50 protein-coding genes, 5 tRNA genes and 12 pseudogenes (1 of these 67 only partly in view) are annotated in these 55,728 nt (G+C 56.6%); 25 read left to right on the plus strand and 42 right to left on the minus strand.

What is annotated here, in order from left to right; genetic code table 11:
- The 7 genes and pseudogenes from JCM25146_RS06700 to uvrA all read right to left on the minus strand — a co-directional run.
- Nucleotides 1–327: pseudogene (locus JCM25146_RS06700) on the minus strand (tRNA (adenosine(37)-N6)-threonylcarbamoyltransferase complex dimerization subunit type 1 TsaB); the annotation flags it as partial.
- The gene (locus tag JCM25146_RS06705; protein WP_025826790.1) at nt 327–911 is read right to left on the minus strand and encodes a malonic semialdehyde reductase; all 585 of its coding nucleotides are present in this window, start codon (nt 909–911) and stop codon (nt 327–329) included. The pseudogene JCM25146_RS06700 and the gene JCM25146_RS06705, both read right to left, overlap by 1 nt.
- 103 nt (nt 912–1,014) lie before the next feature.
- Nucleotides 1,015–1,575, minus strand: a complete 561-nt coding sequence (locus tag JCM25146_RS06710) for a NifU family protein (protein WP_025826793.1) — start codon at nt 1,573–1,575, stop codon at nt 1,015–1,017.
- 194 nt (nt 1,576–1,769) lie between these two features.
- Nucleotides 1,770–2,993 carry a DUF2075 domain-containing protein gene (locus JCM25146_RS06715; protein WP_025826795.1) on the minus strand — a complete coding sequence of 408 codons (1,224 nt, stop codon included), beginning with the start codon at nt 2,991–2,993 and terminating at the stop codon, nt 1,770–1,772.
- A gap of 83 nt (nt 2,994–3,076) precedes the next feature.
- Nucleotides 3,077–4,291 (minus strand): YncE family protein, encoded by a 1,215-nt coding sequence (locus JCM25146_RS06720; RefSeq protein ID WP_025826796.1) that lies wholly within the window; start codon nt 4,289–4,291, stop codon nt 3,077–3,079.
- Nucleotides 4,292–4,427: 136 nt separating this feature from the next.
- A complete protein-coding gene (locus JCM25146_RS06725; RefSeq protein ID WP_025826798.1) occupies nt 4,428–5,246 on the minus strand; it encodes a creatininase family protein in 819 nt (272 codons plus the stop codon).
- A pseudogene (uvrA, locus tag JCM25146_RS17835) lies at nt 5,243–8,107 on the minus strand (excinuclease ABC subunit UvrA). Before uvrA ends, JCM25146_RS06725 begins: the two are co-directional and overlap by 4 nt.
- Before the next feature lie 236 nt (nt 8,108–8,343).
- Here uvrA and JCM25146_RS17840 point away from each other — a divergent pair.
- The 4 genes and pseudogenes from JCM25146_RS17840 (at nt 8,344) to JCM25146_RS17850 (ending at nt 10,643) form a co-directional block, all read left to right on the plus strand.
- A pseudogene (locus tag JCM25146_RS17840) lies at nt 8,344–9,298 on the plus strand (tetratricopeptide repeat protein).
- 69 nt (nt 9,299–9,367) lie between these two features.
- Nucleotides 9,368–10,008: pseudogene (locus tag JCM25146_RS17845) on the plus strand (LON peptidase substrate-binding domain-containing protein).
- 23 nt (nt 10,009–10,031) lie between these two features.
- A complete protein-coding gene (locus JCM25146_RS06750; RefSeq protein ID WP_025826802.1) occupies nt 10,032–10,217 on the plus strand; it encodes a Trm112 family protein in 186 nt (61 codons plus the stop codon).
- Between the two features lie 159 nt (nt 10,218–10,376).
- Nucleotides 10,377–10,643: a hypothetical protein gene (locus JCM25146_RS17850; protein WP_242400977.1), complete on the plus strand. Its 267-nt coding sequence runs from the start codon at nt 10,377–10,379 to the stop codon at nt 10,641–10,643.
- Between the two features lie 9 nt (nt 10,644–10,652).
- Here the strand turns inward: JCM25146_RS17850 and JCM25146_RS17855 are convergent.
- From JCM25146_RS17855 to JCM25146_RS06780, 4 genes and pseudogenes are all read right to left on the minus strand, one after another.
- Nucleotides 10,653–11,884: pseudogene (locus JCM25146_RS17855) on the minus strand (multidrug effflux MFS transporter).
- 145 nt (nt 11,885–12,029) lie between these two features.
- Nucleotides 12,030–12,572, minus strand: coding sequence for a Spy/CpxP family protein refolding chaperone (locus JCM25146_RS06765; protein ID WP_242400979.1), 543 nt, complete (start codon nt 12,570–12,572; stop codon nt 12,030–12,032).
- A 370-nt stretch (nt 12,573–12,942) separates the two neighbouring features.
- Nucleotides 12,943–13,018: transfer RNA gene (locus JCM25146_RS06775), tRNA-Ala, on the minus strand.
- Nucleotides 13,019–13,117: 99 nt separating this feature from the next.
- The gene (locus JCM25146_RS06780; protein ID WP_025826806.1) at nt 13,118–13,750 is read right to left on the minus strand and encodes a Maf family protein; all 633 of its coding nucleotides are present in this window, start codon (nt 13,748–13,750) and stop codon (nt 13,118–13,120) included.
- Between the two features lie 368 nt (nt 13,751–14,118).
- Between JCM25146_RS06780 and hemE the strand changes: the two genes are divergently transcribed.
- The 5 genes from hemE to JCM25146_RS06805 all read left to right on the plus strand — a co-directional run bounded on the left by hemE (nt 14,119) and on the right by JCM25146_RS06805 (nt 17,283).
- The gene (gene hemE / locus JCM25146_RS06785; protein WP_025826807.1) at nt 14,119–15,198 is read left to right on the plus strand and encodes a uroporphyrinogen decarboxylase; all 1,080 of its coding nucleotides are present in this window, start codon (nt 14,119–14,121) and stop codon (nt 15,196–15,198) included.
- Nucleotides 15,198–15,890 carry an HAD family hydrolase gene (locus tag JCM25146_RS06790; RefSeq protein WP_025826808.1) on the plus strand — a complete coding sequence of 231 codons (693 nt, stop codon included), beginning with the start codon at nt 15,198–15,200 and terminating at the stop codon, nt 15,888–15,890. Before hemE ends, JCM25146_RS06790 begins: the two co-directional genes overlap by 1 nt.
- Nucleotides 15,890–16,342: a protoporphyrinogen oxidase HemJ gene (gene hemJ, locus JCM25146_RS06795; protein WP_025826810.1), complete on the plus strand. Its 453-nt coding sequence runs from the start codon at nt 15,890–15,892 to the stop codon at nt 16,340–16,342. The genes JCM25146_RS06790 and hemJ overlap by 1 nt, the downstream gene beginning before the upstream one ends.
- 209 nt (nt 16,343–16,551) lie before the next feature.
- A complete protein-coding gene (locus JCM25146_RS06800) occupies nt 16,552–17,136 on the plus strand; it encodes an LOG family protein (RefSeq protein WP_025826812.1) in 585 nt (194 codons plus the stop codon).
- A 70-nt stretch (nt 17,137–17,206) separates the two neighbouring features.
- Nucleotides 17,207–17,283, plus strand: a tRNA-Pro gene (locus JCM25146_RS06805).
- Nucleotides 17,284–17,510: 227 nt separating this feature from the next.
- Here JCM25146_RS06805 and JCM25146_RS06810 read toward each other — a convergent pair.
- The gene (locus tag JCM25146_RS06810) at nt 17,511–17,957 is read right to left on the minus strand and encodes a hypothetical protein (RefSeq protein ID WP_025826814.1); all 447 of its coding nucleotides are present in this window, start codon (nt 17,955–17,957) and stop codon (nt 17,511–17,513) included.
- Between the two features lie 257 nt (nt 17,958–18,214).
- On the opposite strand from JCM25146_RS06810, the gene JCM25146_RS23610 reads away from it, so the two are divergent.
- A complete protein-coding gene (locus tag JCM25146_RS23610; RefSeq protein WP_242400980.1) occupies nt 18,215–18,571 on the plus strand; it encodes a hypothetical protein in 357 nt (118 codons plus the stop codon).
- A 314-nt stretch (nt 18,572–18,885) separates the two neighbouring features.
- On the opposite strand, the gene JCM25146_RS06825 is transcribed toward JCM25146_RS23610, so the two are convergent.
- Nucleotides 18,886–19,362: a methylated-DNA--[protein]-cysteine S-methyltransferase gene (locus JCM25146_RS06825; protein WP_025826820.1), complete on the minus strand. Its 477-nt coding sequence runs from the start codon at nt 19,360–19,362 to the stop codon at nt 18,886–18,888.
- A 179-nt stretch (nt 19,363–19,541) separates the two neighbouring features.
- On the opposite strand from JCM25146_RS06825, the gene mnmE reads away from it, so the two are divergent.
- The 6 genes and pseudogenes from mnmE (at nt 19,542) to JCM25146_RS06855 (ending at nt 25,180) form a co-directional block, all read left to right on the plus strand.
- Complete coding sequence (gene mnmE, locus JCM25146_RS06830; protein WP_025826821.1) at nt 19,542–20,861, plus strand: tRNA uridine-5-carboxymethylaminomethyl(34) synthesis GTPase MnmE; 1,320 nt, start codon at nt 19,542–19,544, stop codon at nt 20,859–20,861.
- A 25-nt stretch (nt 20,862–20,886) separates the two neighbouring features.
- Complete coding sequence (mnmG, locus tag JCM25146_RS06835; protein WP_025826823.1) at nt 20,887–22,767, plus strand: tRNA uridine-5-carboxymethylaminomethyl(34) synthesis enzyme MnmG; 1,881 nt, start codon at nt 20,887–20,889, stop codon at nt 22,765–22,767.
- Nucleotides 22,757–23,352, plus strand: a pseudogene (gene rsmG, locus JCM25146_RS17860) (16S rRNA (guanine(527)-N(7))-methyltransferase RsmG). Before mnmG ends, rsmG begins: the two are co-directional and overlap by 11 nt.
- Nucleotides 23,339–24,129 (plus strand): annotated as a pseudogene (locus JCM25146_RS17865) (ParA family protein). Before rsmG ends, JCM25146_RS17865 begins: the two co-directional pseudogenes overlap by 14 nt.
- The gene (locus JCM25146_RS06850) at nt 24,126–25,037 is read left to right on the plus strand and encodes a ParB/RepB/Spo0J family partition protein (protein ID WP_025826825.1); all 912 of its coding nucleotides are present in this window, start codon (nt 24,126–24,128) and stop codon (nt 25,035–25,037) included. Before JCM25146_RS17865 ends, JCM25146_RS06850 begins: the two are co-directional and overlap by 4 nt.
- A 67-nt stretch (nt 25,038–25,104) precedes the next feature.
- Nucleotides 25,105–25,180, plus strand: a tRNA-Lys gene (locus tag JCM25146_RS06855).
- Nucleotides 25,181–25,976: 796 nt separating this feature from the next.
- Here the strand turns inward: JCM25146_RS06855 and JCM25146_RS06865 are convergent.
- The 10 genes from JCM25146_RS06865 to JCM25146_RS17875 all read right to left on the minus strand — a co-directional run bounded on the left by JCM25146_RS06865 (nt 25,977) and on the right by JCM25146_RS17875 (nt 33,167).
- A complete protein-coding gene (locus JCM25146_RS06865) occupies nt 25,977–26,537 on the minus strand; it encodes a recombinase family protein (RefSeq protein WP_025826829.1) in 561 nt (186 codons plus the stop codon).
- A gap of 219 nt (nt 26,538–26,756) precedes the next feature.
- Entirely contained in the window at nt 26,757–28,697 is a 1,941-nt protein-coding gene (locus JCM25146_RS06870) for a DUF927 domain-containing protein (RefSeq protein WP_035372139.1), read from the minus strand.
- Nucleotides 28,654–29,715: a DUF7146 domain-containing protein gene (locus JCM25146_RS06875; protein WP_025826833.1), complete on the minus strand. Its 1,062-nt coding sequence runs from the start codon at nt 29,713–29,715 to the stop codon at nt 28,654–28,656. Before JCM25146_RS06875 ends, JCM25146_RS06870 begins: the two co-directional genes overlap by 44 nt.
- Nucleotides 29,702–29,851, minus strand: coding sequence for a hypothetical protein (locus JCM25146_RS23615; protein WP_242400981.1), 150 nt, complete (start codon nt 29,849–29,851; stop codon nt 29,702–29,704). Before JCM25146_RS23615 ends, JCM25146_RS06875 begins: the two co-directional genes overlap by 14 nt.
- A 25-nt stretch (nt 29,852–29,876) precedes the next feature.
- A complete protein-coding gene (locus tag JCM25146_RS17870; protein WP_242400982.1) occupies nt 29,877–30,308 on the minus strand; it encodes a hypothetical protein in 432 nt (143 codons plus the stop codon).
- A complete protein-coding gene (locus JCM25146_RS06885) occupies nt 30,305–31,054 on the minus strand; it encodes a BRO family protein (RefSeq protein ID WP_025826834.1) in 750 nt (249 codons plus the stop codon). Before JCM25146_RS06885 ends, JCM25146_RS17870 begins: the two co-directional genes overlap by 4 nt.
- 291 nt (nt 31,055–31,345) lie before the next feature.
- Nucleotides 31,346–31,981 (minus strand): hypothetical protein, encoded by a 636-nt coding sequence (locus JCM25146_RS06895; protein WP_148298999.1) that lies wholly within the window; start codon nt 31,979–31,981, stop codon nt 31,346–31,348.
- 54 nt (nt 31,982–32,035) lie between these two features.
- A complete protein-coding gene (locus tag JCM25146_RS06900; RefSeq protein WP_025826840.1) occupies nt 32,036–32,494 on the minus strand; it encodes a hypothetical protein in 459 nt (152 codons plus the stop codon).
- Nucleotides 32,491–32,925: a hypothetical protein gene (locus JCM25146_RS06905; protein ID WP_025826842.1), complete on the minus strand. Its 435-nt coding sequence runs from the start codon at nt 32,923–32,925 to the stop codon at nt 32,491–32,493. The genes JCM25146_RS06900 and JCM25146_RS06905 overlap by 4 nt, the downstream gene beginning before the upstream one ends.
- Nucleotides 32,922–33,167 (minus strand): hypothetical protein, encoded by a 246-nt coding sequence (locus tag JCM25146_RS17875; RefSeq protein WP_025826844.1) that lies wholly within the window; start codon nt 33,165–33,167, stop codon nt 32,922–32,924. Before JCM25146_RS17875 ends, JCM25146_RS06905 begins: the two co-directional genes overlap by 4 nt.
- A 96-nt stretch (nt 33,168–33,263) precedes the next feature.
- Here JCM25146_RS17875 and JCM25146_RS06915 point away from each other — a divergent pair, with 96 nt between their 5' ends.
- The 3 genes from JCM25146_RS06915 (at nt 33,264) to JCM25146_RS21970 (ending at nt 34,821) form a co-directional block, all read left to right on the plus strand.
- Nucleotides 33,264–33,557 carry a helix-turn-helix domain-containing protein gene (locus JCM25146_RS06915; RefSeq protein WP_242400983.1) on the plus strand — a complete coding sequence of 98 codons (294 nt, stop codon included), beginning with the start codon at nt 33,264–33,266 and terminating at the stop codon, nt 33,555–33,557.
- Nucleotides 33,558–33,620: 63 nt separating this feature from the next.
- A complete protein-coding gene (locus JCM25146_RS21965) occupies nt 33,621–34,505 on the plus strand; it encodes a DUF6731 family protein (RefSeq protein ID WP_148299000.1) in 885 nt (294 codons plus the stop codon).
- A 4-nt stretch (nt 34,506–34,509) separates the two neighbouring features.
- Nucleotides 34,510–34,821 carry a hypothetical protein gene (locus JCM25146_RS21970; protein WP_148299001.1) on the plus strand — a complete coding sequence of 104 codons (312 nt, stop codon included), beginning with the start codon at nt 34,510–34,512 and terminating at the stop codon, nt 34,819–34,821.
- A gap of 150 nt (nt 34,822–34,971) precedes the next feature.
- Here JCM25146_RS21970 and JCM25146_RS17880 read toward each other — a convergent pair.
- Nucleotides 34,972–36,296 (minus strand): annotated as a pseudogene (locus JCM25146_RS17880) (tyrosine-type recombinase/integrase).
- Nucleotides 36,297–36,951: 655 nt separating this feature from the next.
- Here JCM25146_RS17880 and JCM25146_RS06925 point away from each other — a divergent pair.
- Together JCM25146_RS06925 and JCM25146_RS06930 are read left to right on the plus strand one after the other, a co-directional pair.
- On the plus strand, nt 36,952–37,404 hold the full coding sequence (locus JCM25146_RS06925; protein ID WP_051544107.1) for an Ivy family c-type lysozyme inhibitor: 453 nt from the start codon (nt 36,952–36,954) through the stop codon (nt 37,402–37,404).
- Nucleotides 37,405–37,412: 8 nt separating this feature from the next.
- Nucleotides 37,413–37,829, plus strand: coding sequence for a DUF4186 domain-containing protein (locus JCM25146_RS06930; RefSeq protein WP_025826850.1), 417 nt, complete (start codon nt 37,413–37,415; stop codon nt 37,827–37,829).
- Between the two features lie 3 nt (nt 37,830–37,832).
- On the opposite strand, the gene ubiM is transcribed toward JCM25146_RS06930, so the two are convergent.
- From ubiM to JCM25146_RS17895, 9 genes and pseudogenes are all read right to left on the minus strand, one after another.
- The gene (gene ubiM, locus JCM25146_RS06935) at nt 37,833–39,026 is read right to left on the minus strand and encodes a 5-demethoxyubiquinol-8 5-hydroxylase UbiM (RefSeq protein ID WP_025826852.1); all 1,194 of its coding nucleotides are present in this window, start codon (nt 39,024–39,026) and stop codon (nt 37,833–37,835) included.
- A 5-nt stretch (nt 39,027–39,031) separates the two neighbouring features.
- Complete coding sequence (locus JCM25146_RS06940) at nt 39,032–39,613, minus strand: nitroreductase family protein (protein WP_025826854.1); 582 nt, start codon at nt 39,611–39,613, stop codon at nt 39,032–39,034.
- Nucleotides 39,614–39,651: 38 nt separating this feature from the next.
- A pseudogene (locus tag JCM25146_RS17885) lies at nt 39,652–40,025 on the minus strand (histidine triad nucleotide-binding protein).
- A 6-nt stretch (nt 40,026–40,031) separates the two neighbouring features.
- The gene (locus tag JCM25146_RS06950; protein ID WP_025826856.1) at nt 40,032–40,514 is read right to left on the minus strand and encodes a phosphoribosyl-ATP diphosphatase; all 483 of its coding nucleotides are present in this window, start codon (nt 40,512–40,514) and stop codon (nt 40,032–40,034) included.
- Nucleotides 40,507–41,298, minus strand: a complete 792-nt coding sequence (gene hisF / locus JCM25146_RS06955; protein WP_025826857.1) for an imidazole glycerol phosphate synthase subunit HisF — start codon at nt 41,296–41,298, stop codon at nt 40,507–40,509. Before hisF ends, JCM25146_RS06950 begins: the two co-directional genes overlap by 8 nt.
- Nucleotides 41,292–42,630, minus strand: a pseudogene (gene hisA / locus JCM25146_RS24875) (1-(5-phosphoribosyl)-5-[(5-phosphoribosylamino)methylideneamino]imidazole-4-carboxamide isomerase). The gene hisF and the pseudogene hisA overlap by 7 nt, the downstream one beginning before the upstream one ends.
- Entirely contained in the window at nt 42,630–43,286 is a 657-nt protein-coding gene (gene hisH / locus JCM25146_RS06965) for an imidazole glycerol phosphate synthase subunit HisH (RefSeq protein WP_025826859.1), read from the minus strand. The pseudogene hisA and the gene hisH overlap by 1 nt, the downstream one beginning before the upstream one ends.
- 138 nt (nt 43,287–43,424) lie before the next feature.
- The gene (gene hisB, locus JCM25146_RS06970) at nt 43,425–44,021 is read right to left on the minus strand and encodes an imidazoleglycerol-phosphate dehydratase HisB (RefSeq protein WP_025826860.1); all 597 of its coding nucleotides are present in this window, start codon (nt 44,019–44,021) and stop codon (nt 43,425–43,427) included.
- 59 nt (nt 44,022–44,080) lie between these two features.
- Nucleotides 44,081–46,143: pseudogene (locus JCM25146_RS17895) on the minus strand (NAD(+) synthase).
- Nucleotides 46,144–46,321: 178 nt separating this feature from the next.
- Here JCM25146_RS17895 and JCM25146_RS06980 point away from each other — a divergent pair.
- Nucleotides 46,322–46,396: transfer RNA gene (locus JCM25146_RS06980), tRNA-Gly, on the plus strand.
- Nucleotides 46,397–47,160: 764 nt separating this feature from the next.
- Nucleotides 47,161–47,430 (plus strand): HU family DNA-binding protein, encoded by a 270-nt coding sequence (locus JCM25146_RS06995; protein ID WP_025826862.1) that lies wholly within the window; start codon nt 47,161–47,163, stop codon nt 47,428–47,430.
- An 88-nt stretch (nt 47,431–47,518) separates the two neighbouring features.
- Here the strand turns inward: JCM25146_RS06995 and JCM25146_RS17900 are convergent.
- The 6 genes and pseudogenes from JCM25146_RS17900 to JCM25146_RS07030 form a co-directional block, all read right to left on the minus strand.
- Nucleotides 47,519–48,759 (minus strand): annotated as a pseudogene (locus JCM25146_RS17900) (MFS transporter).
- A gap of 239 nt (nt 48,760–48,998) precedes the next feature.
- Nucleotides 48,999–49,073: transfer RNA gene (locus JCM25146_RS07010), tRNA-Gln, on the minus strand.
- Between the two features lie 69 nt (nt 49,074–49,142).
- On the minus strand, nt 49,143–49,802 hold the full coding sequence (locus JCM25146_RS07015) for a TetR family transcriptional regulator (RefSeq protein ID WP_025826866.1): 660 nt from the start codon (nt 49,800–49,802) through the stop codon (nt 49,143–49,145).
- A 74-nt stretch (nt 49,803–49,876) separates the two neighbouring features.
- Nucleotides 49,877–50,698 (minus strand): pyrroline-5-carboxylate reductase, encoded by an 822-nt coding sequence (proC, locus tag JCM25146_RS07020; RefSeq protein ID WP_025826867.1) that lies wholly within the window; start codon nt 50,696–50,698, stop codon nt 49,877–49,879.
- Between the two features lies 1 nt (nt 50,699).
- Nucleotides 50,700–51,200, minus strand: coding sequence for a type III secretion system chaperone family protein (locus tag JCM25146_RS07025; protein WP_025826869.1), 501 nt, complete (start codon nt 51,198–51,200; stop codon nt 50,700–50,702).
- A gap of 63 nt (nt 51,201–51,263) precedes the next feature.
- Entirely contained in the window at nt 51,264–51,554 is a 291-nt protein-coding gene (locus JCM25146_RS07030; protein WP_025826871.1) for an accessory factor UbiK family protein, read from the minus strand.
- A 424-nt stretch (nt 51,555–51,978) separates the two neighbouring features.
- On the opposite strand from JCM25146_RS07030, the gene JCM25146_RS07040 reads away from it, so the two are divergent.
- Entirely contained in the window at nt 51,979–52,905 is a 927-nt protein-coding gene (locus JCM25146_RS07040; RefSeq protein WP_025826873.1) for a DnaJ C-terminal domain-containing protein, read from the plus strand.
- A gap of 79 nt (nt 52,906–52,984) precedes the next feature.
- Here the strand turns inward: JCM25146_RS07040 and JCM25146_RS07045 are convergent, their stop codons facing one another.
- Complete coding sequence (locus JCM25146_RS07045) at nt 52,985–53,392, minus strand: hypothetical protein (RefSeq protein ID WP_148299003.1); 408 nt, start codon at nt 53,390–53,392, stop codon at nt 52,985–52,987.
- 109 nt (nt 53,393–53,501) lie between these two features.
- Between JCM25146_RS07045 and JCM25146_RS07050 the strand changes: the two genes are divergently transcribed.
- Complete coding sequence (locus tag JCM25146_RS07050) at nt 53,502–53,912, plus strand: hypothetical protein (RefSeq protein WP_148299004.1); 411 nt, start codon at nt 53,502–53,504, stop codon at nt 53,910–53,912.
- A 63-nt stretch (nt 53,913–53,975) separates the two neighbouring features.
- On the opposite strand, the gene JCM25146_RS07055 is transcribed toward JCM25146_RS07050, so the two are convergent.
- Together JCM25146_RS07055 and JCM25146_RS17910 are read right to left on the minus strand one after the other, a co-directional pair.
- Nucleotides 53,976–54,728 carry a 2OG-Fe dioxygenase family protein gene (locus tag JCM25146_RS07055; RefSeq protein ID WP_025826880.1) on the minus strand — a complete coding sequence of 251 codons (753 nt, stop codon included), beginning with the start codon at nt 54,726–54,728 and terminating at the stop codon, nt 53,976–53,978.
- An 11-nt stretch (nt 54,729–54,739) separates the two neighbouring features.
- Nucleotides 54,740–55,728, minus strand: partial view of a mechanosensitive ion channel domain-containing protein gene (locus tag JCM25146_RS17910; protein WP_081774784.1) — the 3' end only. The gene runs 1,504 nt beyond the window's last position; the window shows 989 of its 2,493 coding nt (coding positions 1,505–2,493); its start codon lies off the right edge, out of view; the stop codon is at nt 54,740–54,742.

Consider the following 55,728-nt stretch of genomic DNA (forward strand, 5'->3'; position numbering starts at 1 on the left):
CTCGGCCCGTGTAACCCCGACAACCGGGCACCCCACACCCACGGCATAGCCCGCAGCCGCAGCGCAGGACGCCCGCAGGCCAGTAAACGACCCCGGCCCCACAACAACAGCCACCAGATCGGGCGCAGTCCCCTGCGCGCGCGACCAGCCTGCCTGCTGCAAAGCCTCTGCCGCCAGCAGGCTAACCCCTTCTGCTGCCTGTTTACCTGCCTCCCGCTGGAGGGTGAGAACACGCAGCCCGTCCCAGGCATGGACAACACAGGCTGCCGTGCCGCACGCGCTATCGCCCGCCGGGCTGCCGTCAATAACCAGAATACGCTGTGCCACTAATCGATAATCCGGCAGGCCTGTTCAAACTCAAGCCGTGGAGCGCGCTCGGGCAAATCCGCAAAGTCTCCATACCCGAGGCAGAGCAAAAAGTTGGCGCGCCAGCCCTGCTCGACCAAAAAGGCGTCCTCCACCATAGACTGGTCAAACCCTGAAACCGGCAGCACGTCCAGCCCAAGTGCGCGGGCGGCCATAATCATGTACGCACCTTGCAAGGTGCCGTTGCGAAACGCGGTTTCTTCCGACAGGCCAACATCTGCGGCAAACCATGCCCGCAGTTCTTCCCCCGGACTAAGCTTTGGAAGCTGCTCGAAAAAGAGCGGGTCATGGGCCACAATGGCAATAACCGGAGCGCCCATAACCCGGTTGACATTCCCTGCGGACAGGGCAGGGCGCAGCTTTTCACGCGCGGCGGAACCAACAAGAAAAACCACACGCACAGGGCAGCAGTTGCCAGAGGTCGGGCCCATACGCACCAGATCATATATCTGGCGCAGCAGTTCCTCCTCTACAGGGCGGGTAGTCCAGCGCAGGGGGGTACGCGCCTTTGTAAACAGCAGATCTAACCCACTTGCGTCCAACATGTTCCGTCCTGCCTCCAACTGCGCCGGATTACTGTGGCGCGCTCCCTTCTTTAAGCCAAGACTTCCCCCCCGAAAAGAGCATGCTCTGGTTGCGTGGTTATGCTCAGTCCACCTGCTCGACCGAGACAACCTCCGGCACATAGTGCTTGAGCATGTTTTCCACCCCATGCTTGAGCGTTGCGCGCGAGGACGGGCAACCAGAGCAGGCACCCTGCATGGTCAGGCGCACAATGCCGTTACGGTAGCCGCGAAAAACAATATCGCCGCCATCCCCCGCCACCGCCGGACGTACGCGCGTGTCCAGCAGTTCCTTGATCTGGACGACAATCTCCGCATCCTCTGGCGCAATCTCGTCCTCATGAACGGCAACGCCTTCCGCTACAACCGGCAGGCCCGCCACAAAATGATCCATCAGCGTGGACAGCACCAACGGACGCAGTTCTTCCCAGTCCGCGCTGTCGGCCTTGGTAACAGAGACAAAGTCATTCCCAAGAAAAACGCGCGCAACGCCGGGCAAGGCAAACAGCGCATCGGCCAGCACCGAACGCCCCGCTACGGCATCGGCATCAATAAAATCTATGGTTCCTGCATCGCCCACCACGGCCTGACCGGGCAGGAACTTGAGTGTTGCGGGGTTGGGAGTACCTTCGGTTTCTATGAACATGGCGGAAGTGTCCGATCTGTAGGGTAGCGTATGTCTCTGCATTCAGTTGGCACCAGAATGAGGACAGAACAAGTTCTGTATGAAAATTTTCGTGCAGAAAATGCCTGCTCCCGTGCAAAATCTGGCGGTTTTATGCGGCGGGCACCTGCTCCACGCACAAAGCTGCCATGTTGGGAGCAGCTTTGGCCTCATCCTCAACCCGCCATGCTCCCGCCTTGCAACTGGCCAAAACGGGCCCGTAGCGCGGGATCATGCGCGTAGATATACAGCCCCCTGACAGCGCGCGTCATAAGCACATTGATCGCATTGAGCATAATCCGCTCCATGGTCTGCTCCGGCTGGGCAAGGCCTTTGCGGCCAGCAAAGGCCGCGCTGTCCTCGTACCGGGTCGGGTCCAGCACAAGGGTGTCGGCCTGTGCATCATACCGCACTGACGGGCCTAGCAGCAGCCCCACATAGTTCAGGTCAAACCCCTGCACGGTATAGACGGACCCAACCTCGTCTATTGTATCGGCCCGCTCGGCCCAGGGCAGGCGGGATTCCGGTTTTGCGATGTCCCACTTCAGGTGGAAGCGCCCCTCGGTTACAAAATGCTCGCGGCCATCCAGACGGTAAGGGTAATCATATGTTGCCACCATGCGGGAGAGACCAAATTCCGCATTTTTCTGGCGCACCAGATCATAGAGGTCCTGTGCATCCTCAAAAAACCTGAGATCAAAACATGGATCGTAAGGAACGGGCAGAACTGTTTTTTTGAAAAACTGCTCTATCCACTCCAAGGTCTGGACACTGGCCTGCATACGGAACTGGTTTTGAAGATGAAAGACCTGGACATGCTTTTGCGCAAGAACGGATTCCAGATCATCTTCCGTCCAGTGGCTTTTAAACTTGAGCACCTGTTTGTCATCAAAAACAATCACGACAACCCGAGCACATTTAAGAATTTCTTCAAGATGATTGTCCTGCACAAACCTGTTGTATTTATCAGCTTTTGTTAAAAGCAGATGCGCCTCATCCACCAGAACAATATCCGCGACCTGCCCAGTTTTGTGCATGGTATTGATAAAACTTGTTGGCCTTTCATAATCCTTCTTTTTTACGTAACGGGATTTTTCCGCGATATTGCGGTAAAGCTTCATCATTTCCGGGTGATTGACCAGAAGGTAGTTTTTTGTCCCCGATAACGCATTGGGCTGAGATTTTTCTCGGGACAGTTTTTGTAATTCATTAAATATCTTATTGATAACAATACTCTTTCCGGTCCCTGCATCTCCTTTTATCACAAAAACTGCATGACCAGATGCAACATTGTCCTGACAGAACTGCAAAACACGTTCACACAATGCCATCTGTTCATCAGAAAGTGTGCGGTTGGGCGAGAGCTTCTGCAACGCCTGATTATTGTTCCCGTCCGCCATGCCACGCTCCCATAACGCAATAAAAAAGCCTTTCCCCTATTATGGGGAAAGGCTTTTCAGCAGTCCATAAACCCTGTGTTTTTCTAGCGCAGGATACCTGTATGCCCAATGGAGTAACGGCCAGGCTGAGGCCATACGGTCAGCCCATGCGGCTCCTGCCCGACCGGAATGCTGATCATGCTCCCGTCATCCGTGTTGATACGATAGACAACATCATCAAAACGGCCAGACAGCCACAGGGCCTTACCATCCGCACTGACATTGCCCATGTCGGGGCTACCACCACCGGGAATAGGCCATGTCGCCACAACCTTATTGGTTGCAAAATCAATAACCGAAACCCCACCACCCTTGCTGTGGGGGCGACCATGAATCAGGTGGGAACCCCGGTTGGCAACATACATTTTGGTACCATCGCGGCTGGGATACAGCCCATGAGCCCCAAGACCTGTAGGAATAAAGCCAATCTCACGGAACGTGTCCCCATCGACCAGAAACACGCCGTCGGCCATCATGTCGGCCACATAAAAGGTCTTGCCATTGGGGGAGACCAGAATGTCCTGCGGCATACCGCCACTGGACAGTTTGAGGTACCCCAGTACCTTTTTGTTCACCATATCCACCTTGACCAGATGGCCGCCAAATTCACATGTGAAAATGGCGTAACGCCCATCTATGGAAAAATCGGCATGATTGACGCCCTTGCACTCCGGCACATCAATAGACTGCTGCAACTGCATACTGTGCGGGTCACGGAAGTCCAGACGTTTACGGGCTTCGGCCACCACAATGGCGGATTTGCCATCGGGCGTGAAATACATGTTGTACGGGTCATCCACCGCAATGGACGGGCCGGGACGTGCCGTACGCGGGTCAATCGGGGTCAGGCTGCCATGAATGGTACCTTCGGCATTATTGGTCACCCACAGGGTGCGCAAATCCCATGAAGGCACAACATGCTGGGGGCTTTTACCAACCGAAAAACGGTCCACCACTTTGTTGGTTGCCGGGTCAATTACATCCACATCATTGGAGCGCAGGTTGGGAACATATACCCGCGCAGGATCCTGCGCGACGTCGGGCGCAATGTGCGTGGCCCCTGTTTCGCTGTACAAATTATCAGGGTTGGCCACCGCGGGCATACCGGGAATGGTCTGCACGCCAGATGCCGCAGAAGCCACAGGCGGGACTACACCCGTAGCCGACGGTGCACCAACATCCTGCGCCCAACCGGCCACACTGCCAGCGCTCATGCCTGCAATGGCAACCGCTGCAACCAGATACTGCTTAAAACCCATAACCCAGACCCCTCTGTGCCTGTTATCATTCGAGACCTTGATGAGGCTTCGCATTTACCACGCGGGGTAAATAACGTCTATTCGGCTGTGGTTAAAATCTTCCATTTATTATTATGGCAAAAATTATTTTAAGTATTTATTTGTTCCGTGCATCATCAATGGCCTTAACCGCTGCATTCACCTGCATAGCCAAGCCCGGTTGCCCCAGTGTGGATGTGGCACGCCGCGGGTCTCCCCCATAAATACCCTGCGCACTGGTCGGGTTAGGGGCATGGCGCAGAGCCTCCTCCCGCACCATGGAAGGGTCAACCGCGAGCATAAGTGATGTATCTCCTATATCGGCATGCTGGCCGACATCCAGCCTGTACCCGTTCTGCCGCAACCACTCACTATACTGGTGGGGCAGTACATCATAATAATCGCGCACATACAGCACGCGCGCCCCGGTCGCCTGCCATTTTACCGTAAGCTGGGCCGCCAGTTTTTCCAGCTCCTTCTGGTAACCGCCATGATCACCAATCAGCACAACCAGCCTGAACCCCTGCACCCGAAAACTCTCTGCAATGGAGGAGAGCATTTTTGCAAATACGTCAGGTGGTAACGTAATGGTACCGGGAAAACGCATATGCGATGTACGGGGAGCTGTTCCGCCCTCCGGCACGTAAGCCACGACAGGAGCCACCAGTGTTTTGCCTGACTGATGAGCTATTTTTTCTGCCTGATACAGAACCCGGCTGTTATGCTTGCCAACAGCTATGTATGGACCACTCTGCTCCGTACCCCCCACAGGCACAATAATGGTTGTAAAACCACATGATATATCCTGTGCAATTTCTGTCCATGTCAGTTTTTCAAACAGAACGCTTTTGGGTAATTGCAGGCACTGTGCCTGCGCAGGCAGGGGGGATAGTACAGCTACCCCCAAAAATAGACTAAAAATAAAGCATTTTTTCATGATTTTTGTACCAGAAGGGGCGCAAGAAACTGACCCGTATAGCTTTTTTTACATGCGGCAATCGCTTCGGGCGTACCCTCCGCCACAATGGTGCCTCCACCATCGCCCCCTTCCGGTCCAACATCTATAATCCAGTCAGCGGTCTTGATCACTTCCAGGTTGTGCTCAATAACAATGACCGTATTCCCCTGGTCCACAAGGGTATGCAAAACTTCCAAAAGTTTTCTAACGTCTTCTGTATGTAACCCGGTTGTGGGTTCGTCCAGAATATAGACGGTCCTGCCCGTTGCCCTACGTGCCAGTTCCTTGGAGAGCTTGATGCGTTGCGCCTCCCCACCAGAGAGCGTGGTGGCCTGCTGCCCCAACGCCACATAGCCCAGACCCACTTTTTGCAAAATTGCCAGTCGGTCACGTATCCGGTTCTGGGCAGAAAAAAGTGGGTAGGCTTCATCCACGCTCATGGCCAGAACATCTGCTATGGTTTTGCCCCTGAAGCGAATATCCAGTGTCTCACGGTTATAGCGCGCACCTTTACAGGCATCGCAGGTCACAAACACATCGGGGAGAAAGTGCATTTCTATTTTAAGCACACCATCGCCCTGACAGGCCTCGCACCGCCCCCCTTTGACATTGAAGGAGAAGCGTCCTGCCTTGTAGCCACGTGCCTTGCTCTCTGGCAGTTCTGCAAACCAGTCGCGGATCGGGGTAAACAGGTCTGTGTAGGTTGCGGGGTTGGATCGGGGTGTACGACCGATGGGGGATTGATCAATATCGATAATCTTGTCGAGCTGCTCCATACCTTTTATTTTTTTGTATGGCTCGGGAGAGGTCGCAGCCCCCATAAGCTGGCGCGAGAGCGCCTTGTAGAGCGTGTCAATCACCAGTGTGGATTTGCCACTGCCTGAAACACCAGTCACGCACGTAAATGTACCAAGGGGAAAATGGGCCGTCACGTCCTTGAGGTTATGGCCAGAAGCCCCCTCCACGGTCAGCATCCGTTTTTTGTTCACGGGCCTGCGCTGCTGGGGGACCTCAATCCGCTTGCGGCCTGAAAGGTAAGCCCCTGTCAGACTATCCGGATTTTTGGCAACCTGCTCAGGTGTTCCCTGAGCACAACCTGCCCACCATTCACACCCGCGGCTGGCCCCATGTCCACCAGCCAGTCGGCACTCCTTATCGCATCTTCATCATGTTCAACAACAATAAGAGTATTACCAAGGTTTTTTAAACGATCCAGTGTTCCCAACAACCGTTCGTTATCGCGCTGGTGCAGGCCAATGGAGGGTTCATCCAGCACATAAAGTACACCTGTAAGGCCCGAACCAATCTGGCTGGCCAGACGAATGCGCTGGCTTTCTCCCCCCGACAGTAGCCGACCCGCGGGAGAGGGTCAGGTAATCCAGCCCTACATCATCCAGAAATTTCAGCCGGTCAAGAATTTCACGCAATATACGCCGGGCAATTTCCGCACGCTGGGGGGTAAGGGTAGGCATAACCGTGTCAAACCAGTCCAGCGCATGACCAATAGACAGGTCACTGGCCTGTGCAATGGTTTTGTCCGCCACCCGCACAGACAGGGCCTCCGGACGCAGGCGCGCACCATGGCAGACATGGCAGAATTTTTCTGACTGGTAGCGGGAAAGTTCTTCCTTGACCCAAACACTATCCGTATTGGCGAGTCTTTTTTGCAGGCTGGTCAGCACCCCTTCAAACGGACGTTCGACCACATAGCTTTTTTTGCCATCCTGATAGGTAAAACTTATGTTCTCCTCAACACCATACAGGATTCCGGTCTGGGCCTCCTGCGGTAGGTCACGCCATGGTGTGGTCATGCTGACACCAAAATGCTGTGTCAGACTTTCCAGCGTTTGCTCAAGCAAGGGTGATTTTGCATCTTTCCATGGTGCAATGGCCCCTTTTGCAAGAGAGAGGGTAATATCAGGCACAACCAGAACGGGGTTAAAATACGTCTCTACCCCCAGACCATCACACGCGGGGCAAGCGCCTTGGGGGGCATTGAAGGAAAACAGGCGCGGTTCTATCTCCTCCAGTGTAAAACCACTGACAGGGCAGGAAAAATGTGAAGAAAACACAAGTTTTTCAGGCTCTCGTGTTTCGTCCTTCAGCACTTCCTCGGCATAGACAATGCCCTCGCTCAGGGCCAATGCGGTTTCAAAACTGTCAGCCAGGCGGGTTTGTACATCAGGTTTAACCACCACCCGATCCACAACCACCTCGACCGTATGGCGCAGTTTGCGGTTAAGGCTGGGAACATCTGCAATGTCATACAGCGTGCCGTCCACCCGCACACGGGTAAACCCCTTGCGCTGAAGCTCAGCCAGTTCCTTACGGTATTCGCCCTTACGGTCGCGGATCACGGGGGAGAGCAGCATAAGCCGCGTCCCCTCGGCCATGGCCATAATGCGGTCAACCATCTGGGTGACTGTCTGCGCCTCAATCGGCAGGCCGGTTGCGGGGGAATAGGGTACACCCGCCCGCGCCCAGAGCAGGCGCATGTAGTCATAAATTTCCGTTACCGTGCCAACCGTGGAGCGTGGATTTTTGGATGTTGTCTTCTGTTCGATGGAAATGGCGGGGGACAGACCTTCTATGGAGTCCACATCCGGTTTGCCCATGAGCTCCAGAAACTGGCGGGCGTAGGCGGACAGGCTCTCCACGTAGCGGCGCTGCCCCTCGGCATAAATGGTATCAAACGCCAAGGACGATTTGCCCGAGCCTGAAAGCCCGGTCACAACCGTCAGCCGGTCACGGGGAATATCGATATCAATATTTTTCAGGTTGTGCACACGTGCCCCACGCACCCGAATGCTGTGCTGACCGGGAAGACCTGATTTTGCCATGGAGAGCTCTCTGCCACCGTTCCTGTTTTGTCCTCTATTATGGCGCTTTAATCCGCTCCTATGCAATCCATGAAACACACCAAAACCCCGGGCCATGCAAAATGCCCAGTTCCGCCATTCTGGCCATTGCGCTTGCAAACATGATTGACCATTTACTCACACAAGTATGTACTGTGGCCAAAAGCACGGCAGGCGCCATTTTGCCTGCGTGACAGAAATTTGAGGAACAAAACCAGATGGAGCATCTGATCGGTCAGCCCGCCCCGGCGGCGCACAACAGCTTTGGTGGCTCAGATGCTGCACCAATCATTACCGATGGCACACAGGCCAGCTTTATGCATGACGTCATGGACGCCAGCCGGGAAGTGCCTGTTCTGGTGGACTTCTGGGCGGAATGGTGTGGCCCGTGCAAGCAGTTGACCCCCATTTTGGAAAAAGTTGTAACCGCCGCCAAAGGCAAGGTCCGGCTAGTTAAAATCGATATCGAGGCCAACCGCGCACTGGCAGGCCAACTGGCACAGGCGGGCCTGCCGCTCCAGTCCATTCCACTGGTGGCTGCCTTCTGGAAAGGGCAGATTCTGGATGTGTTCCAAGGAGCACTCCCCGAAAGCGAAGTGAAGAAGTTTGTAGAAACCCTGCTCAAGGCCAGCGGTGGCGGCACCCTGCCAGCCACCGAACAACTCCACGAAGCCGATGTGGCCATGGAAACCGGACAGCCCGCTCAGGCAGCCGCCATGTATTCTGCCGTCATTGGTGAAGAACCCGAAAACCCCAAAGCCTGGGCAGCTGATCCGCGCCATGCTGGCCTTGGATGATGAAGAGGCCGCAGATGCTGCTCTGGCCGATGTCCCTGCAAAAATTATTGATAGCCCCGAAGTAGCCGGAGCGCGCGCAGCCCTTGAACTGAAAAAGGAAGGCCGTCAGGCTGCTCAGGCCATGGAGGGTATTCGCGCACGGCTTGATGCCAACCCCGAGGATTATGACGCCCGCTGCGAACTGGCCACGGCCCTGAACGCCGCAGGACAGCGTGAAGAAGCCGCAGGCGAGCTGCTCCACATCATCAAAGCGGACCGGGAATGGAAAGACGGCGCAGCCCGCCAGCAGCTCCTGCGCTTTTTTGAAGCATGGGGGAACGAGGACCCGGCAACGCTTCTGTCCCGCCGCCGTCTTTCCTCCCTTCTGTTTTCCTGACCCTTGCCCCGCTCGACTCTCCCTTTTGTCGAGGATGATGTTCCCCGCCGCATTCCGCGGCTGGGGGACATGACCTTGGCTGATATTCCGCCAGAAATCGGGCTTTTCCCACTCAGCGGTGTACTGCTGCTGCCCCGGGGCAAGCTGCCACTCAATGTGTTTGAGCCACGCTACATTGCCCTTGTGGAAGATGCTCTGGCATCGCACAGGCTGATCGGCTGATCCAGCCCCGCTGGCAGGAAGATGAGGACGAGGAAAACGAGGCCCCGCCCCTTTACTCCATTGGCTGCCTTGGTCGCCTGACTTCCATGACCGAGCGGGCCGATGGCACCTACGCCATGACCCTGACCGGCCTGCTCCGCTTCCGCCTGCTCCGCGAGACGGGGTTACGCCGTGGCTACCGGGTTGCGCGGATAGATGTCTCCTCCTTTGCGGGAGACCTGAACGAAATTCCGTCCGAACCGTTTGACCGCGCCCAGCTTTTGCACTCGCTCAAGCTTTATTTTCAAAAAAAAGGGCTGAGTGCGCGCTGGTCCTTGATAGAACAGATGGATGACAGCCTGCTTCTGGTCACTTTACCCATGATCTGTCCTTTCCCTCCGGCGGAAAAACAGGCATTGCTGGATGCAGAAAATCTGACAGACCGTGTGCGGGTCCTGCAAACACTGCTAGACCTGTCCGGCCCTGAGCAGGAAGGCCCTCCTTCCTGATGATATGATGTGGGAACCGTTTTATGTCCGATACAGCACCACTTGACCCGCGCCTTTTGTCCATGCTGGTTTGCCCGGTAACCAAAGGACCGCTGGTTTTTAATGCCCAAACCAACGAACTGGTCAGCGAAAAAGCGGGGCTGGCCTTCCCCATTCTTGATGGCATTCCCGTTATGCTGCCAGATGAAGCGCGCCGTATTGAAGGCTGACTGACGTTTTTTCCCTCTGCCTCGGACATGCCCATGCTTTTGGGAAAAAAACAGCACATATCTTGGTAGCCTGCTCCTGCTTGCTCCTCTCCTAGCAGGCTGCATCATCTGATTGAGGGAGACAATATTGATCTCCCTCCCGAACGACCCGGTCGCTTTTTGCCCGAGGCCGCACAGGCCGAGGCGCGAGCAGCACAAAGAGATGTTGAACGGCAGGAAAAACTGGAAGCCGCACAGGAAGCGGCAGGCATAAAAAAGCCTGACACCCCACCCAAGCCCGAAGACCATTACGAAGTGCTGCCCCCCATGTATGATGGCGGAGGCTCCGCAGGCCCCATGCGCACGGATAACGGGCATACCATTACGCCACAGGCACAGGCTGTTTATGGCAAACAGGACGACAGCCAACTCCAGAAAACCAAATAAGAGGAGCTTTTACTCCTCAGCATCATGCTGGTCGGATGTTCTGCGCCGCAGAATATTGCCTATTGCCATGCCGACCACCCCCGTCATCATCCCCACTGCTGTTGGAATGGCCCCTCCACCGGGGAGCAGACCAACCAGCACGCTGCTGAGTGAACCAAAGCTGAACTGCATGGTCCCCAGCAGGGCAGAAGCACTGCCAGCATGGTGCCCATGCCGGGAAAAAGACATGACCGTGCCATTGGGGCCAATAAACCTAATGCGCCAGTTATGCTCACAATAAAGCCACAGGTCAGCCATGGGTGGGCTGCCCCCACCACACCGGCAAGCGCCAGAGCCACAAAAACACACCCAATGGCAAAGGCCCACAGAATGGCACCTTCAAGTAGCGCGGGCATAGGCACCCGGTGTATCAGCCATCCGTTGATCTGGGTGCCCAGAATAAAGGAGGCCGCATTGGCACCAAAGAAAATACCAAATGCGCCAGGCGAAAAATGCAATGTCTGTTCAAACAGGACAGGAGCACTGCCCAGATAGGCAAACATGACAAAAGTAGAAAAAGTCGTAATCAGCGCATTGGAAAAAAAGACAGGTTCACACAGGATATTCTGGTAACGCCAGAGTATTTCCACCGGGCGGAAGCGGATGCGTTTTGCAACTGCCAGCGTATCGGGCAGCATAACCAGAACACCCACAATGGCCGCCACAGCGTAGAGCGTACCAATCCAGAATATCCATCTCCAGTCACCAATTTTTAAAACAAGACTCCCCAGACCCGGGGCCAGAACAGGCATGACACCAAAGACCAGTGTCAGTTGCGCCATAATATGGCCGCCCTTTTTGCCAGTTGCGACATCACGCACAATTGCACGTGGAATAACCGCACTGGCCGACCCGCCAAAAGCACCAATAAACCGGAACAGGCAGAACAGGTGATAGTTACTGGCCAGCGCGCACCCGGCAGAAGCCAGAGCATAAACTCCAAGCCCCACAAGAAGCGGCCCCTTACGCCCGAACCTGTCTGATAGGGGGCCTTGGGAAAACTGACCAAAGGCCAAGCCTAAAAACCACGCACCCAACGTAAACTGTACAGAACCAGCCCCTCCTCCCAGATCCTGCTCAACATCAGGGAAAGCAGGCAGGTACATATCCGTTGCCAACGGGCCAATGGCTGTAACCAGACCCAGAAGAAAAATAAGCCGGAATGGAAAAGGGGATATGGGTGCCGCGGAGGAAACTGTCATCTCATGGATTACCGGAGGAAGAATGCGTTACTCTTCCCCCGCCATCCGGTTTTTGTCCACCACCAAAAACCGGGCACCTCCCGTTCGTTTAACGTATCTTATAAAAAAAGGCTGCCGGTTATTCCCGGCAGCCCTGTAAGGTTTTTTACCCTTCCTTACCACCCTGTGGTGCTTCGGGCGGAGGGGGCATCTTACCGCCACATGCCGGCGGCGGGCCCGGCGGATGATCAGGCTGTTCGGCAATCTGCTTGAGCTGCTTGGGGGTCAGGATATCGTGTATCTGGGTTTCAACCTGCAATCTGTGCAGGGCATGCTGGGTCTGCAAGGCACTGATCTGCTGTTCCAGATCCTGCAACTTGGCCTGATCCACCGGCCCCGGCGTTGTCAGAACCGTGCGAATCTGGCTTTGCAGGGCATGGGTCTGCTCCATACCAGCTTTGGGGTCTTCGGGCTTGTTGGCATCGAATACCGCCTTGATCTTCTTTTTCTGCTCGGAGGTCAGCTTGATCCCGTCCAGTTTGAAGATATGCCCACCAGGCCCCGGCCCATGGTGCATACACCCACATTCAGGCGGCGGAGGGGGAGGGGCACCAACCGTGGAACCAGCCTCAGCAGCCCGGGCACCAGACCCGGAAAAAGCCGCAAGACCCATAACCAGTGTTGTTGCCAGCAAAGCTTTTTTCATCATTTAGCCTTCACATCATCAATATCAAGTGCAAAGCGACACCTGCCCTGCCTGATATTGGACTGTGGCACCCGGGTATGTCTGAAAAAAGGCAACATCTGTAAAAATACGCGGCAAGACAGTTTACGCCTGCTTGCAAACACTCTTGCCCTTGCAGATAGACAGACAGGGCATCTGGTTTTCTCAGGCAGACAGTTTGGCAGGGCCTTCTCAGGCGTGACCTAACTAAAACCTGTTACTCGCCTTGGAAAACAACAACTCTCCCCCATAGCATGATAGGAGAATGATATTTTGCAATGGAGAGTTTAAAGAGGACTAATGCGTCCAAACTCTCACAAAAACATTTATTTTTCAGAGGCTTAGGAAGAAGAACTGGTGGAGCCAAGCGGAATCGAACCGCCGACCTCTTGAATGCCATTCAAGCGCTCTCCCAACTGAGCTATGGCCCCACTGTTCTGTCACACATTCGCAAGTCCTGTTTTGCAACAGCTGCTCTGTGTGTGTTGAGCCTCTTACAACCTCCTCAAAATGCTGACAACCCCTAATTTTCAATCTTGCAGCACTTTCAGGTCTCTCAAGGCAGCAACAAGGGGGAGAAGCGGCAAACCCTGAATGGAAAAGGCATCTCCTTCTATGGCCGCAAACAATTGTATGCCCGGGCCCTCCAGCCGGTAAGAGCCAACTGAGCCAAGGCAGGCCGCCCCTTCCAGACTTAAATAGTGCTCTACAAACTCAAGGGAGAACATGCGCATGGTCAGTCTGGGGCTGCTCACATGGTGCCAGAGAATCTGCCCATTAAAACACAGGACCACGGCGGTATGCAGACTATGCGTTTTGCCCCTGAGCTGGAGCAGTTGCTGGCGTGCCCCTTCCAGCCCCTCCGGCTTGTCGTACCATACCCCTTCGCAACTGAGCATCTGGTCTGCCCCGATCACAATCGTATCCGGCTTTTGAACCGACTGTGCTTTTGCCTCTGCAAGGCGGAGCGCTACAGCATCGGCTGACCAGTTCTGCTGGCGCCCCATCTGCTTGAGAGGGGTCTCATCCACCGAGGAGGCTTCAACATCAAAGACCAGTCCCGCATTTTCCAGAATACGCCGCCTGGCAGCAGAACCACTGGCCAAAAGCAGTTTGTCTGCTCTGTTCTGTATTAGAGTCGGCATTAGTACTAAATCGGTCACGGAAGCGAGTCTCTTTCAGGTACTGGTTGAAAATGGGGCTGTGAGTACTATCCTGAGTACCGGGGTACATGTGGATTGTACGGAGTTCAGAACATGGCCTTACCGAGTACCGGGCACAACATGCAACTTCCGTGAACCGGTGAGTTGTACACAGGGGTCTTGGAATGTTTTCTGGATAACCTCAAAAACCCTTTATTTTGCAAGGGTCTTGAAACTGTACACACTGTGGGAAACATGGGGTACATTTTTGGAATGCCGGGTACCCCGTTATCAACAGTACCCTCATATCTCATCAAACCTTTTTCTTTCTTTTTTTATAGGAAGAGGGGCGTGGACAGCGCGGACAAAGACGTGCAGGACTTCTGCTCATGACAACGCAAACACATATTCCCCCCGCCAAACGCCTGCTCAGAACTCTGAACGGAGAGGCACTGTGGCCCCCTCCGATGTGGTTGATGAGGCAGGCTGGCAGGTTTTTGCCTGAATTCCGCGCCATGCGGGCACAGGCAGATTTTCTGACCCGTTGCATGACCCCGGATATTGCAACCGAGTTGACCCTACAGCCTATCCGCCGTTTTGGCATGGATGGAGCTATCCTGTTCTCTGATATTCTGATCCTGCCCTGGGCTATGGGTCAGTCCTTGGAGTTTGTGGAAGGGACTGGCCCTGTTCTGGGTGCCATTCGCTCCGAACAGGACCTGAAAGCCCTTGATCCTGCAAGGATAGCCGAAGCAACAGCCCCTGTGCTTGAAACCCTTACGCGCCTGCGCAAAGCTGTAGATGGACCAGACAGCATTGGTGCGGCCAAACCGGGGGCAACAACATTGCTTGGCTTTACCGGAGCGCCCTTTACCGTGGCCTGTTACATGGTGGAAGGTCGTGGGTCGCGCGAGTTTTCTGTAACGCGGAACATGGCTTTTTCTGAACCAGCGCTTTTTGACAGGCTTATGGCCCTGCTGACCGAGACAACGGCGACCTATCTGTGCGCCCAGATTGAAGCAGGGGCTGAGGCCGTCATGTTGTTTGATTCATGGGCCGGGCTTCTGCCTCCTTCGGAATTTCGCCGTCTTGTTATCCAGCCCAGCCGACAGATTGTGCAGACAATCAAGGCCCGTTATCCGCATGTGCGGGTTGTAGGCTTCCCCCGTTTGGCCGGGGTTATGGCTGCAGAATATGCGCGTGATACGGGGGTTGATGTTCTTGCCCTGGATACCGGAGCAGACATGGCTGCTGTGCGCAACATGGTGCCGCAGACACTGGGTTTGCAGGGGAATCTGGACCCGCTAGCGGTTCTGGCTGGCGGTGAAGCCATGCGGCGTGAAGCCCTGCATGTGCGTGAAGCCGGTCGTGGTCGTGCGCATGTGTTTAACCTCGGACATGGCGTTCTGCCACAGACACCTGTTGAACATGTGGCTGACCTTGTGCGGACCGTGCGGGAAACAGCCTGATGACCCAAGCCCTCTCACAGGTTTTTCGCGGACCACTCAAACTGGTCATTTTTGACTGCGATGGTGTACTGGTTGATAGCGAGGAAACCTGTTGCCGCCTGTGTGCACAGGCGGCGCGGGAGGCTGGGTGGAATGTACCGGACCATCTGGCTGTACAGACGTTTTCTGGCATGTCTTTGGCGACCATCCAGCCCCTGATTGAGCATAACGCAGGCAAAACGCTCGGTCCGCAATGGGAGCCAGTAATGCAGCAGCGTTTTGTCGCCGCCATGAAAGAGGGGGTTGAGCCTGTTGCGGGTGTGCATGCTATGCTCGATTTTGTGCAAAAGCTCGGTATTCCCGTAAGGGTTGCATCCAATTCTTCCTGCGAGGAAATGGATGTAAAATTTGAAAAAACCAGTCTTTCCCCTTATTTTGACGGGCGTATCCATTCGGCGCGGGATATGGGTGTGCCCAAACCCCGACCCGATGTGTACCTTAAAGCTGCAGAAGCAGAAGGCGTTCTTCCCTGCGAATGTGTGGTGCTTGAAGACAGTGACCCCGGTGCAAAGGCTGCTGTTGAAGCCGGGATGGCTTGCGTGATGCTCCGCGCAGCGGACAAGCCAATACCTGATTGGGAAGGTATGGAAAAAATCAATAACCTTTCTGATTTTGCAGATATCGTTTCCAAACTGGTCAAGGTCACACCCTAATGGTTTTTGACATGCTGCTCCCATGGGTCAGGTGGTTTGTTGCTTTCCATATCATGTCTGTCATGGCGTGGATGGCGGGGTTGTTTTATTTGCCAAGACTGTTCGTTTATCACTGTCAGGTTGCTGTGGGCTCGGCGGAAAGCGCACGGTTTAAAATTATGGAACGTCGGCTGATCAAGGCAATTATGGTGCCTGCTATGTGTTCCAGTCTATTGTTTGGGACTTTGCTGGTTTTAACACCAGGTTCGGTCGACTGGAGCGCTGGCTGGTGGCACCTTAAATTGCTGTCGGTTGTGCTTATGTTTGCGTTTCAGGGGGTTTGTGGCCGGTGGTATAGGGGGTTTGCACAGGATAATAACCAGCATTCCGAAAAATTTTACAGAATAGCCAATGAAGTGCCGACTGTTCTGATGATGGTTATTGTGATTATGGTTGTTGTCAGACCGTTTTAGAAAAAGCATGATTGTAAGTCAGTATTTTTATTTTTCTGTTACAGAGAGGCCATAATCGCATAGACCTGCGACACATATTTGCCTTTTATGTAAAACATTGTAGCCTTATGAGCAGGTTATAAAAAACGGCAAAATATGGATTATTTTTTGCCCATATGTTTGAATTGCTGAAATTTATAAAAACCAGAACATCAGGGAGAAGACGTTATATGTCCTTAACCGCACATTCCGTGGCTGTGTTTTGTGGCTCCCGTATGGGGGATAAACCTGTTTACCGTCAGGTGGCTGAAGAGGTCGGCAAAACATTGGCTGAAAAAAAAATCCGTCTGATTTACGGTGGTGGTGCCAATGGGCTGATGGGTGTGGTCGCAGATTCCGTTATCAAATCCGGTGGGGCTGTTACGGGGGTTATTCCTGAATTTTTAAAAACCCGTGAACGTATGCACGATCAGGTATCCGAACTGATTGTTACGGATTCCATGCATGTGCGGAAGCAGATCATGTTTGCAAGGGCCGATGCATTCTGGATTCTTCCCGGTGGATTTGGTACTTTTGATGAGACAATGGAAATCCTGACATGGAAGCAGCTGGGCCAGCACAAAAAACCTATTCTGGTGATTAACGTGGATGGCTGGGCAGATGCCATGATTGCCATGCTGGATGTGGCGGTCAGTCAGGGGTTTGCCTCAGCCGAGGCACGGGCTCTGATCCGGGTTGTCCCCGATGTAGCGGCAGCTCTGGACTGCTCCATTCAGGCCGATCAGGTGAATGATCTGCCGGTGTCCGCCCTGTAGGTAAAAAGGACTTATGCATTTCCTCTCTTGCTTATATGGCGGGAGAGATGTATAGCGCATTCAGCCATTACGGAGTGTAGCTCAGCCTGGTAGAGCACTGTGTTCGGGACGCAGGGGCCGGAGGTTCGAATCCTCTCACTCCGACCATGGCTTTTTTCCCGGATTGTTTAAGATAACGCTGGCAGTATTTGTTCTCAATGAACACTGCATAATGCCGCATCAGATGATTCTGGCCCGCATTGCAGCTGCCATAAGGCTTTATGGCTCTTAATAAACCAACTCCATGCCCCAGCCATACCGAGAGATGAACAAAACCCCCCACGTCCATTAAAGGAGCGTGAGGGGTATAGCAGATGATGCCGTGCTTTTAAGGTTCAGGCTTGTTTGGCAACCGTATGATACGGGGTGTCCATTGCGGTATTGGCGGCAAAAAGACCTGCGTGTGCGTCATGCACCTGCCCGACCAGAAGACTTTCCCAGCGACGCATGTCGGCTTGCCGGTCTTTTTGGATACCCTGATTGAGTTCCTCAAACTGCAAGGCGGCAAACGTGCCCAGAACAATGCTGGAAATAAAAGCTGCACTGGCAACCAGCCCGGGGAGCGACAGGGCATAGTCGGACCACTGCTTGGATTCAGGTAGGGACTGCCACAGAAAATGAGAAAGGGCGGAATTGTCGGTAAAATCCTGCCAGTGCACGGCGAGCCCTGCATGGAAAACCGAAAACTTGAGTCCGCACGTTACAAAAATAAAAGTGGAGCAGATCGCAAGGCTCAGAGCCGCGAGCCAGAGAGAGACAAATGTTGCTTTTTTCCATGCCATGTGTCCGGCCTCCTAATTTTGGGTTTGTTAGGGGGCAAAAGCGGAACGGTGTGGTGAGTGCACCTCGCTTTCTCCATTGTTTAAACGGTATATCAGGTATTCATAATATGCAAGGTGAATCGTGCAAACCTGACAGTTTTGCGGCATTGGATAAAGTGATCCAGCCTATGCTGGACAGTGCGGCCCGGCATACCCATTTTTAGACCATGATTTTCCTGTCTGCTAACCAAACAGGCAAGAGCGAGGACCTTAAGATAATGCAGACGAGCCAGATAAAAAAAGCCGTGTGGGCCATGTTGCTGGCCGCTGGCACAACGCTTTCTTTTCATCCTGCTCATGCCCAGCGTGGTGGTGGCCATTTTGGTGGTGGTCCGTGGGGCGGTGGTCACTTTGGCGGACCTGGTGGAGGATGGCATGGTGGCGGTCCCGGCGGTTGGGGCGGTGGCCCATGGGGCTGGGGAGGCGGCTATGGTTGGGGTTGGGGCTACCCCTATGCCTATGGAGCTACGGTGGTTATGGCGGCTGGGGTCCGTATTGGGGGAATTCTTACTGGAACCCCTATTGGGCCGGTTGGGGCTGGGGGTGGTCCATGCCTTATGCCTATGGTGGCATGACATACGCACAGAGTTATTCCGGGTCTTATCCGCCGCAGTATACTTCGGCCCCACCGCCATCACCTGTGCCCGAAGGGCCTGCGGTACAGCAGGGAGTAGGGCAGAGCAATTACGCTCCGCCATCCTATTACGCCAGCCCGAATTATGGGCAATATCCGGCCACACCAAATGAGGAACCACCACCGCAGACGATGCAGGGAAGTGATGGAACCGCGATGTTTAATTGTAAAACAGGCTATTTTTACAATAACCTGACTCAAAACTGCGATAAGCGATAACTGACAGGCGCTGGCAACAGCTCGTAAAGAGTGGTGTCAGCGGTCCTGTGCCTGTTGAGGGGAAAGCTGCACACCTTCGAGTTCAAGCAGCCATATTTTATCGTCCACGCCGCCATCACCAGAATAGCCACCTATGCCGTTGCGGGCGAGCACGCGGTGGCAGGGAATAAGAATGGGTATGGGGTTGCGTCCCACAGCCTGCCCTACGGACTGGGGGCTCCCGCCCACTTTTTGTGCCAGTTCGCCGTATGTGGCGGTTGTTCCTGTAGGAATGCCTTGTAAAAAGGCCCATATCTTTTTCTGGTAAGTTGTACCATAAGGTTCCAGCGGAAAAGGGAATGCGCCTAGCGCGGTCGGGTCATCAAACCACTGGTCCAGCCAGTCACGCGCCTGCGTGAGCAGGGGTGTTTCGGTCTGGTCCCGCCCCCAGCCCCAATCGAGAGAAATAATTTTTCCATCCTCTTCAGACAGGGTAAGCGGTCCTAGAGGGGAGTGCAGGGAAAGCTGGGGCATGTTGTCCACTTTCTGGATATAGAGCAGCCGGTCGGCACGGAACAGGCAGGGGAGCACACGTCAGGGAAGGGCGCGTGACCCATATGTCTGCTTTTATCATCTTTTAAATCTACGTTTGCAGACAAAACTGCATTAAAACACTTTGGTGCATCACGCAAAACAGTAAGGAACAGACCGCAGTGGGGTATCAGGGGGAAGACATTATTTTTGCTCTTTCTACAGGGGTGGAGCGTGCGGCCATTGCTGTGATGCGCGTGAGCGGCAAAGGCAGTGCGGACCTGCTGGCAAAACTCTGTGGCCCGCTGCCTCCCCCGCGCAAGGCCGTTCTGCGGCGCGTGTGGCAACAGGCCGATGTGCAGGACACCTTGTTGGACGAAGCTCTTGTCCTGTGGTTCCCCGGGCCAAAAAGCTACACGGGGGAAGACGGGTTTGAACTGCACCTCCACGCAGGGCCTGCCGTTATTCAGGCTGTTGCTCACGCTCTTGTTCTGGGAGGGGCGCGCCCAGCAGAACCGGGCGAGTTTACGCGCAGGGCCTTTACCAACAACCGGATGGATCTGGTTGAGGCCGAAGGGGTGGCAGACCTTGTTGCGGCCGAAACCGAAAGCCAGCGTAAGCAGGCTCTGGCTCAGGCAGATGGTGCATTAAGCCGCGTTTATGCAGGATGGGCCGAGCAGCTTAAAAAACTTCTGGCATTCCAGGAAGCGTTGATCGACTTCCCGGATGAGGATATCCCCCCCGAAGTGGAGGCTGAAATCCGCGCGGGTATTGCCCAGCTTGTGGAACAGATGCAACGCCATATTCAGGATGGCAAGCGGGGGGAACGTATCCGCCGGGGTGTAGTTTTTGCCATTGCTGGCCCCCCCAATGCGGGCAAGTCCAGCCTGTTGAACTGGCTAGCCGAACGTGATGCCGCCATTGTTTCTCCTATTGCTGGCACCACACGGGATGCGCTGGAGATTGTAGGGAGTCTGGCCGGGATCAAGGTCACATTCGTGGATACGGCAGGCCTGCGCGATACCGAGGATGCTATTGAGGCCGAGGGGGTAAAGCGCGCATTGTTTCACGTGAAACAGGCAGACTGTGTGGTGCAGATGTTTGCCGCAACGCAGGTGCCGCAAAGTGTTTTCCCCGGTGCTCTTCTGGTAGGGAACAAGCTTGACTTGGCCCCTCTTCCAGCCGAGGTAGAGGGGGTGGCGGTTATTCCGGTCAGCCTGAAAAACTCTCAGGGGCTGGATGCACTGCGCCAGATTCTGGAGCACAAGGTGCAGGCACTCACGGCGTCTTCTACCGGTATGCCGTTGCTGACCCGTGCGCGCCATAGTGCCGGCGTGCAGGATGCGTGCAACAGCCTGCAAAGAGCGCTTGAGCAGGACTGGCCGGAAGTGCGGGGTGAGGAACTGCGGCTGGCCATGCGCGCCTTGGGGCGGTTGACCGGGCACGTAGGGGTGGAAGAACTGCTGGACGCCATTTTCGGGCAGTTCTGTATTGGTAAATAAAGGTTGTGATGCAGGGTTTATGGGTATGACGGTGTCTTATGATGTGATTGTCGTTGGCGGTGGCCATGCAGGGTGCGAGGCCGCCGCCGCCGCCGCGCGCTGCGGTGCCAGAACGCTCCTGCTCACACATAACAAAAAGACGGTTGGCGCCATGTCCTGCAACCCGGCCATTGGTGGTATTGGCAAGGGGCATCTGGTGCGTGAGATCGATGCGCTGGATGGGCTTATGGGCCGTGCGGCAGATCAGGCGGGTATTCACTTCAAGCTGCTTAACCGCTCCAAGGGGCCAGCGGTGCAGGGGCCACGCGCACAGGCAGACCGCATGTTATATCGGCAGGCCATTCAGGACCTGCTGGCCCAGACTCCGGGGCTGGATATTGTGGAAGGGGCCGTTGCCGACCTGCTGTGCCAGAGCAATGGGCAGGTCAGTGGCGTCGTCTGCGAAGATGGCAGGCAATGGCAGGCCGGGGCTGTTGTGCTGACAACCGGTACCTTCCTAGATGGGGTCATCCATATTGGCCACACGTCAAAACCGGCCGGACGTATTGGGGAGCAGCCCGCCATTGCGCTGGCGCAACGCCTGCGCAGCATGGCCCTGCGCATGGGGCGGCTCAAAACCGGTACACCGGCACGGCTTGAACGCAAGAGCATAAACTGGAGCGCTTTGGCGGAGGACAGGGGTGACGTTGTGCCTGAACCCTTCAGCCGCATGACGCAGACCATTACCAACCCGCAGATGGTCTGTGGCATCACCGCGACCACACCGGCAACGCACGATATTATCCGCGAGCACCTGCATCTTTCGGCCGTGTATGGGGGAGGTATTTCCGGTCGGGGGCCGCGCTATTGCCCCTCCATCGAAGATAAGGTCGTGCGGTTTGCAGATAAAACCAGCCACCAGATTTTTCTGGAACCCGAGGCGCTACCTGAGCACGAAGGCGGGCATCTGGTGTACCCCAATGGCATTTCCACCAGCCTGCCAGCTCATGTGCAGGACGCCATGATCCGCTCTATCCCCGGCCTCGAACATGCAGTGATCGCGCAGTATGGTTATGCTGTGGAGTACGATTATGTTGACCCGCGGGAGCTGACAACAGGGTTGGAACTGCGCCAGTGCCCCGGCCTGTTCCTTGCCGGGCAGATCAACGGGACAACAGGGTATGAGGAGGCCGGAGCACAGGGCCTGCTGGCCGGGGTCAATGCCGCCCGACGCGCTGGTGGGTTACCCTCTGTAAGTCTGGACCGGGGTAAAGCGTATATTGGTGTCATGGTGGATGACCTGACAACGCAGGGAGTGAGCGAGCCGTACCGCATGTTCACATCGCGCGCGGAATACAGGCTGACTCTACGGGCAGATAATGCCGACATGCGCCTGACCCGGCTGGGTGTGGAATGGGGGTGTGTTGGAGCGCCTCGTCAGGCCATTTTTGAGCGGGATCTGGCAGAAATTGATGCTGCAACCGAGCGTGCTGGAGCAGAGGGCTGGCAGCCACAGCAGCTTGCCAGCATGGGGATGAAGGTTGCCCAGGATGGCAGGCGGCGGACGTTGTTGGAGGTTCTGGGTTATGGTGCAGATAAGAGCGTTGTAGAGCAGGTGGCGCCATGGTTTCTGGCCGTGCCGGAGCGTGTGCGGCAGTATGTGACCACGCAGGCCCGTTATAGTGGCTACCTGACCCGCCAGAACAGGGAAATCAAGCAGCTTGAAGCCGAGACGGAAATCCGCTTCCCCGCAAAAATGGATTTTGCCAGCATCGGTGGGCTGAGTGCGGAAATGAGGGAGAGGCTGGAACAGGCCCAACCAGAAAGCTTTAGTGCTGCACAGAGAATTCCCGGAATAACGCCCTCTGCTCTTATGACTCTGCTGGCGTATTTGCGCAAAGGCCAGGAGCGTGTCCATGCTGATTGAAAATGATCATGTTTCACGTGAAACAGAAGAGCGCCTGCACGCCTATATGGCCCTGCTCCGCAAATGGAACGAGCGGATCAATCTGGTCTCCCCCAAAGATATGGATAACCTGTGGGAGAGGCACATTCTGGATAGTCTACAGCTTGTACCTTTGATAAAAGGGCGCAGGCAATTTGTTGATATGGGGTCGGGTGGTGGCTTTCCCGGTATTGTTGTCGGGATTGCAGCAGATATTCCGGGTGTGCTGATCGAATCTGATCAGCGTAAATCCGCGTTTCTGCGCGAAGCGGCCAGAGTAACCGGGGCGCGACTGAGTGTTCTGCCCTGCAGGCTGGACCGTGCAGAGGTGCGCCCGCGCCGGTTGTTACCGCCAGAGCGCTCGCCCCATTGGAGAAGTTGCTGGAATGGGCGCGTCCCTTGCTGGAGCCTGACGGTGTTGGCCTGTTTTTAAAAGGACGGCAGGCCGAGCAGGAAATTGAGGAAGCCGCACGGACATGGCGGTTTGATGTCCGGTCATGGCCAAGCAAAACAAGCCCTGATGGTGTTATTCTGGAAGTGAGTAATTTTAATCGTGCAGAAGGCTAACAAAAACAGCAAAAGCTGCTGCATCCTTGCAGTAGCAAACCAGAAGGGTGGGGTCGGCAAAACAACGACCGCCATTAATCTGGCCGCAGCTCTGGCAGCCGATGGCGCTCGTGTTGTGCTGCTGGACCTGGACCCGCAGGGTAATGCCTCTACCGGGGTGGGTGTCAGCTACGATGCCAGAAAGGGCGGAGCGTATGCGCTGCTCATGCACGAAAAATCCGCACAGGACCTGCTACAACCTACTGAGATTGATAACCTGTCCGTTATCGCGGCCAATACGGAGCTGGTAGGCGCTGAAATTGAACTGGTGGAAACGCAGGGTCGTGAATACAGGTTGCGTGAGGCACTGGAGCCACTGGCCGGGCAGACGGACTACATCATCATCGACTGCCCCCCAGCCTTGGCCTGCTGACCCTGAACGCGCTTGTGGCGGCACATGGTGTTCTAGCCCCATTGCAGTGCGAGTTCTTCGCGCTTGAAGGGCTTGGGCATCTGGTCAAAACAATTGGTCATGTGACCAAAGACATGAACCCCACCCTAAAGGTGGCTGGCATTGTGCTGACCATGTATGACAAGCGCAATAATCTGTCCGAACTGGTTGCGGCAGATGCCCGCAGCTTTTTTGGTGATGATGTGCTTGAGACCATTATCCCCCGTAATATTCGTATTTCCGAGGCACAGAGCCATGGTTTGCCGGTCATGACATATGACCCCCGTGCAACCGGGGCGACGGCCTATCAGGCGCTTGCCGCCGAAATTATGAGGAGAACGGCATGAGCGCGCCACCACGGAGCAAACCCGCAGCCCGCCCCAAACTGGGGCGGGGGCTTGCCGCATTACTGGGTGAACCCGCAGGAGTATCCTCCAACGGGCAAAGTGGTCAATCTGAACAAAAAGGGGGGTCTGTGAGCGTTCTTCCGGTTGAAGCTCTGGTTGCCGGGCCGTTCCAGCCACGGCAGGATATGGAACCTGCTGCTCTGGAGGAACTGGCCGCATCCATCCGTGAGCGTGGTATATTGCAGCCTATTCTGGTGCGCCCGGACCCGAATAAAAAAGGCCAGTACCAGATTGTTGCAGGTGAACGGCGGTGGCGCGCAGCACAGCTTGCCCAGTGCCATGAAGTACCCGTGCACGTGCGTGACCTGAGCGAAGCCGATGCCATGGCTGCTGCTCTGGTTGAAAACCTCCAACGCGCAGACCTCAACCCAGTGGAAGAGGCCGAGGGCTTTAATCGTCTGATGGATGATTACAGCCTGACGCAGGAAGACCTTGCCAAAGCCATTGGCAAATCCCGCCCCCATGTTGCCAACACGCTGCGCCTGCTCAAACTACCTGCTGGCGTGCTAGGCGCCCTTAAAAAGGGTGCTCTCTCTGCCGGCCATGCCAGAGCCTTGCTCCCGCACCCTGATGCGGTTGCGGCTGCTGCAGAAGTGATTGCCAAAGGTTTGTCCGTGCGGCAGACAGAGGCATTGGTGCAAAAGGCGCTGGAGCAGCAGGGCAACGCTCCGGTGGTCAAAGAGAAAAAAGCGAGAAATCCCGAAATCGCGGCCCTTGAGCGGGATTTAGCCAGCAAGTTGGGGCTTAAAGTTGCCGTCAATTTTGATGGGCGCAAAGGTGGTTCGCTGGAAATCCACTATAAAAGCCTTGATCAGTTGGACACAGTTCTGGCTTTGTTAAAATCCTGAATTTTCAGGCTTGTGCTTATTTAAAAGGGGTGGTAAAAGACCCCCACTTCAGCCAAATAGGCTGTAAGGGTGCATAGCTCAGTTGGTAGAGCAGCTGACTCTTAATCAGCGGGTCCAAGGTTCGAGTCCTTGTGCACCCACCAAGCTTTTCCTTAGCTTCTGGTGGTTTTAAGGTTTCAGGCTGGCAGGGTTCTCCTGCTTCCGGAGTCAATCCGGAGTCATTTGAAACCGCGTTTTCTGAGCTGGCATGGGGCAGGGTTCTTTCCAGCCACAGATTTTCTCTCTCAAAAACCTGACAGCCTTGGCCCTCCGGCTACCTGTGTGTCTTTTTGTTTCAATTTCGCGGATGCAAAAATTTGCCCATGGCGCGGTCCGGGTGCTCATGGCCGCTAGAGATTGGATACCCCCATCCCCATGACAGTCACCAGCGTTTGAAAACTTGATTTTTTTCAAACAGCCGAAAAAATCCGCGCGTGAGCCTGATGCGGTTGCGGTGCCCAAGGGCATCCCGACTTTCCGATAGCCCCCGGCCTATGAGCCAAGGTTGAGATATGCGCTTTACGCATGACCTTGGCCGCGTCACACCTTCCCGTTCTTACCACCCCTACCCAAAAAAAGGTGTATCAGGTGTAACAGGTGTATCACTCTGGATAAGTGACTGATTTACTTATCTAAAAGTGATACACCTTTTTTGTTCTGGCTGTTACACCTGCCGAAAATAGGTGTATCACTTTGAAAGCATGAATGGCTGTTTTCTGCCATTCATAGGGATATTGCCGCTCTAAATGGCTGGTTTTCCCTGCTTTTTGCCCCTTAAAATACACATTTTTCGTTATGCTTTTGGTGCATAGCTCGGCCTGTTTTAGCTCTGAAATGCTCAAAAATCGGAAAAGAAACCCGCGCGCTGCCCGCGCACACCACGCACGCCATGCCCACGGCTCACGCAGGCTCGGCTGCATCCTTGCAGCGATAAACAGAGGCCCGGCTTATACCAAGACGGCTGGCAATCTCGGTGGCGCTCATACCCTGCTCCATAAGTGCCTGCACTTCGGTGGCCTGATTGCGGGCTGTAGGCTTTCGTCCTTTATAACGTCCGTCCGCTTTAGCCTTGGCTATGCCTTCCATCTGGCGTTCCCGGCGGAGGTTTGTCTCAAACTCGGCAAACACACCCAGCATATCCAGAAAGGCTTTGCCTGCTGCTGTGCTGGTGTCAACGGGCTGTTCTGTGCAGCGCAAGGCTGCACCCTTTGCCTTGAGTTCCATCATAATGGTTTGAAGGTCAGCAATAGAGCGGGCCAGCCGGTCTATGCGTGTGACGACCAGCACATCGCCCCGCTGGAGGAAGGCAAGCAGGGTTTGCAGTTCTTTCCTGCCACTAGTGCTCGACCCTGAAACCTTTTCGGAGCGAATGACCGTGCACCCGGCTGCGGTAAGGGTCTGCTCCTGAATGGTCAGGTCTTGGTCAGTCGTGCTGACTCGCGCATATCCGTAAATGGTCATTCCGCGTCTCGTTTGTCTCAATAGGGTTTAGACTTTCTCTTTTATGTGTCTCAAAATTAAAAATCAACCCATTTGAGACGCAGAAAACCGCCAACCCACTGTCTCACAAATTTGTCTCTATGGGGTATACTTCAAAGAGACACGGCGAGTCATGCTGTGGGTGCATACCGAGCGGAAATAGACCGGAGGGGAGACAGACACGCCCCCTCCGGCCATAACTCACTCATTGCCGGTAGAGAGTGCCAGAATGTTTCCGGCCACCACATAAAGCCGAATATTGCCAGCTTGCCCCGGTGGGCGGACAGATTGCGAGAATTTGCCCTCTTTATCCGGTATCAGCACACCACGCTCGGCCAGCACCTTGGTAGCATCCCGCAGGTTCAGGCCCGCCAGAGCTTCACGCATCCCCGAGGACGTGAGCATGTAACCCCAGCCCCATTGCCCCTCTTGCGTTTTGGCCCAGCGTCTCCAGCCTGCTTGGTTCTGTGTGCGGTATCTCTCTGGTGGTGGTTTGCCTTCATCCCATGACTGGGGGAATTCTTCCGCTGTTTTGTCCACCCAATCCTGAAAGCGTGACGCACCATTGCGGGCAATGAAGTCGCGGAGTTGCTGCACGGCCTGTTCGTCTTCCCTCCGGCCGGAGGTGCCACGCGCCCGTAACCAGTCACCAAAGCATAGACTGACCAGAGCGTCTGCCGTATCGGCATCCCAGCCGGTCAGGCCAAAGGTGGTTGCCAGCTCACCGCCCACAGCAATCATGGCAAAGCGCCGGGCAACGGAACGTACCTGTCCGGAGGCGCGGGGCCAGTTTTGCAGGTATCCTGTTGCTATGGCTTCCAGACGCTCCAGCAGGCGTTCCCGTAGCGGGCGTATGCCTTCCTCCGCCATGAGGGCGGTCAGACGTTCCAGAAAGGTCCGAAAGGGTGCGCCGTAAAACTGCCCGCAGGCATTGCCCAGATAATCCGCAAACTCTCCAGCGCTATCCAGATGGTGCGTGTTCTCAAACAGGCCCATACCGGCCCCTGCATCGGCTGGCACGTCACAGTAGCGCACCTCCATGCCTGCTTTGGTGGCCCGGCCAGCCTCGGAGTTTACATCGGAAAGTGTTTTTTCGCCCGTTGACAGGAATAGCACCCGCCAGCGCGCAACAGTACGAGCAGAGCCGGTGCGACTGGCACGGACTTTGCCTTGCCCGTTGGCAAGCATGTAGCTCACATCGGCAATTTCTCGCGGGTCTAGCTGGCCTATTTCGTCCAGCGGTAGCAGGGCGTCACAACTTGCCAGCGCAACGCTTTCCAGTCCGTTGGAGGTAGAGCGCCAAGAGCGGGCATAGCCTTTGGCCCCTGCATCTGCCGTGCCACCGCATACGCTGGAGGCAACCAGCAATGCTGTGGACTTACCGGCCCGGCTGGCACCAAAGAGCGATATACCACCACCATCCAGCCCCAGCAGGCCGAGCAATGGTGCAGCGAATGAACTCGATACAGCCAGGACAAGACGACTGTTGCCCCGGCACAGCAAACCTATGTGCTGCTGCCATTCTTCCACCGTGCCAGATATGCCAAACAGATCCGTTTCCGGCTCGGCTGTTTGCAGCACTACCCGTTCGTCCATGTTGCCGTAGGTGGCATCTGGCAGCACATAGGCCCGGCCAGACGGCAGTGTATGCCAGCCAATGCGCCCGACCGACTGTGCCCGCTCTGGTGTGGAAACGCTGCTGAGCCAGTCTGCAAAGGCTGTCTTGGCTGCTGGGATGGCCGAAAGTGTAAGCCCACCGTCTGCAAGCTGGCTCCGCAGTTCGCCACAATCGCCACTGAACAGGTTACGCGGAAAAGCCTGTTCATGTTTTTGCCCGTCCCGGTCTATCCAGCCCAGCAGGATGCCCCAGCCTTTGCCATCTGGCCCGCGTGTTTCGGCTATGGCTTCAATGGGGCCGGACAGTTTCATATCATTTTTGGGGTTGTCCGCTGCTTTTCGGAACAGGCCATGAGCGTCACAGAAAAAGCGCCCGTCCTCTGTTTCTGTCCGTCTAGCGGAGGGCTTGCTCTTGGTGTCTTTATCCTTACCGCTTTTCAGTTTGATAACTTTGGCACCCGACAAAGCTGCCCGCACACCTTCACGACCTGTTCCGGCCTGTGTCTGGTTCGTTTCGGAGGACATCGTTCCAGTCTCCATGTTCGATTTCTGGCACGGCGAGCCGAACCGTGCGGCCCTGCTGTGCAAATTGGTGAAGGGCAGCTTTCAGCGCCTTACGCGCAGCCGGATTTCCGGCATCGTTATCAGCCGCCACAATAATTTCGGTAATGGTGTCAGGCAGTTTGACGGCAGCCATGTTGCTTAGGCTGACAGAGGCCAGAACACGGTATTCCGGGCAGGCGATGGCACAACTCAGGGCTGTTTCTATGCCCTCCGCCAGAATGGTCACATCACCATCCGGAGCCATGCCAAGGGCTGCACCAGAGGCACCACGCCATAGGCGGATGCACCCACCTGCAAAGCTACCCAGCACCTTTTTAGCATTTGCCAGTTCAGCTTTGCCCCATGCGCCGGAGGGTGCCTGTGCCAGCCATGTTCTGTGCACCGCAGCCATTTTCCCTGTTGGCCCAACGATTGCGGCCAGCATGGCAGGCAAAGGACGTTGCACCTCCGCACACCACACGGCGGGATGGAAGCGCAACGCACCCGGCGCACGACCAAGCAAGCGCAGGTCTATGCCACGGCCTTGCAGGTAGTGTTCGACCGGAGAGCCTGCAATGCCGGGCGCTGCGTCCTGCCACAGCCGCCGGGCCTTGGCCCTGCGCTGCTGTGCTTCCTTGTCCAGTTCAGGACTATTCAGTTTTTCTTGAACCGGAGGGCGCTGGACGGGGGCATGTGGCGCGTTGTTCGACAGCCCCAGCCATGTGTTGGCCCATGCCATTGCGTCTTTGCGGTTATGGCTAAACAGGCAGGCGGCCACAAGATCCAGAGCATCGCCACGCTCCCCACTGGAGAAGTCACACCACAGCCCCCGCCGTGCACCTGTCAGACGCACAGCAAGGCTTTGCCCCGGCTCTCCAGCTAAAGACCCTACGCGCCATTCCGCTCCGTCCTTTTTGCCATGCGGCAGCAGTTCAGGTGCTAGGCGCGTAATGTGGTCCGCCAGAAGCCGGGCCAGTTCGGAGGCGTTAGGCCGCTGCATGGTCACACCAGTCTTTGGGGAGAATGGCAACACCACCCTCCGGCTCACAGAAAGCACGGCCAGTGATTAGTTCACGGGCGGCATGATCGCGCTTGTCAGCCAGTTCCAGCAGTTCGCCCCAGCCGATCTGCTCCAACCAAAAAAGTGCCTCAGATGAACGGCTATTGCGGCATAGCGCCGCGCGCAAACGCACCAGCTGCCCGAATGGGAATAAACTCCAGTGCCGCATGTATGGGTCTGTCTTCGTCCACAAGGAGGCTTGAGAATGTGGCATCTGCCTCCAAAAGCTCAAGGACATAGCGCCAGACTGTTGCCAGCCCGGCAATGGCCATAGGCGAGGGAACAACGGCAAAATCCGTAATGCCATAAGGCCGGAGGGCTTTGATTAAGTTCGGCTGTGACATGCTTTCAGGGAGGTATCCCTCAACACCTGCCAAGAAATTGAGCAGCCTAGCAAGCAGATTAGGACCATGAGCATCATAGTCCGACCACAGCCATGTGCAGGGTGTTTCCTCATACTGCTTTGCAACCTTGGCCATTTTCACGGTCGAGAGCATGGCGCCATGCGTCCACGTTGGCAGGGCAGTTCTCATGCTGCATTCCCTTCCAGCATGATGGTGTCGAGGCGAGCAAGGAGAACCTTAAGTTTGGCAACACCTCGGTCAGTAACGACAACCTGAGAGCGTTCCTTAAGGTGGCCGTCCTCGTCACGGGTTTCGTGATATTTGTGTGTCAGGCAGCCTGCTTTGATCTTGTCGGCTTTGCCTTGCCAACGCCCGGTGCCACCAGAGCGGTATATCCAGCCCATTGCCTCCATTTTGCTGAGGAACTGGTTACGGGTTTGTCCGCATAGCTTGGCCGCGTCCGTCAGGGTATGTAGCCCGTCCATGCAAGTCAGGCTGTGATATGCCTGTGCTTTAGGCGTCAGCACTCTTACGGCATTTTGGCTGGCGAGAATGGCAGCTTCGGCAACGCCCAAGACATGGCCAATATCAGGCTGTGCGCCAATGCTGTATGTGCCTGTGCGCCGGAGGGCTGGTAGCACCTCTGCTGTAACCCATTTTTTGAACCGCTTGGCTGCTGCTTTCCGACTGGTCAGGATAAGGGAATACAGGCCGGACTCGTTGATAATGGTCATTTCCTGTGAACCGCCAAGGGTCGTCATAATATGACGGTCCTTTTCATCGCTGTCTAAACGATCAGCGGCACGATGCGGCTGGGCAATTTCCAGTACAGCACACACATCAGCATGAACCCACCACGGTAGACCATCACGGGTTAAGACACGGACGGCGTGGCCTTCAAAATCGAAGGCAAAAGGAGCAAGCGCAGTTCTCATGCCACACCTCCGAGTTTTACCGTGGCGTCTGCTGTGCTCCGCACAGAACGCGAGACGACCCATGTGCGGAGGGCGGACAGGGTATAGCCCACGCGCCTTTCAGAGATTTTTACAAAGATTGGCCCTCCGCCATCTTTGCGCATGTTTTGCAGAGTCCTGCTTGATAGCCCGAGAAAATCTGCTGCCCATTTTTCTGAATAGACACGGGTTTCATCCAGAATAGGGGCTGCCGGGAATGGTACGCTCACCCTCATTGTCCCACCTTTTTGTTGGTCTTTTAGGCAAAAGGCATCACTTATGACGCCCCCGTTTTGCAACTGGTGCCTGTTTGAGATTGTTTGTGAGAACAGAAGCCATTTTAGCCAACTCTATGACCAAGACGTGGTTATGATTGCCACCCTGTAGGTATGTAGCCATTTTGTCTTTAAGACCATCGAGACCCTCCGCATAAACCGGGTTAATAATGAGCGGAGGGATGCCTGTTCCTACCCAGCCCTCAACTTCTTTGGGGTTTATTGCTGGGTAAAATTCCTGAATGTCGCGGTTCTGGAACAGTAGATAAACGCGCTTATCGTCCCTTTCGTATTCTGGGAAAGGTGACGGCGGGTTTTCCATAATTGCTCTGTAACGCGCTTTCAGGCTTTCCCGTGCATGATAGATAAAGAACCCGGTTGCACCCAAGCCAAGGCCTGAGTCCATAATGGTCAGGGCTACAGCCATGAGGAACACTTGGTCCGGTGTAAAGTGATTGTCCTGCCCTGCTTGTCCTACCCGTTCCTCTGGTAGCAAAGGGATATTCACGGAAACCAGTTTATCAAACCGCCGTCCGAAAATGGCAGGAGGCCGCTCGCAGGCACCCGACAGCGCCGGATTGCTCAATGTGCGCCATAAGGCATAAAGAGCTTGGCTTTTCTTATAGGTGGCCACGGCGACTCCTTTCTGTTCACCGGGGCATAAAAGCACATCCATTTTATTTGTCCATCAAAATTGTTGGTGTTTGGATGTATTGCTATTTTCGACCACCCCCAGCAGGTCACGGCAGAGCGACCACGCAAGGTATTCCGGAGCGCCGGGGCTGACTGTGCCGTTGCGGTTAAGGGGCATGGCGGTAAGGGCCAGTCGGGCTTTGGCCTGTAGCCCTGCCAGCGTATGGGCTTGCAGGCTCCCGGCCTCATCCCATTTATCGGACAGGGCATCTGCTAGAGCGAGTTCCTGAGCTTCCACATGCGGCGGTATATCAACTGTATGGCTCCATGCCTCGGATAGCTGGCAAAAGGCTGTATCGGCCTCCAGCCCGGCCTGAACCACCCGCAGCAATTCCGCATCATCTGGCGTGGCATAGGCGGCCAGAGCGGGGGTAGCACTACCGGCAAGGGCCAGAACCCCGGCCAGTGCTGTGCGGCGGGATAGGCCGGTTTGTGTGGGGTGTGGCTTGCTCATGCTGCCAGCCCTCCGGCCAGATCATCCAGCAGGCTCAGGACCAGCCGGATCTCCTCACATTCTATGCCTAGGTCAAAGTCTGCAAAGGCAGTGGGGAGGATTGCCCGCAGGATGGCGGCCTTGCCCTGCTGGCCTGCTGGGGTGTTGGCAAGCTGGCTTAGAATATCCACTTCTTGCCCGCACAGCTTGGCTAGATCCGCCTCAAACCGTTTTTGCTCTGGCGAGCCGTAGGGTAACTCCGGGTCTGTATCCATTGCCCTAATGCGGTCATGCACCCGCCAGAACGCGGCACAGAGAGCCAGAGCGGCGCTATCCTCATTGGTAGTAGTAGCACAGGCCATAACGGGCATGGCGGCCACTGTGGCAGCCAATACGGAGGCAAGAGCACCACGGCGGGACAGGCCCGTGGGGGCAGTCTGCATCTGGTTCATTCTGCCACCTCCGGGCTGGGGAGCAGGCAGGCCATGTAAAGCTTGGCGGGTTTGCGTTGGGGCTGCGTGTGGTGTGCCTGTTGGCCGGAGGGGGCTTGCAGGTGTTCGGGGTGCAGAGCGCCAGCCAGAGCCAGCACACAAAGGCCAGCCGCGCCAATGGCGGCCAGAGCATCGCCATGCAGGCGAGCAAGGGTAAGCACTGCCAAGCATTTGCCGGGCATGGTATAGGCGTGGTTAGCCATTACCGTCTCCTGATACGAGCGGTTGTGGTTAGGCCGGATGGAAAGGGTGCAAGCTTTTCATCCGGTCGGTTGCCTCACTAGGCAAGTTAAGCCAATATGGTTGAATATAACTACGAGATCAACCAAAAAGGCTATAGTTTGTCAGGATTGGCTTTAACCCCGGCCCAATGCCGTGCCGCCCGTGCTTTGATTGAATGGAGCCAAGAGGCTCTATCCAACGCGGCGAATGTATCTCGGCATACGGTCAAGGATTTTGAGCGTGGAGTGCGCACTCCTTATCCGAACAATATGGCGGCTATCCGCTCAGCACTAGAAGGCGCTGGCGTCCAGTTTATTCCGGAGAATGGCGGTGGGGTCGGGGTAAGGCTGATAAAGGGGATCAAGGCTTGAAAATTCCGGTCGTCGATTTGTACGACTGTGCGTTTTTAAACAGTAATTTGAGGGATTACAAAGGTGAAAATAATAGCATTTAAAGTCCATGAGCGCTCTGATATATCACTGGATGACGTACTCAATTATATAAAAATACTTCCGTATGAAGAACGCTTTTTTCAAACATCGAATGGTAGCGTACGCCTTGAGAAGGCTGTTTGCAGCCGATCGGGAAATTGGTACCTAGATTTTACAAAAATACGCACATCTGGTCCTGGAAAAACACCACTCGCCGCTCCAATAGAAGATTTTGAATTAAATGATGGAGATGGCTTTGGAGAGGAGACCGCTGTATATTATGATAAAGAACTGTCAGTCATTATCATGCAATACAATCATTATGGACCGAGATCTCCAAGTATATCATCTTATCTATATGCATTTTCTAGGAAAATATCCAAAAAGCCGGTGAATATTGATAAAAATGAAGAAAAAGATGGATTTAATTTAGTTCCGATAATGAAGCCTGATGCCCGAGACAAACTACAACATATGAGATTAGCTAGATCTATTGTGTTTTCTATACATATTCCCGGAATAAACACAGATGAAATCAATCAAAATCAATCGCTAGGCAAAATTCTTGATAACCCCCTAGTAGCTCAAGCCGAAACTCTAAAAGTTGAAATTAAAGCTTCCAAAAAAAGAGATGCCTCTTTACCGTTACCATTGATAAAGGACGCGGTCAGAAGCTTATTAGGTGAACGAGCTAATTTAACGGAGCTCAAAATAATTGCTCGTGAAGATGAAGAAGCTCCTGCTGCACCTATAGATTTTCTTGAAGCACGATTGCAAGTGGATGTTCCTTTAGTTTTGAATGGCGCGCAACGTTATCCACTTGAAGAAAGATGGGAAGCTCTTCAACGTACCTTTCAGTCTTGGCGTGAGCGTGAGTTATTGAGGTAGAATTATGCTAGGTCTATTCTGGGAGCGTTGGGAGGCATGGGTCGTTTCGCTTATTACGGCTACCATATGGTATTATTTTAAAATCAGCTTTCCACAAGACCCCTCGGGCTTGTTAGGTGCGTCCGCTACATTAGCTGCTGTTTTTGCAGGTTTCTTGGGTGTTGCTCAGGGGCTAATTTTAACCATGAAAGACAGCGAAGCTTACAAAATTTTAAAAGAAAATAATCTACTTTCTAGGCTGTTTTCTTATTTAAGAAGCGGGATATCGTCGTCTGTTTTTCTTGCGGTATTATCTGTTGTTGGTTTTTTTTGGTGACACCAAATTCTGATATAAAATCACAATATAAAACAATTTATGAAGCAATGTGGGCATTTTCTAGTATGTTTTCATTTCTGTCGTATCATAGAATTACAAAAATAATGTTTAAACTATTGCGTCATGTTTGATTTTATTTTGTAATTTAATTTACAAATATTTATTCCCTGCCGTGGGTTCGATTCCTACTCCGGAAGCCACACCCAGCACATGCCCGGCCCACGCATCCAGCGCCGCCGCCCGTTCTGTTAGGAACTCATGGCGCTGGTAAACGGCTGCAACGCCTTTAATGGTGCCCTCCGTATGGTTCAGCACTCTATCGGCCACATGGGGGCCAATCCCTAACCGGGCCATGACGGTCACACCCGTGCGGCGGAGGTCATGCAACCGCCACCCCACCGTAGCTTGCAGGGTGGAGGGGCTTTTTTCCCGCTTTTTTTGCCCACTGGTGGCCTGCTCGGCCCGTTCACGCATAATCAGGCTTCCAGCCGTGCCACGGCAGCCGAGAAGCCGGAAATGGGCGTTCTACCTGTGCAGGTAAACACCAAGGGCGATATGGCCCCGGTCTTTGGGTCGGTCTGCCGGTGTAACCCTGCCAGCACATGCCGGGCCGGTTCGGACAGGTGGACAATATGGGCTTTGCCGTTTTTGGCCCGTTCGGCCGGAATGGTCCAGGTTGAAAGGTCGGGGGCTATCTCGCTCCATTGCATCCCCGCTACCTCATTCCTGCGCTGGAGGGTTAATGCCAGCAGGCGAAAGAACGGGCCGAACGGGTAAGGCAGCAGGCCGGAAGCTCGCCAGAACTCCCCCAACTCCGCATCGGACAACACCCGGTCGCGGGAGACTTCGCGGCCTTCCACAATCGCGGCAGAGAATGGGTTGTCTGGCACCAGTCCGCGTTTGACCGCCCAGCCATACATGGCGCGGCCATAGGCATGGAGTCGGCGGGCTGTGGTCGGGTGGTCCTCAGCTATTTCATCCAACCGGGCCTGCACCTCCGCTTGCGTAATGGCGTGGGCTGCACGGCCAAGCAGGTGGGGCAGGGCGTAGCGTATGCGCTGTGGGGCATCGCGCCGGTAGCTGGCCGCCCGGTCGCGTAATGCTCCGGCAAGCCAGCGGTCTATCAGCACATCCAGCGTTAAGGCATTGGCGGCAGCTTGTGCGGCCTGCTCGGCCACCTGCGCCTGATACTCCTGCACCTGTGCCTTTTTATCGCCAGCAGGGTCTCCGCCCGCCATAACGCGGCCCCGTGCGGCTTCGGCCAGTTTGCGGGCCTGTGCCAGTGTTAAGGCTCCATACTGCCCCAGCACCAGCCGTTTAGGCTTACCGGCAAAGCGGTAGTTGAACAGGAAAGTCTTGGTGCCGGTGGCGTTTACCCGCACGGCAAAGCCTTTCACCTCGCTATCGGTAAACATCACGTCCCGCTTACCCGGCGGGCAGGTGAGGGCGTCTATTCCCGATTTTGTCAGCTTCATGCGGCCCCTCCGGGGCATCTGTCACACCTGCTACACCTCACGAACTGGTGAGGTGTAGCAGTCTGAGAGCAAAAAAACTCAATAAAATCAATATAATATATATGAGTGTTACACCTGATACACCTATTACACCGCATTTGGTGTAACCCGGCCCGAATTTTTGGCACCTGTCCCCCTCCTGCACCCGCTGATGCCGTTTTCCGGAGTCAATCCGGAGTCATTTGAAAAGGTAATCCGTGCGGCTCGTTGCGTCACCCTGCATCATCGCTTTTTATAGACCCGCCAAAAACAGCCGTTTTTTCGTCTTCTTGCGGTTCCCTGCGTCTTAACGGTATCTCGGGGTCTGTGTCTCTTAATCAGCGGGTCCAAGGTTCGAGTCCTTGTGCACCCACCAAGCTTTTCCTTAGCTTCTGGTGGTTTTCAGGCTCCGGTTATTTATTTCTGATCGGGGTCTATATTTCCTTAAAAAATCTATCTTTCAGCGTTGTTTCCTTATGGAAGCATAACCGCTGTTGTTTGCCCTATGGGAGAGCATGGTGGCACGTCGTGTGCTGCCCTTGTTTGTTCATGATCCGGTTATAGGATGGCGCATTATCCGGGACAGCCGCAGGCTCGGGGCTGTTCTTCTGGCAATCAGAGCCCACGAGGTATGAGCATGCGTTTTTCCCTCCTTTTGTTGTCCGCTCTTGGTCTGGCAACACCTGCACTGGCAGCAGATTTGCCTGTGACAGCGGAATTTGCAGCCAAACCGGAATATGCGCCGGCCTACCATGCCATGAGTACGCTGCCCGCGTGGGTGTCTGAGCTAAAAGCAACCTCGGTTCCCGTGGAAAAAACCAGCATTGGTGGCAAGCCCTATCTGTTGGGGCATCTGTGCAAACCCCATGATTGCGCGGCTTATCAGATGGAAGTGCTGTTTACCCCGGATGGGCATAAGGCTTGGGGGCTACTGTCCGTTGTGACCAACAATACCCTGTACCAGATGCCGCTGGGTGAGCCCTCTGCTCCTGTGCTGGATGCGCTTCAGTCCGCGTATAATGTCAACAACCCTGATCGTCCCGGTCGTAATGCTGCGGAGACTGGTAAAAAAAGCCCGGCCTCCCCATAAAGTAAGGCATGACGGGTTTTCAGGGCGATCTTTTTGCGCGGCAGGTGGCCGCGCCACGGGTTACTGTGCCCGTGGCGCTATGGGACAGGCTGGCCCGCTCTGCATTTAGGCAGCGGTTCCACCTGAACGCGCAGGATATGGCATATCTGCTGGAAAAAGGTCTGCCCCTTGTTCTGGAGCACGGGCAGGATTTTATTGCCCGCCGTCTGGCCCCGGCTTCACCCCTTAAGGATGGACGGCAGACACCCTGGAAGGGCCACCCCGTATTTGTGGCGCAACATGCGACGGGCACATGCTGCCGCTCCTGTCTGGCCAAATGGCACGCGCTTCCTTCTGGCCGTCGCCTGAGCGCGGATGAACAGACGTATATCCTTAGCGTGTTGGCACAGTGGCTGGAAAAAGAGATGGCGCGCGCAGCCCGTTAGGGTTCAGGAGGCTGAGGGCTGGCGGTCCATCAGCAGGGATGTGACAGCTTTTTTGAACGGGGAGAACCTGTCGGCCATGCGCAGGCACCCTTCGCGGATCTGGCGGAATGGTGGGCCGTCATGCGTGTAAAGCGAGGCAATACCATTGGTGCCTGCAAACAGGAGTGCCGTTGCCTTGCGGTGCTGGTGCTCAAAGGCGCGTAGGGCAGTTGGGGCACCTGCATCTGCCCCATTGGCTACAGCGGCCAGAACGTGCCGGACCAGTGTTTCCTGCCCTTTAAGGCCGAGGTTGAAGCCGTGGGCCGTAATCGGGTGCATGCCCACGGCTGCATCGCCTACAAGGGCAAGACGGCGTGCGGTAAACCTGTGTGCATAAACGCCTTTGAGCGGGTACACATGCCGGGTGCTGACAAGCCGCATGGCGCCCAGCCGGTTGCCAACGCGGCGCATGATTTCGGTATTAAATGCTTCTCGCGGCATGTGAGCCAGTGTGGCGATGTCCTCCGGCGGTAGGGTCAGCACAAGGGAGGACGCCATCCCGTTTACGGGCAGCAGGGCAATTGTCTGCCCCTCATCAAACCATTGCAGGGCGACGTTATGGTGGGGGGATTCATGCGCCATGCGGCAGACCATCATGGACTTGCCAAAGTCATGGACAATGGCGCCAATGCCTGCGCGCTGGCGGGTGGGGGAAAAACGCCCATCCGCTCCGACTACCAGTCTGGCATTCACCTGTCCGCCATTATGGTGGACGGCGGCGTAGTCCTGCCCCTGCCGGATGGTCTGCACAACCGTATCGGACTGCAAGGTAATGTTGGGCATGTGCTGTGCGGCAGCAAACAGCGCGCGGCGAATCTGGTTATTGGAAACCAGCCAGCCTAGTGCATCTACCCCCTCACCACGCGTATCAAACGTGAGCGGGTGGCGGAAACTGCCTGTTTCAATCCGCGCTTCCTTGAGCGGGCAGATAACGGCCTGCGGAATGTGGGACCACGCCCCTGCCTGCTCCAGCAGACGGACGGAGTGGTGGGTCAGAGCAATTTCCCGCCCGTCAAAACCGGGTTCGGACCAGGTATTAAGCGGCGCGCGCTCCATAACCGTGACCGAAAGGCCGCCCTGCGCCATAAGCAGGGCTGTGGCCAGCCCGACCGGGCCACCACCGATAATGGCAACATCTGTCTGCGCAGGATCGGGCATGGCGGTTAGTCCTTGTCAGCGCCAAAGGTTACGGGCTGGCCGTGCCAGTGTGCGGTAAACAGGGCTGGGTCGGCCCGTTTTGGGGTGTGCTGCGCCCCATCGGGCGTCCCCACGAATAAAAAGCCTGCCAGCTTGGACAGCCCCAGATCGGCCGCCAGAATGGGGTCCTCAACCAGTGCGCCAGATACCCACACACCGCCAAAACCCGTTGCGTGGAGGGCGTTGAGGATATTCATGGCACCTGCCGCCACGCACATTTCCTGCTCCCAGAGCGGGATTTTGTGCTCAGGGCGCAAATGCATGCCCAGAGCAATAATCATGGGCATGGTGGAGAACCGGCTGCGCCGTTTTTCAATTTTGGCAGCAGGGGCTTCTGGCTCCACACGCGCCATGCTGGCCACAATACGCTCGGCCAGTGCTGGGCGGTCCTCCCCTGCAATCACAACATAACGCCATGGCTGGAGTCTGCCATGGTCGGGCGCACGCATGGCTGTGGCCAGTATATCCATGAGCTGAGCGGGCGCAGGTGCAGGGTCTTGCAACCGGTCGGTGGAGGCTCGGGTAAGCAGCATGTCCATAGGCGTCATGGTCAGGGCCTTTGTTGCGGCAAGGAGTGTTGTGGACGTTACTGGGGGAACGCGGGCAGAGGCCCACCACCCATGAGATGCAGGTGAAAATGCGGCACTTCCTGCCCCGAGTTCGTGCCTGCGTTGGTGATCAGCCGGTATCCGTCTTCTTCCAGCCCCAGTGTGTGGGCGATCTGGCCTGCGGAGCGCATGACCTCGGCAATTTCCTCCGCAGGGGCATTCTTGCTGAAGTCCATGAAGGAGACATAGGGCTTTTTGGGGATAATCAGCACATGCACGGGGGCTTTGGGTGCGATGTCCTTGAACGCCAGAACCCATTCGTTTTCAAAAACAGGTTTGCACGGGATTTCCCCACGCAGAATTTTGCAAAAATATTCTGCGGATCATAAGGGCCTTTGCCGGTCACAGCCATGGTGGTTCAGTCCTGTGTTGTGGTGTCTGGCGTGGTTGTATCTGCCGTGTGCGGTGCGGGTTTGGGGCGGGAGGCTTTTTCGGCAATGCCGCTGGTGCCTTCGCGCCGCGCCAGTTCGGCCCAGACCTCTTCTGGCGTAATGCCTGCGTTCACCCACATGACAATCAGGTGGTAGAGCACATCCGCACTTTCGCCCACCAGCAGGCTGGTACGGCCTGCTACGGCCTCAATCAGACATTCCACGGCTTCTTCGCCAAATTTCTGGGCGATTTTGTATGTCCCGCGTGAGAGCAGGCGGGCCGAATGGCTGACCGAGGGGTCGGCGTTTTTGCGGCTCTGCACAACATCGTACAGCCGGTTCAGAACCGAGCTGTCTGCCTCGGTGGACAAAGGAGGGTGTTGCGTGGTTTCCGCCGCCTTGGTTTTTTTGGTCTTGGTGGTTTTGGTCTCGGCCTTGATGGTGGCTTTTGACGGAGCTTTTTTAATCATGCGTCTGACTGACCTGAAAAGGGGCGGGGGAAGGGCGAACCGGCAGTCCGGCATTGCTCAGGGCCTGCTTGACCTGCGCAACGGTAAACTGCCCAAAATGGAAAACACTGGCGGCCAGCAACCCGGTAGCCCCGGCTTTGGCGCCTTCTACAAAATGCTCCAGCGTGCCAACTCCGCCGGAAGCCACAATTGGCAGGCGCACGGCCTGCGTTGCGGCCCGGAGCAGGTCCAGATCAAAGCCGCTGCCCGTTCCGTCACGGTCCATGGAGGTCAGCAGGATTTCTCCCGCCCCACGCTCTGCGGCCTGCCTGCACCAGTCTATGGCGTCTATGCCTGTGGGGGTGCGCCCGCCGTGGGTAAAGACTTCCCATTTGCCCGGAGCCGTCTGGCGGGCATCCACCGCCACCACAACGCACTGGCTACCAAACTTGCGTGCGGCTTCGTTAATCAGCTCAGGGCGGGTGACTGCGGCCGAGTTCATGGCGCATTTGTCTGCCCCTGCCAGCAGCAGGCGGCGCATGTCGTCTGTTGTGCGCACGCCCCCGCCCACGGTCAGGGGCAGAAAGATTTTTTCCGCCGTCTTGCCAACCACGTCTAAAATGGTGTCCCGGTTTTCGTGGCTGGCGGTAATGTCGAGGAAGGTCAGCTCATCCGCCCCGGCGGCGTCGTATACTGCCGCCTGCTCCACCGGGTCGCCCGCATCACGCAGGGAGACAAAGTTGACCCCCTTGACCACCCGGCCATTTTTGACGTCCAGACAGGGAATAACGCGTAGCTTCAGCATCCGCTCAGTACTCGCAGGGCTTCAGTCGGGGACACGCGCCCATCATACAGCGCGCGGCCAACAATAACACCTTCTATGCCCGGTGTGGTGTTGGCCGCCTGGCGCAGGGCGGCAAGGTGCTCAATGCCGCCAACGCCCCCGCTAGCAATAACGGGAATGGATACGGTGTTGGCCAATGCCACGGTCTGCTCAATATCCAGCCCTTCCAGCATGCCGTCACGGCTGATCTCGGTAAAGATGACAGCACTTACCCCCGCGTCCTGCATGCGCAGGGCAAGGTCGGTTGCCTGCATATCGGAGACTTCGGCCCAGCCCTCCGTGGCGACATGGCCCGAGCGTGCATCAATCCCCGCAACAACACGACCGGGGAAGGTGCGGCATGCCTCGCGCACCAGTGCGGGATTCTTGACCGCGACCGAGCCCAGAATAACGCGGGTAATGCCCGCATCCAGCCATGCTGCAATGGCCTTCATGTCACGCAGGCCGCCACCAAGCTGTACGGGCACGCGGGCTGCGGCCAGAATGGCACGGACTGCGTCTGTATTGGCTGAAGCACCGGCAAAAGCACCGTTCAGGTCCACCACGTGCAGCCATTCAAAGCCCGCATCCTGCCATGCCGCTGCCTGTGTGCCGGGGTTGTCGGAATAGACGGTTGCATCGTCCATTTCTCCACGGCGCAGACGTACGCAGGCCCCATCCTTCAGGTCGATGGCGGGGTAGAGGGTCAGGGGGCGGGGGGATGCGGGTGTATTCATGACGTGTGCGTGGCTTCTTGTTCGTTGCAGGTTCTGGCGGGCTGGTGGGGCAGGGTATCATCCAGACATTTGGTAAGGAACAGCCCGCAGACCAGTTCGTCCCCCACCCGCGCATAAAACGGATGTTCGCCCCAGATGTGGAACCCGGTTTTTTTAAACAGGGCAATGGCGGCAGTCTGTGTTTGCAGTACGTCCACGTTCAGCACCCTGAAGCCCATGTTGCGTGCGGCATTTTCTACCTCCTGCAACAAGGCGGCTCCCAGTCCGCGCTCGCGCGCATAGGGGGCGACAAACAGATGGGCAAGAGTGACGCACATGGCTTGCAGTTCGTTATTACGCGGGGCGCGGATAAGCTGGGCCCCGCCCACAATAACCCCGTCAACCTGACGGCGAACAGCATGCGCTCGGGCACCAGCAGCAGCCCCCTAAAATAGCGCTCAAGAACCTGCCGCCCCTGTGGCTGCAACCAGCCAAAACCGCCACCATCCAGAATGGCGGCATCCACGGCTTCGCACAGCGCCTGAAGGTCATCTTCCTCTAAGGCGAGAATGCGCTGGACGCGGGCAGTGCGCGACATCAGAGTGTCTCTTCCGGCTGCCATGCAAGGAAGTTTGCAAGGATCTTCAGCCCCACGGTCTGGCTTTTTTCCACGTGGAACTGTGTCCCGGCAACATTGCCGCGACCCACTATGGCGGGCACGCTGCCGCCGTAGTCCGCACTGGCAAGTAACACGTCATCCGTTGTGTTGCGCAGGGCGTAGGAATGGACAAAATAGCCGTGCGGGGCGGGGCCTAAGCCCTGCGTAAGCGGGTGGGGTTTGTGGAGTTCCAGTTCGTTCCAGCCCATCTGGGGCAGGCGCAGGCCGGGGGCGTCCATGGGGGCAATTTCGCCCTCAATCCAGCCGAAGCCCTCTGTTACACCATGCTCAAGCCCACGCTGGGCCATAAGCTGCATGCCCACACAGATACCTAGAAAAGGCGTGCCTTTTGCCACGGTCTGCAAAATGGCGTCCTTGAGCCCGGCAATAGACTCAAGCCCTTGGGCACAGTCGGCAAACGCACCCTGGCCAGGCAGAATAATGCGGTCCGCACGCCGGACTTCTGCGGGTTCGTTGGTAATGATGGCTGTGGCGGCAATGCCTGAAAGCTCGGCCGCGCGCATGGTGGCGCGGGCGGCGGAGGCCAGATTGCCCCCTTCATAGTCAACAACGGCAATGGAGAGAGGCTGGGCCATAAAACCCTCCTGATTCTGATCCTGCGGAAAACCCTGCCATTGACCCGCATCGGGGCAAAAAAGCAGGGCTGGTTGTCTGTCTGGTCTGCCGCCATACCCGTGGTGGGCATGGCTGGATCATCTGCGCAGCCAGCGAGTTTATAGCACACCTTTGGTCGAAGGAATGGCTCCCAGTGCGCGCGGGTCTGGCTCTACCGCCATGCGCAGGGCGCGGGCAAGGGCCTTGAACGCGGCTTCGGCAATATGGTGGCAGTTTTTGCCTGCTCTTTGGTTCAGGTGCAAGGTGAGCATGGCCGACATGGCAAACGCCCGAAAAAATTCTTCCACCAGTTCCGTGTCCAGCGTGCCAAGGCGGTCGCGGTCAAACGTGGCGTCAAAGGTCAGGAACGGTCGGCCAGACAGGTCCACCACGGCCTCGCACAGGGCTTCGTCCAGCGGGACAAGGGCCGAGCCAAAGCGGCGCACGCCGCGCTTGTCACCCAGTGCGGTGCGCATGGCCTGCCCCAGCGCAATGCCGGTATCCTCTACTGTATGGTGCCCATCAATATGCAGGTCACCCTTGACCGTTATGTCCAGATCAAACAGGCCATGCTTGGCCAGAGCGGTCAGCATGTGGTCAAAAAAGCCGATACCGGTCTCAATCCGAGATTTGCCAGTCCCGTCCAGTGTCAGGGCAATGGCAATATCGGTTTCGCTGGTAACGCGGTGAACTGTGGCGTGGCGCGGTGTTGTCATGGTCTGAGCTTATAGCTCAAGAACGGGCACAATGCCATTCCGCCAGCACTGGTCTGTTTTCAGGTCTGGGGCACCTGTTCGTCCAGTTCCCTCAGCCACAGTGTGGCATTGCCATCGGCCGGGGCGCGCCAGTCCCCACGGGGGGAAAGACTGCCCCCCGCCATGACCTTGGGGCCATTGGGCATGGCCGAACGCTTGAACTGGCTGGTGGTAAAAAACCGGAACAAAAAGACCCGGAGCCATTTGCGGATGTCTGCCAGCGTATAGCTCGTGCGTTCATGCTCCATAAAGCCTGCTGGCCATGCGCCGCGCGCCACATCGGCCCATGCCTGTTCGGCCATAAAGGCAATGCGCGTAGGGCCAAATCCGTGGCGGAGTATATAGTAAAGAGTAAAATCATGCAGGGCGTATGGCCCTATGGTGTCTTCCGTGCTCTGGCTGCCCCCTGCGGATTGGGGGATTAACTCGGGCGATATCTCGGTTGCCAGCACGGTGCGCAGTACGGAGCCGACATCGGCCGGGAAGTGGCCGGAGGCTATGCACCAGCGGATCAGGTGCTGGATCAGGGTTTTGGGGAGTCCTGCGTTAACGTTGTAATGGGCCATCTGGTCGCCCACGCCATAGGTGCACCACCCCAGAGCCAGCTCGGACAGGTCCCCCGTGCCAATGACAATGCCGTTGTGCTGGTTGGCCAGCCGGAACAGAAAATCCGTGCGCAGCCCGGCCTGTACATTTTCAAAGGTAATGTCATGCACGGCCTCGCCCCGGGCAAAGGGGTGGTCGAGTGTCTGGAGCATCAGGGTTGCTGCGGGGCGGATGTCCAGTGTGGCGCGTGTAATGCCCAGGTGTTCCATCAGGCGTTTGCGCTGGCCAGTGTCTGCTCCGTGGTGCCAAAGCCGGGCATGGTGTACCCGCGCACGGCACTGCGTGGCCAGCCCAGCTCGTCCGCCGTGCGCACGGCCACAAGTAGGGCGTGTGTGGAGTCCAGCCCGCCCGATACGCCAATGACCATGGTTTTGGCTTTGCAGCTTGTCAGCCGCTGGCGGAGGGCCGAGACCTGAATGGTAAAGGCTTCAAAACAGTCCTGTTCCAGCCGCGCGGGGTCCGCAGGCACAAAGGGAAAGCGCGGGAGTGGGCGCAAAAGCCCAAGGTCCGCCATGGGTGGGGCCAGCGTAAAGCCTATGGAACGCCATGTGCCGTGGCTGGTCTGGGCAGATGTGGCGGTTACGTTTGCACAGTCTGCAAAGGTGCCCATCTGCGTCCGTTCATGGCGGATAAGGGTCAGGTCCACATCGGCCACGACCGCACATGCACCACTGGGGAAACGCGCACTTTTGGCCAGCAGGGTGCCGTTTTCAAAAATGGCGGTCTGGCCATCCCACGCCAGATCAGTGGTGGATTCGCCTTCCCCGGCGGCGGCATACAGGTAAGCGGCCACACATCGTGCGGACTGGGAGCGGCAGAGCAGGCTGCGGGTTTCCGCCTTGCCTACGGTAATATCGCTCGCGGACAGGTTGGCCAGCACGGTAGCCCCCGCCATGGCCTGTGCCGTGGAGGGCGGGCTGGGCACCCACATGTCCTCGCAGATTTCTACCCCAAGGCAAAAACCGGGTACGTCATGGGCGGCAAAAAGCAGGTCCACACCAAAGGGAACACTCAGCCCCCCCAGTTGCAGGCTTTGGCCCCGTATGGCCGCACCGGGTGCAAAGTGTCGCCGTTCATAGAATTCGCGGTAATTTGGTAGGTAGCTTTTTGGCACTACGCCCAGAATACGGCCCCTGTGCAGAACAACGGCGCAATTATACAGGCTGTTCATGTGGCGCAGGGGGGCGCCAACCACCAGCACGGGCAGCAGGTCGGTGGAGGCCTCAGCCAGTGCGAGGAGCGCGTACTCGACCGCATGCAGCACTGTGCTGTTCTGGAGCAGGTCTTCTATGGAATAACCGCTCAACCCCAGTTCGGGGAAGACGCACAGACCTGCACCCTGACTGGCGCAGTTGCGGGCGGTGGCTGCAATCTGCTCCATGTTGGCCTGCGGGTCCGCAAGGGTGACAGGCACGGTACAGGCTGCCACGCGCACAAATCCCTGATGGTACAGAGATCGGAATAGGGACGTGGTCACGGCTTTCCTTCCTTGCCGGGGTGCATGGTTCTGTCTAGCAGGTGAGCAAACTGGCCGCCAAGGGTTGGTAAAGTGCTGTTTTATGACAGATGCGTGCAGGGGCATGAAAAAAAGCGCCTTTTTTACATTTTCCCTCTTGCGCGATCGGGCGTGTGCTCATAAAAGGAGCCCATCAGATGCGGGCGTAGCTCAGGGGTAGAGCACAACCTTGCCAAGGTTGGGGTCGTGGGTTCGAATCCCATCGCCCGCTCCAGATTTTCCTTGAAAATTTGGTTCGGTTAAAAATGATCCTTCGGGGTCATTTTTTGTTTCTGGCCTATTCTGTACATTCCAGCATAAGAGTCCAGCCCTGTTCTCCATCAATCTGTTTGGTGGGCGGCACTCTTGCAAACAGGTGCCAGAGGCTCCACTGCATAGCGGCGGACGTGCTTTACCTTAAAATGTAACAGATATTCCATATGGAAGAACATTATACTTGGTCATGCTTGTGCACGACTGGGTCATACAGGGCTTGGATGCGCCTTTTATTTTTAATAAGACGTTTGCAATCCAGTCATTTTGAAGAAGTAACCTTCTTAAAACAGTAGCATGATACCCTATATCCATGCGTGGCAGGGCATGTTACTAAAAGCCATTATGGAATAGTTGGTTTTTTAAAAACGTGTCATTTTATACGGGCCGAATGATCCTGCCCGAGCAGGTCTTCCAGTCAGGTCACAGCTTGGCAGATAGGCACGGAGACTGGCTGTGAGGCTCGCAAAACAGGACTCCCCGTTCCTGAGTGCTGTATGGGAACCCCCTCTGGGACAGAGCAGGGTGTAAGTCGGGAGAGTAGAGTGTGTCCATAAGGACACAGATTCCGTTTCTGCTGTTCCCATCGTAAGGAATCGAAAAAGATAATTTTTTTATGTTGGTGATTTTTAAAAAATGTGACTACAAGCCGTTAAAGCCTTTTAGGCATATCGGTTCAATAATTGTCATGTATAAAATTTTGTCTGAAGGGGAGCCAGTAATTCTATGAGCAAGGCCTTTATTGCCGCAGTGATTCAGGATTCAATCAACTGCACAGGGGTTGCCGCCAACCAGGCTGCGAATGACCTTATTGACGCCATTGTGGTCGAACTTAAGCGTGAAGGCGGGTTTACCCTGCCGTCCTTTGGTACGTTTACAGTGCGTAAGACAAAGGCACGCAAAGCACTGAACCCGCGCACGGGCGAGCCGGTCAAGGTCAAGGCAGGCAAGACTGTTCGCTTCAAAGCCAGCCCCAACCTTAAAAAAGCTGTCTGAGAAAAAACTGCTACCCCTGTTCTTTTCGGGCCGGGGTCTGGCGGGGCCGCACCATGGTAATGGTGCGGCTTTTTTATGGTGGGCAGGTCTAGAGCGTATCGGTTGTAATATCTTCCAGCCTGTCCAGTTTGCGCAGGCCGGGGAACAGGCCCATCCACACCCCGGTTATGACCAGCGTGCCAATGCCCCCCAGCACAACAGCGGCAACCGGCCCCATAACGGCCGCCAGCATCCCGCTTTCAAATTCACCCAGCTGGTTAGATGACCCGATGAACAGCATGTTCACGGCAGAGACCCGGCCACGCATTTCATCGGGCGTGCCAAGCTGCACCAGTGCGCCGCGCACCATCACGCTGATAACATCCGCCCCACCCAGAATGGCCAGCATCAGCACGGATGCGCCAATGGAGCGGGACAGGCCGAACAGAATGGTGGCCACCCCAAAAACGGCCACGGAAGCAAACATCCACCGCCCGGCATGGTGGCCGAGTGGATGGCGGGCCAGAATGGCAGCAACAAGCAGGGCACCCACTGCGGGGGCTGCTCGTAAAAGACCCAGTCCCCATGGTCCGGCATGCAGAATGTCGGTTGCAAACATTGGCAGCATGGCCGTAGCGCCACCAAGCAGCACGGCAAACAGGTCAAGCGAGATCGCCCCCAGCATGGTGGGTTTGCGCCGTAAAAAGGCAATGCCACCAAAAATGGCTGCCAATGTAGCTTTTTGGCGCGGGCGTACAGGTCTGGTCATGACCATGGACCACGTGGCCAGTGCGGCAATGGCAAAGCTGAGTGCGCATAGGGAATAGCAGACCCCGGCCCCCAGACCGTACAGCAGCCCACCAAGGATGGTCCGGCAATGCTCGCGACCTGAAACAGCGAGGACGAAAGTGCCGTGGCACGCGGGAACAGGGCAGGAGGGACAATGGAGGGCAGAAAAGTCTGCTGGGCCGGCATTTCAAACGCCTTGCAAGTGCCAAATATGGCCACCAGCCCGTAAATCATGCCTGCACTCAATTGGTGTGTAAAAGAGGCATAGGCCATAAGTGCTGCCGCCAGCATGGCAATGCTCTGGCAGATCACAACAATTCGCTGGCGGTTGTACTGGTCAGCCGCATGCCCAGCGGGGAAGATGCACGCCATCATGGGCAGGAACTGGGCCAGCCCCACAAACCCTAGAGCTGCTGCACTGTGGGTGAGCGCATAAATCTGCCAGCCCACGGCTACGGCCTGCACCTGCCCGGCAAAGGAGGACAGGGCCCGCGCCCCAATGGCGGCCACCAGACCGGGGTGACGCAGGAGGGAGGGAGTGGGGGCGGAGGGATCGGTCATGGCAATGGTTGCGTTTTATCCAAAACAGAAAAAGACGGACAGAAAGGCACCATCCGTGCGGGCAAGAACACGTGGCGATCAGCCATAACGCCAATCAAAACACCGTATGGACCAGAAACCTTGCCTGCTGCCGCCATGCCATGGGGTATGGATCGGGCGGAAAAAACAGCTTTCCCTCCCATGATCACGCTGGGGTGGGTGGACCTGCTGTCATGAGGGAATGGGAGAAAAACAGGTTCTGGCTGGGGCGGGAGGATTCGAACCTCCGCATGGCGGAATCAAAATCCGCTGCCTTACCGCTTGGCTACGCCCCAATGGCCTGAACTGCCTGCGCCTCTTTTAAGCCGAACAGGGGTCAGTCGTAAAGGCCGCTTGTTGCAAAATTAGGCGTGTGTGGCCGATATTGTCGTGCTGGCAAAAGCAGCGTCCATGTCCGTTACATCTTCCAGATCAGCCAGTCCGTCCTGGTTTGTGTCCGTGTTTCCCCCGGTGGGGAACAGGCCAAACCGCCCGGCCTTGTCCAGCGCCAGATCAAGGGCTGCCATGGTGCTGCCCATGTCCGGGCTCTCGTCTTTTTCCCATACGCGCAGGGTGTGGGTCCATACCGCCACCAGCATGTTCACACGCACAAAGCCGACAACGCCACTGGTGTTGACACCTGCCGCATCGGCTATCCAGCGCATGCTCTCCACCGTAGCCCCTCCGAGCAGTATGGCCAGTGCGGGGTCCATGGGCAGGGTGCGAAAAACAGACTGTAATCCCCCGCGGTACTGCTGGAACACATCCAGCCTGCGCATGAGCAGGTCAAACAGGCGTTCACGCACATCACCGCAGATCATGTCGTCCGCCAGCGCCACATCATCGGCCATGCGGCCAAGGCGGAGCAGGATGCTGGCCTTGAGCGGAAAACGCCGCCGTGCCTCGGGCAGGGCCAGCCCTGCCTGACGGGCTGCTGCCAGCACGGTTACGGAACTCCAGCCCCGATCCTGCGCCAGTGTCAGGGCAGCCGAGACAAGGGCTGTGTCAAAATCGTCATTATCCATATCAAAGACCTGTCGGATGAGCGGTAAGGAGCGGGTGGAGTGGTATTAAAAAACGTGGGAACTCAAAGCATAACCTAGCTGGCCAGCTCCTTGGCGCGGTGCACGGCAGCGGCAATGGCGGCGGAGGTTGTGGCAGGCCACGCCTGCGGGGCCATCATGATCTTGAGTGCCTCTGCCGTGGTGCCGCCGGGGCTGGTGACGTTGCGGCGCAACTCATCGGCATCGGTTGGCAGGGTGTGCAGCATGCAGCCAGCACCGTACAGGGTGCCACGGGCCAGCTTGCGGGCGACCTCGGGGGGGAGCCCCTGTTCCCCCCCGGCTTTTTCCAGCAGTTCGGCCAGCAGAAAAACATAGGCCGGGCCACTGCCGGAAATAGCGGCAACGGAGTCGATCAGCCCTTCCTCTTCCACCCACACGGTTTCCCCCACCGCTTGGAGCAGGGCATCGCAATGGGCTTTCTGTTCGGCAGTAGCGTTGGGGGGCGCATACAGTCCGCTCATGCCCGCGCCCAGAGCACAGGGTGTGTTGGGCATGGAGCGGATAATCAGCGGGTTGGCCTGCGGATTAGCCTGCACGCAGGTCGCACGCAGGCTGGCAATGGTACGCCCCGCCATGACGGAGAGCAGCGTAGCCTGCCCAAAGCGCTGGGCCAGTTCGGCCAGCACCGGGTCCGCCTTTTGGGGTTTGACGGCAACAATCACCACGTCAGGGACAAAATCCGCAGGAACGTCCTGTATGGAGCGCACCACCTGATGGGGGGCGGGCAGCTCCGTTATGTGCCGGTCAATAATAACGGACGGGGCAAGCCCCGCGCGGAGCCAGCCTTCAAGCATGGCGCCACCCATTTTGCCGCACCCGACAAGCAGGATTGAGGGAAGGGTAAAATGCTCGCTCATGTTATGCCTCTCCATGACAGTCCAGCATGGCCGAGGCCAGTGCGTCCGCAGCACTCAGCCCCCCGGTCAGGAAAAAGCGCAGGGCCGGGTAAAAGCGTTCGCACTCGGTCAGGGCAATGTCGATCATGTCTTCAAAAATATCGGTGGCGGTTTCTGTCCCCCGCAGCAGCAGGGCGTGGCGGAAGAGCAGCACACCATCCTCCGTATCCACACTGAAGTGGCCAACCCACACCTGCTCGTTGGCAAGCCCGATCAGCTCGTACAGGGCCAGCCGCATATCCGGGCTTACGCGCAGGTCAAAGGCGCAGGTGAACAGGATGGTACCCAGCTCGGCCGACCACGAAAAAAACAGTCCGTAGTCGCACCATCTGGCCGGGGCTTCGGCCGCCATTTCGGTCGGGGTGCAGCGATCAAAAGTCCACCCATGCCCGACAATGACCTGTTCCATCAGGTCCAGCGGGTTGGTGGGTGGGGTGGTGGAGCCGGTTGTCAGGGCTGGCATGGCATGACTCCCGTGCCTGCGGTCAAAAACAAAAACGGGACGCAAGTAATGGGTGCAGCAGCCTTAGTGTGCGCTGTCTGTGCGCGCACTGGTCAGGTGCTGTTCCAGTGCGTCCACCCGTGCTTCCAGTGCGGCTACGCGGCGTGCGGCTTCTTCCTGCCCGATGCGGGCCTGTGCCGCCAGTTCGCGCATGACCTCAAATTCCTCGCGGCGGACAACCTGCAGGCTGGTCAGCACCTCGTCCACCCGGCTGCGGACAATGGCGTTCATTTCCTCACGCACACCCGTCAGTGCGGACACGGCACCTCCGGCAACACCTGCAAGATCATCAAAAAAGCGCGGTTTGTCAGCCATGCGGGGGTCTCCAATCAATCCGTTATGAGCGCCTAGCAGCCTGTTGCTCTCTGGCCTGGCACGCGTATGGTTCTGACTTTATAAAGAATAAAGGCCCGCACGGACAGAGGCCATGACCCGGTTTCCATTTTTGCTGCCCGGTTTATCCGCATGACGCACATGCGGCTTTCGCGCACGCTCCATTGACCGTTCGGGGTCTCGTTCCCATTATCAATACAAATATGTTGAAAAAACGATGCCCTACGTGACCATGGTTCGTATGGGCAGATGCGGTATGTATGGAGAACAGCATTCTAATGACAACAGTCTTGGCGGAGGGTTTTGGCCCGCTCCGCCTGAACGCCCATGTCGGGGTTATGGCTGGGTGTGGGTGGTGCGCGGCGCTGCCAGATGGGGGTAACACGATGGGGAAGGGGACGGCAGCATGAGTGAGCGCGATCCGTATTCAGTATTAGGTATTGCCAAAACCGCCAGTCAGGATGACATCCGCAAGGCGTACCGCAAGCTGGCCAAAAAATATCATCCCGACCTCAACCCCGGCGATAAAAAGGCCGAGGAGGAGTTCAAGGCCCTTAATCAGGCCAATGACCTTCTGTCCGATGCAGACAAGCGCGCGCGTTTTGACCGGGGGGAAATTGATGCCTCCGGGCAGGAACGCCACCCCGGCTTTGGCGGTGGGGGTTTTGGCGGTGGTGCCGGGGGTTTCGGTGGTGGTTTTGGCGGCGGCTTCCGCCCCGGCGGGGCTGGCATGGGTGGCTTTCAGGAAGAAGACCTGAATGACCTGTTCGGCGGCATGTTCGGCGGTGGCGCACGGGCGCGCCGTGCTGGCCCGCGCAAGGGGGTCGACCGCTCCTTTGCGCTCAATGTCAGTTTTCTGGATGCGGTGAACGGGGCAACCTCACGGGTTAATCTGCCAGATGGTGCCACGCTGGATGTGCGTATTCCACCGGGGATGGAGGACGGCAAGGTCCTGCGCCTGCGCGGCAAGGGCATGCCCGGTGTGCAGGGTGGCCCCGCCGGTGATGCGCTGATTACAGTTACCGTTCTGCCAGACGCCACCTTTACGCGTGAAGGCTCCGACCTGCGTGAAACATTGTCGGTAGACCTGAAAACAGCAGTACTGGGTGGCCCCATTATGGTGCCCACGCCCACTGGTACGGTTAAAATGAACGTACCCGCAGGCTCGGATACAGGCACCGTGCTGCGTCTGCGCGGCAAAGGCGTGCAGGCGCACGGGGGTAAGGAGGCAGGGAACCTTTACGTCCGGCTGGAGGTCAAGGTGGGCAAGGCCGACCCGGCTCTGGAGGCGTTTCTCAAGGACTGGACACCACAGGAAGCTGTGGGCGCCTGATAGCCCTACCTCCCTGCGCCCACCCCTTACACTCGGTAGGGGGCGGATGCGGGGGGCCGGGCCAAGTGGAACAGGTGGCTTAGGGGTCGTTGCGGTAGAGGGGGACGTCCACCTTGTGTCCGTTTGTGTTGGTAATGACAATCTGCCCTGCATTGGCAGAGACCAGCGTCATGGTCAGGGTGGTGTCATGCTGGGTGCCAGACCAGGAGTTCCCGTTTTTTCTGGCAAGGCTGAAGCGGTTTTCGCCAATGGTTGCGGCAAAAACTTCGGGCACATTGACCAAAAGCCGTGCGGCAGGCCCCATGGCCTTGTTGGCCGCTACCGTAAAGGGCGGCACCTCAGCCCGTACGCTCCACGTGCCTGTAAAGCTGGCCGTGGGGTAAGTGGTTTCCGCCTTTGCTGGAGCAGTTGCTGGTGTGTGCGGTGCGGCGAAGGCCGGGGCCGCAGCCAGCCCCAGCATGGCGGAAAAAAGAAGAACGTGTTTCATATCAGCTTCCGTAACAAAAAATTGGCTCTGCCCCATGTGGCGCGTTTGGTAGTACCCCGTCTAGTGCTGCCAGCGTGGGGCAGATGCCCCGGGTGCTTGACGAACACCCATGACAGGACCAAAAAAACCAGTACCCTTTATGGGGCTGCATGATAACCGCGTGGAGGAGAGCATTATGAGTGAGCACCAGACACAAGACCGTGTTGACGCAACCGCTCCCATGCACGAAGGGCAGCCCACGCAGGCACAGCCTGCCGTAGGTGTGGAGGAAAACTCCACGCTTGATTCATCCGCTACGGCTGCGGTGCAGACACAGACGCAACAGGCATTGGCCGAGCCGGTGCACGTATTGCCTGCCACCCGTGCGGACAGCCCCGCTCCGGTCCAGCACCCTGTTGCCCCTCCCGCGCGGGAGGAGAGTATGTCGTTCAAGGAATTTTCGCAGATGGCCGGGGCCATGGCTTTTGTCATCTGCTTTGTGGTGCTGGGGCTGCACGCCATTTCTGTCGCCGGGTATTAAAGTGCTACCGGCTGCGGCCCCTTTGCGCCTTGCCGGTGGGTCTATGGCCCGGTGGTGCGGTGCCTATTCGTGGCGGAGGGTCACGACCAGAACGTCGCGGTAAGCGGGTCGGTCCGGGTCTACGGGTTGTACGGGGGTTACGCCGTGGTACACCCTGTTGTCATTGACAATGGCCGTATCCATTGGGTTGGTCAGGGTAAAGCTCCCAACCTGTTTGTGGTTGAGATCGTGGATGGATGTTTCTCCCCGTGCCACGTTTTCGCGCCGGACCATCACCACAAAAACCCAGTCCACGCCATCACGGTGCAGTCCTTCGGGTGTGGGGCAGCCTGCTGCGTCAGGGCGGGCCTCAATACGGAACTGATGTATTTCCGTATGCCATGAGCGTGGCCTGCGCTGGGGTGGGGTCATGTCCGTAATCACACGCAGGGCCAGACGGAGTATGGCCATCAGGGCCGGGTGTTCGCCAATGGCGGGCAGAACGGGTTTAAACCAGCGTTCTATGCCACCATTCAGGGTATTGTAGTCCCGGCTCTGGTAGTGGGGTTGGTGGGGCTTGCGGGTTATGGTCTCATCCGTAAGCGAGAACGTGGCGTAACGCCTGCGCCGGTAGCGCCCGCCATCGGCCATGTAGCGGTCCACGCCCAGATCGTTCCAGCTTGCGGCAAACGTGTCCCACCCGATTAGACCCGCACATTCCAGAACACTCTGCATGGACTGGGCCTGAAGGAAGGCAAAGCCTTCCTCCTCCAGAGGTTTTTCAACGTCCTGAATAATGGTGTCTGCAAGCGGGGATGCAAAAATAGGCTCGACCATGGCGGTGTCTCTTATGCGTGGGACGGAGGCGGTGGAGCCTGCGGCCGGTTGGGAGCGGAGGTGGGCTGGGCAGGCGGTGCGCTGGGCTGTGCCGGGGCGTCTGCCTCGGTTTCCGCCTCTGTCTGGGGTGGCGTGGGCATGGCATCAAGCGCCATGTGCAGGGGCACGCCGGGGGGCGTGGTGGAGTAGCTTGTGGGAGTGTAGAATTTGACCCCGGCTGCAGCCATGCTCAGGGCAATACGGCGGTAGAACTCGCGCTGGACCTTCCACTTCATCATCGGCGCGGTCTTGATGATCCCGACCAGCACTGCGCCGTTGCCATCGGAACTGTCCACGCCCAGATCGGTGTAGTCCGAGAAGATCATGGCGCGGAAGGCGTCTTCCTTGCGCATGTCGGCAATGGTCTTTTGCATGATCTTGACCACTTTGCCCGTGTCTTCGCTCAGGTCCAGCGTCTGGCGCACGATAATCTGGTTAAAGCCACGTGCGGTATTGGCAATGGAGGTCACGGAGGAGAAGGGAATGATGTGCAGGTCACCATCAAACGAGCGCACACGCAGGGTGCGGATGGAAAGATGTTCTACCGTACCGGCAATACCCCCGGTTGTAACCCAGTCCCCCACCTGGATGGCGTCTTCAGCCAGCATGAAAAAGCCGGTGATCACGTCCTTGACAAGGCTTTGTGACCCAAAGGACAGACCAACACCCAAAATACCAGCGCCCGTAAGCAGCGGCGTAACATTGATCCCGATCTGGGAGAGGGTGGTCACTGCCACAAAGATGATGATGACAGTCAGCAGCACGGTGCGGATAATGGGCAGCACCGTGCGCAGGCGTGCTGCCCGTGCCTCCTGTGCGCTGGCGGAATAGCGCGAGATCTGCTTGTTCAGAATACTGTTGACCGTCTCCCACGCGACAGCGGCAATGCTCATGCCCACCAGCAGGCAGGCTGCGGCCCCAACCAGCCGCAGACCAAGGGCTGAGTGGAGGAAAAAGTCAA

Source organism: Acetobacter okinawensis JCM 25146 (assembly GCF_000613865.1).
GTDB classification, from domain to species: Bacteria; Pseudomonadota; Alphaproteobacteria; order Acetobacterales; family Acetobacteraceae; genus Acetobacter; species Acetobacter okinawensis.

Coding starts and splice junctions, on each gene's coding strand:
- JCM25146_RS06705 (WP_025826790.1), bottom strand. CDS start 911: ATGTTGGACGCAAGTGGGTTAGATCTGCTGTTTACAAAGGCGCGTACC.
- JCM25146_RS06710 (WP_025826793.1), bottom strand. CDS start 1,575: ATGTTCATAGAAACCGAAGGTACTCCCAACCCCGCAACACTCAAGTTC.
- JCM25146_RS06715 (WP_025826795.1), bottom strand. CDS start 2,993: ATGGCGGACGGGAACAATAATCAGGCGTTGCAGAAGCTCTCGCCCAAC.
- JCM25146_RS06720 (WP_025826796.1), bottom strand. CDS start 4,291: ATGGGTTTTAAGCAGTATCTGGTTGCAGCGGTTGCCATTGCAGGCATG.
- JCM25146_RS06725 (WP_025826798.1), bottom strand. CDS start 5,246: ATGAAAAAATGCTTTATTTTTAGTCTATTTTTGGGGGTAGCTGTACTA.
- JCM25146_RS06750 (WP_025826802.1), top strand. CDS start 10,032: ATGTCCGATACAGCACCACTTGACCCGCGCCTTTTGTCCATGCTGGTT.
- JCM25146_RS06765 (WP_242400979.1), bottom strand. CDS start 12,572: ATGATGAAAAAAGCTTTGCTGGCAACAACACTGGTTATGGGTCTTGCG.
- hemE (WP_025826807.1), top strand. CDS start 14,119: ATGACAACGCAAACACATATTCCCCCCGCCAAACGCCTGCTCAGAACT.
- JCM25146_RS06790 (WP_025826808.1), top strand. CDS start 15,198: ATGACCCAAGCCCTCTCACAGGTTTTTCGCGGACCACTCAAACTGGTC.
- hemJ (WP_025826810.1), top strand. CDS start 15,890: ATGGTTTTTGACATGCTGCTCCCATGGGTCAGGTGGTTTGTTGCTTTC.
- JCM25146_RS06800 (WP_025826812.1), top strand. CDS start 16,552: ATGTCCTTAACCGCACATTCCGTGGCTGTGTTTTGTGGCTCCCGTATG.
- JCM25146_RS06810 (WP_025826814.1), bottom strand. CDS start 17,957: ATGGCATGGAAAAAAGCAACATTTGTCTCTCTCTGGCTCGCGGCTCTG.
- JCM25146_RS23610 (WP_242400980.1), top strand. CDS start 18,215: ATGCAGACGAGCCAGATAAAAAAAGCCGTGTGGGCCATGTTGCTGGCC.
- JCM25146_RS06825 (WP_025826820.1), bottom strand. CDS start 19,362: ATGCCCCAGCTTTCCCTGCACTCCCCTCTAGGACCGCTTACCCTGTCT.
- mnmG (WP_025826823.1), top strand. CDS start 20,887: ATGACGGTGTCTTATGATGTGATTGTCGTTGGCGGTGGCCATGCAGGG.
- JCM25146_RS06850 (WP_025826825.1), top strand. CDS start 24,126: ATGAGCGCGCCACCACGGAGCAAACCCGCAGCCCGCCCCAAACTGGGG.
- JCM25146_RS06865 (WP_025826829.1), bottom strand. CDS start 26,537: ATGACCATTTACGGATATGCGCGAGTCAGCACGACTGACCAAGACCTG.
- JCM25146_RS06870 (WP_035372139.1), bottom strand. CDS start 28,697: ATGTCCTCCGAAACGAACCAGACACAGGCCGGAACAGGTCGTGAAGGT.
- JCM25146_RS06875 (WP_025826833.1), bottom strand. CDS start 29,715: ATGCAGCGGCCTAACGCCTCCGAACTGGCCCGGCTTCTGGCGGACCAC.
- JCM25146_RS17870 (WP_242400982.1), bottom strand. CDS start 30,308: ATGAGAACTGCCCTGCCAACGTGGACGCATGGCGCCATGCTCTCGACC.
- JCM25146_RS06885 (WP_025826834.1), bottom strand. CDS start 31,054: ATGAGAACTGCGCTTGCTCCTTTTGCCTTCGATTTTGAAGGCCACGCC.
- JCM25146_RS06900 (WP_025826840.1), bottom strand. CDS start 32,494: ATGAGCAAGCCACACCCCACACAAACCGGCCTATCCCGCCGCACAGCA.
- JCM25146_RS06905 (WP_025826842.1), bottom strand. CDS start 32,925: ATGAACCAGATGCAGACTGCCCCCACGGGCCTGTCCCGCCGTGGTGCT.
- JCM25146_RS17875 (WP_025826844.1), bottom strand. CDS start 33,167: ATGGCTAACCACGCCTATACCATGCCCGGCAAATGCTTGGCAGTGCTT.
- JCM25146_RS06915 (WP_242400983.1), top strand. CDS start 33,264: ATGGTTGAATATAACTACGAGATCAACCAAAAAGGCTATAGTTTGTCA.
- JCM25146_RS21970 (WP_148299001.1), top strand. CDS start 34,510: ATGCTAGGTCTATTCTGGGAGCGTTGGGAGGCATGGGTCGTTTCGCTT.
- JCM25146_RS06925 (WP_051544107.1), top strand. CDS start 36,952: ATGCGTTTTTCCCTCCTTTTGTTGTCCGCTCTTGGTCTGGCAACACCT.
- JCM25146_RS06930 (WP_025826850.1), top strand. CDS start 37,413: ATGACGGGTTTTCAGGGCGATCTTTTTGCGCGGCAGGTGGCCGCGCCA.
- ubiM (WP_025826852.1), bottom strand. CDS start 39,026: ATGCCCGATCCTGCGCAGACAGATGTTGCCATTATCGGTGGTGGCCCG.
- JCM25146_RS06940 (WP_025826854.1), bottom strand. CDS start 39,613: ATGACGCCTATGGACATGCTGCTTACCCGAGCCTCCACCGACCGGTTG.
- JCM25146_RS06950 (WP_025826856.1), bottom strand. CDS start 40,514: ATGATTAAAAAAGCTCCGTCAAAAGCCACCATCAAGGCCGAGACCAAA.
- hisF (WP_025826857.1), bottom strand. CDS start 41,298: ATGCTGAAGCTACGCGTTATTCCCTGTCTGGACGTCAAAAATGGCCGG.
- hisH (WP_025826859.1), bottom strand. CDS start 43,286: ATGGCCCAGCCTCTCTCCATTGCCGTTGTTGACTATGAAGGGGGCAAT.
- hisB (WP_025826860.1), bottom strand. CDS start 44,021: ATGACAACACCGCGCCACGCCACAGTTCACCGCGTTACCAGCGAAACC.
- JCM25146_RS06995 (WP_025826862.1), top strand. CDS start 47,161: ATGAGCAAGGCCTTTATTGCCGCAGTGATTCAGGATTCAATCAACTGC.
- JCM25146_RS07015 (WP_025826866.1), bottom strand. CDS start 49,802: ATGGATAATGACGATTTTGACACAGCCCTTGTCTCGGCTGCCCTGACA.
- proC (WP_025826867.1), bottom strand. CDS start 50,698: ATGAGCGAGCATTTTACCCTTCCCTCAATCCTGCTTGTCGGGTGCGGC.
- JCM25146_RS07025 (WP_025826869.1), bottom strand. CDS start 51,200: ATGCCAGCCCTGACAACCGGCTCCACCACCCCACCCACCAACCCGCTG.
- JCM25146_RS07030 (WP_025826871.1), bottom strand. CDS start 51,554: ATGGCTGACAAACCGCGCTTTTTTGATGATCTTGCAGGTGTTGCCGGA.
- JCM25146_RS07040 (WP_025826873.1), top strand. CDS start 51,979: ATGAGTGAGCGCGATCCGTATTCAGTATTAGGTATTGCCAAAACCGCC.
- JCM25146_RS07045 (WP_148299003.1), bottom strand. CDS start 53,392: ATGAAACACGTTCTTCTTTTTTCCGCCATGCTGGGGCTGGCTGCGGCC.
- JCM25146_RS07050 (WP_148299004.1), top strand. CDS start 53,502: ATGACAGGACCAAAAAAACCAGTACCCTTTATGGGGCTGCATGATAAC.
- JCM25146_RS07055 (WP_025826880.1), bottom strand. CDS start 54,728: ATGGTCGAGCCTATTTTTGCATCCCCGCTTGCAGACACCATTATTCAG.